Raw genomic sequence first — 55,866 nt, 5'->3', positions numbered from 1 at the left:
GTTGGAATGGAACCTATAATGGGAACCCGATGCCAACAAGTGATTATTGGTTTGTTGTAGAGTATAACGAGCCTAATACAGGTAGCCGTAAGGAATTTAAAGCCCATTTTACCCTGAAAAGATAAATCGTATGAATTTAAAAAAGTATTGTTTAATAGCGAGTTTAGCACTGTTTTCAATCGTTGGAACAGCTCAAGAAGGATTACCTATATATTCCGATTATTTAACGGATAATTACTATTTAATCCATCCATCTATGGCTGGTGTTGCTAATTGTGCGAAGATTAGATTAACAGCAAGAGCACAATGGTTGGGACAAGATGAAGCTCCAAACTTACAAACATTGAGTATTAACAGTAGAATTGGAGATTCTCAATCTGCAATTGGAGGGATTGTATATAACGATAAAAATGGATATCATTCTCAAACAGGAGCCTATTTAACGTATGCACACCATTTGATGTTTTCAAGAAATGAGATTGATCTCAATATGTTGTCTTTTGGGTTAAGTGCTGGTTTAATTCAGTATAAATTAGATGAAACAGAGTTTTTAGCTGATGGTTTTGATCCTATTATTGCTGGTGTAGAACAAAGTGCTACGAACTTTAATGTAGACTTTGGGTTTTCTTATCACTTTATTGATTTCTATGCGCACGCTACAGTTAAAAACGTATTGAGTAATGAAGGGATTAACTTTAACGAACAAGGTTTGAGTTATGACAATTTAAGAACTTACTTATTTTCTGCAGGAAATACATTTCATAAGTTTGGCAGTGACTGGAGTTTTGAACCATCGGTAATGTTTATGTATAGAGATGCAACAGAAGAAGCGTCTATAGATATTAATGCCAAGGCTTATAAAGATATGGACTTTGGTAAGCTATGGGGAGGAATTTCTTACCGAAGAAGTTTAGATGGTGCTGAGTTTTTAGATGGTTCGGGTGTGAGCAGTCAAAAATTACAATATTTTACGCCTTTTGTTGGTGTTGATTATAACAACTTTGTTTTTGCTTATACCTATTCTTATCAGGCAAATTCAGTGGTATTCAATAATGGTGGTTTTCACCAAATCACATTAGGTTATAACTTTAATTGTAGAAAAGAGAAGTACGAATGTGACTGTCCGGCAATTAACTAACTAGCTATAAATAACATAAAAAAAGTCTCGATAATTATCGAGACTTTTTGCGTTAGTGATGGAGGTATTGTTGAAGCTCTCCTTACGCCTAGCGGAAGGAAGCGACTACCGAGAGCACGACCATGACTGAGCTCCCGCGAACGTCGTGGTAACGCCCTCATATTACCAGCTATACTTCTTGTTTTTGGCTTGGGTTTTAATGGCTGTTATCATGGCATTTTCTAAGCCGTTATTTGTTTCGGTTTGTTGCGACTTGATGTACAACCTGCGTTTTTCGTTTAATTGCTGAATTTCTTTTTGAACTGCCTCACGTTCGGCACGCTTTTGAGCAACATAAGCTTTAATTTCGGAAACGCTTTTCCCTTTAAGTTCTTCGGGAAGTTCGGTCTTTTTTAAATCCTCGTATCTGAAATTTTTTTCCTGTTCGGCATCAACCAAATCCCATGTTGCATTTTTATACAAATGGGAACTTTTACTCACCGTTCGACTCACTGCATTGGCTTCGCTATAACCTTCGGCATTATCATCTTGTTCTTCCTGAAGTTTCATTTTTTTCAACCCAGAACTGCCGTAGGCAACATAGGTTTTGTTAAGTTTAAGATTGAGCTGAAGAATTTTATCGTCATAAGGCGTAGCCACATAGGTCGTAGCATGATTATGATTAATTGCCATATAATCGCCATGAGCTAAATCGGCACCTTCTTTCCAGTAAGTAGCAATGCCTTGGTTATAGTCTCCACAAAAAATGGTATTGACACTTACATCATTTTTATGAGCTTGTTTCGCAGCGTCTTTATAACTTATTTTTCCTTGTGAAAAAGGCTCGTTTCCTGCGATAAAAATTAATTTTAAATCGTCTGGATTATCACCCCATTTTAATTGGTTTAATGAGGTTTGAATCACATGACCACAGTATTCATTTCCGCCATTAGTAGTGAGAGAAAATAACTGCTTTGAAATCTCATCTAAATCGTCGCTAAACGCCAGTACTTGTCTTATAAATCCTTCGTCTCCATTGAGTCTGTCATTTCCATATTCATAGAGTGCAATTTGAAGGTTGGGCTTTTCGTCACCACATTTTGCATAGGACAGTTCGTTTACGATTTCCCATAACTGTGCTTTGGCCTGATCAATGAGTCCGTCCATACTGTTACTCGTATCCAGTAACAAGGCCACTTTGATAAATTGCTTGTTTTGGTGATGTGTGTTTGTTTCAGCAAACGCTATAGGCTCACTGTGTTTTTTCTCATTTGCATTGCAGGATAAAAATGTTATCAAGCAAAAGACGAGAATGAAAGGTTTAACTATTGTTTTCATTTTTTTATCGTTTTTAATTAGTACTTGTTATAGGTGTTATTGTTGTTCCTTCGAAGGCAATTCTTTGGTCAAAAGCAGAGATGAGTTCAGAGAGTTCATACACATTTTTATAGCCATAACCATACAGATTGATATAGGTTGGAATATTGAGTGCCAGTGTAATTTCTTTGTCCTTTTCTGAAGGCTTTACAATTAAAGATTTTGTTGCAAAATGGATTTGATCACCTTCAAAATTGTTGTTGCAATAGATTAAAATTGTTGTATCCTTATTAGGAATCAGTGCAGCTAAATTAGCTTGCGTAAAGTCTGAAAAATTTAAATGTACAGCACCTTTTATATGTTTCTTATCATACATGTCTTTGGAACGTGTATCTAAAATAATCACGTTGTCTTTTGTGCTTTTAGATAAGAAGGTATTACAATCTACCAAACGTTTTTTACGATGATTTTTTACCTCTTTTACTAAGGTTTCAAAATCGGAATAACTCACTTTGGCTTTTCGGGATTCTGGGAGTTCATTTTGACTTGTCGAGCACATTAAAATGCTCATAAAGGTGACTAAGACGATGGCTTTCATAATAAGAATTGTTAATCGGTTTGTAATGCTTTGATATCTAAGGTTCCGTTTGGAGACACGACATAGTATTTGTGTTTGATTTCGGTTTTTACGATCGGTTCGGCTTTTGCTTCTTTCGGTTTTGGAGCATATTGAAGCCTGATATTCATACCTATTTGTACAACAGGTTCTAAAATGGATGGATTAACCACCACATCATAGTTTTCGTAAGATAAAGGCTGATAGTAATAAGAGGTTTGCTTTTTTGCAGTTGTAACCCCTTTTTTCTTTTTAATGGCTTCAAATGAGACGCTGTTAAAGGCTTGATAACTTTGATAAAAATCCTTTGGGAAATAACAGTATTGATCGTCGGCAATGGCGACATTGTAAGTGCTAAGATCAAAGCCTAAAACCTTGTAATAGGCCTTCTTTTCTTCAATAAGTTTTAAGAGTTTGGTTTGAAGGTTTTTATAGACTTCGGCAATGTTTTCAATGTAATAATCTACTTTAACTAAATTGTAGATTTCGCTTTTGGCACAAGCCGTTAAAATGGTTTCAAACTGATTGGTTTTGGTAAATTGAATATGAAGGTTTTGCTGAAGTTCGAATCCGTTAGGAACCTCTGTATAAGTTTTACTGAATAACTTTTTCTGAACTTCAATTTCGTAATTAGGTACAAAGGAAATTACATCAATGGCAAATGCGTCTTCTGTGATTCCTATGGATTTTAACTGACTTTTAATTTTATCAACCCGTTGATTCATGAGTAAATTGGTACTGTCGGCTGTTGGGCCAATTTGCGACACATTAAAAATGGCAGTATAAGTTGTTGCCTCAACATTTTGAAGTGCTTTAACGTCGATGAATACGGTTGTACTCGGATTTAAAATTTTGTTGATTTGTTGTTGTACTGTCGGATTGTAAATAGTTGCATTACCTGAGTGTAAGACATTTTGCCTGGAAATGGCGTCATAATTACCTTTGTGTTGAGCGAAGGCTGTTGTCATGGTGATTAACATAAGCAACAGGCATAGAGTGCTGTTTTTCATTCGTTTTCGTTTTTTGATTAATGCTGTAAACTTAGAAGCATCTTTTTTTAATAAAAAGTGAGAATGAGTTAAGTCGTACCTTGAATGAGTGTAAGTGCTATACAAATGAGTTAACCTATCTATTTGATTAGCAATTTTGCGATTGTAGCCAGTTTGCTATTTTATTTAATCAATTAAAGTATGTAAGTTTATTCCGTTCAACTAAAAGATCTCCATTTTTATGGACGTATTAATGAAACAAATAATAAGCTATAGTCTATTTATGTTGCTGTTTTTTTCCTTCGGAAATCTAACAGCTCAGAACAATAGAAGCGAATACAAGAAAGAAGAGGCTCCCTTTTTTACAATTAGAGGCTCGGTGAGACATAGTGATAGTTACCAACCTATTTCTAAAGTCAATATTGAAGTCAATGGTGGCGCCTACACCATGACAGATGCTAATGGAGCTTTTACTATTAAAGCCCGAAAAGGAGATGAATTAGTGATTCGACATAAAGATTTTGAAACCGTTTACCATATTATTGAAAACGACGACAGAATTACCGTAGAAGTTGATCCCGCTGATGATGTTCAATTAAAAGACACCAAGTTTAAAAGAGGTGTAAAATCGTTTAATGCTTTAATTGATTCGGTGTCTAAATACCGAAAATTAGATGTAGAGAAAAGTATTGCTTTTGTAGGCGATGCGTTAAGACAAAGTACTTCACAACAGCAAAATGCAGAAGCCTATTTAGTGTTAGCTGAAGTATATATGCATTGGAAACAATTTGATTTGGCGGTCACTAATTATAGAGTAAGTCTTCAAAATAAAGAAACGAATGAAGCCAAATTAGGCTTAGCCAAAGCCTATGAACGCAATAAAAATTACCAGGAAAGCCTTGAGACGTATAATGCCATCGACAAAACACAGTTAGGAAATTATCAATTAGTAATGCTTTATGAAGGTTTAGGCGATGCGTATTATAATATTAAAAATTATAAAGCTTCTATTGCTGCCTATGAAAAAGGGTTAAATGTGGCAAATAAGCATATTATAAAACCTAAAATTGTAGACCTTAATTCAAAAATTGCTCAGGCTTATAATGCCAGTGGAAAAATTGATAAAGCACAAGGATTTTTTAATAATTCTTTAGATTTAGCTGAAAAGGAAACAAAAAAACGCGCTTTAGAAGAAAAGGTAACGGTAGCCGATTTTCAAAATACCAATCGTAATTATTCCGAAGAGATTGAATTAAGAAAAGAAATTGTTGAAGATGTTGAAGAAGTAGAGCGTGATTCGATCATAGAAAATGAAAGTGCGCTTACACTTCAGAAGCAAAATTATAAAATTGGTAATGCTTATTTTTTACAAAAGGATTATGCAAATGCAATTCCGTATTTAGAAAAAAGTAGGGATGAAGCCGATGCTAAAGGGGATTTGGTAGTTAAAAAGGATGCGACAAAAAAATTGTCGGATGTTCATTTTGATGCTGGAGATTATGAAAAAGCTAAGGAAGAATTTGAAGCCTACAAATATGTGGTTGACGAATTGTACATTAAACGCGAGCAAGAACTGTCTCAGGCCGATCGTTTTAGACGTAATATTATTGAGCAGCAAAACCGAATTACAAGTTTAGAAAGCGATCGTGCCCTAACCACAAGTTTAACCGAAGAACGTAATAAAAATCAACAGCTGGTCATTTATATGCTCATTACCGGATTGATTTTACTCTTGATTACAGCGTTTTTTATGTTTAAGTACATCAAGCAGCAACGCTTAGCTAATAACTTGTTGGCCTTAAAATCTTTGCGAAGTCAAATGAATCCGCATTTTATATTCAATGCTTTAAACTCTGTTAATAGCTTTATCGCCAGTAATGACGAACGTACAGCAAATAAATATCTTTCCGATTTTTCGCATTTAATGCGAGCCGTTTTAGAAAATAGTGAGGAGGATTTTATTCCTTTACAAAAGGAAATTGAGTTATTAGACTTGTATACTAAATTAGAGCATTTCAGATTTCAGGATAAGTTTGATTATAGTATAACTGTTGATGAAGATGTGATGGTTTCTGAATATCAGATTCCGCCAATGCTATTACAACCTTATATTGAAAATGCTGTATGGCATGGGTTACGCTATAAAACTGAAAAAGGTCATTTATTTATTACTATTTCTAAGAAAAGTGATACTGAAATCACGATTACTGTAGCCGATGATGGGATAGGACGACAACGTTCTAAAGATTTAAAAACCGCAAATCAGCAGAAACAAAAATCAAAAGGCATGGGCAATATTAAAAAGCGTGTGGCCATTCTTAATGATATGTATAAGGATAAAGTAGACGTATATATTGATGATTATCAAGAGGCGGAAGATACAGGAACCAAAGTAGTAGTAACGTTAAAAAAAGATTAAATGAAACTAAGATCCATCATCGTAGAAGATGAAGAAACAAGCCGGGAAATTCTCAAGAATTACCTCAAAAAGTATTGCCCTAATGTTGAAGTGCTTGGCGAAGCTGCAAATGTAGAAGAAGCTTTGGTGTTAATTCGTAATACCCAATTGGATTTAGTGTTTCTCGACGTTGAAATGCCTTACGGAAATGCCTTTGATTTGTTAGATAAAGTAGGTGATATTAATTTTGAAACCGTTTTTGTAACGGCCTATAATCATTATGCTATCGATGCCTTGAATGCACATGCTTCCTATTATTTAATGAAGCCTATTTCTATTGATGAGTTGATTAAAGCTGTCGATTATGTGACTGAAATTAAAGAAAAAGAAGATGCCTTACAAGATCAGGTGCTTGTACCTAAAACCAATAGTGTCAACGGAAAAATAACCATTCCGCAGCAAGATGGTTTCGAAGTTTTAGAAACGGCAGATATCTTATATTGTAAAGCCGATGATAATTACACCGAAATATATCTCAACACCAATAAAAAGAAACTGGTAAGCAAGACCTTAAAATATTTTGAAGAAGCTTTAAACGATGGGCCATTTGCCAGAGTGCATAAAAGTTATCTGGTGAATGTCAATGAAATTAGAAAATACGTTAAAGGTAAAGGCGGCAGTGTTGTGTTAAGCAATGGTAAAGAAATTATGGTTTCAGCCTCTAAGAAATCAGATTTATTGTCTTATTTTAAATAGTATGAAACTCTTTAAGTACATTCAGCTATTACTAGTGTTGCTATCACTTTTTGTGTCTTGTAATAAGATTGCAACTAAAGAAAAAGTGCCATCAGAAAAGCAGGTTAGTAAAGACAGCAACATCACTAAAATTAGATCTACCGATATCGATACTTTAGGCAGAATTTTAGACTTTAGTAATCATCAACCGATTAAGGTCGAATTTAGATATACATTAATTGACAATTCAGGAAAGAATGACAGACTTTCTGTTCCTGGACCTTCCGATTCTAGTTTAGAAGCGGTTTTGTATTTTGATAAGAAAACTTTTAAAGCCCTAGAAGATTTTGAATTAAATCTAGAATGGATTGAACAGCACCACAATAAAGAAATATTTAATTTTGAATGGTTGCCTCAAGATGTTCGTCAAGAATTAGAACAAGATGATAGACCCAATTACAAAGGGCATCCCGATTTTTTCTTCGGAACAGGTGTTAACGGGAAAGCCTGGTATTTGGATCAAAAAATAATACTTACAACTTATACCAACTAAACGATTATACTATGCCAGTCATAAAACCAGTAAAAGGAATACATCCACAAATACCGAACGATTGTTATATTGCCGAAAACGCTACTATTGTTGGCGAAGTTACTATGGGACAGCGTTGTAGTGTTTGGTTTAATGCTGTAATTCGAGGAGACGTTCATTTTATAAAAATGGGTAATCAAGTGAATGTGCAAGATGGCGCAGTGATTCATGCTACCTATCAAAAATCACCTACCACAATTGGGAATAATGTGTCTATTGGACATAATGCGATAGTTCATGGTTGCACCATTCATGATGATGTTTTAATTGGAATGGGAAGTATTGTGATGGACGATTGTATTATAAACAGCAATAGTATAATTGCAGCAGGCGCTGTAGTGACAAAAGGCACCATTGTGGAGTCGGGTACTATTTATGCAGGTGTGCCAGCAAAAAAAGTAAAAGACATCAGCAGTCAATTAATTTCGGGAGAGATCAACCGAATTGCAGATAATTACGTCAAATATTCAAGTTGGTTTAAGGACTAGTAGGTCTATTTAGGACGAATAGGAGTCTTTTTAACCTTAATATTTTATTAGGTTTTATTTAGTAAATCTCAGATTCAGAAGATTAAAAATCTAAGTACTTCACGCTAAACCTATCTTTTAAAATGGCTTCCATGACCTTTGGGTTTCCGTTGGAAAAAAAGCTGTTTTCGGGCCTGCTTTTGTTTTCATTTAAAAGGTTGTGCTGTTTTAAAATAAGTTGCGTTTGTTTGGCAACCGCTAATCCCGAATCGATAATTTTAACATGCTTCGGAAGCAGTTCTAATAAAACAGGCAGCACGTAAGGATAATGAGTACAGCCCAATACCAAATAATCGATATCTGCTTCTAGCATAGGGTTTATATACGATTTTAAAAGGGTTTTCATTTCATCACTGGTCGCTTTCCCAGTTTCTACTAAAGGCACAATACCTTCTCCAACTTGTTCAATTACTGTAATACCATTACTATACAAATCGGTTGTTTTATGAAAAAGTGCACTACTTAAAGTACCTTTGGTAGCTAAAATTCCGACAGTCTTAGTTTGTGTATTGAGTGCTGCAGGTTTAATGGCAGGTTCGATACCAATAAAAGGGATGTCGTAGGTATTTCGTAAATAAGAAATTGCATTAGTTGTAGCTGTATTGCAAGCAACCACAATGATTTTACAGTTTTTTTCTAAGAGTAATTCGGTGTTTTTAATGCTTAATCGCAGTATCTCTTCTTGAGATTTATCACCATAAGGTGCATTTTTGCTATCGGCAAGATAGATGGTATGTTCATGAGGTAAAAGGGCATGAATCTCTTTAAAAATAGAGGTGCCTCCAACTCCAGAATCAAAAATACCAATGGGTTTATGATGCGTCTTCATAATTACAAAAATAAAAAAGCCACTTATTAAAAGTGGCTTCCTTGTGTTTTATTTAAGTATTCTTAATTTAGAATCCTAATTCTTTCTTTACATCAGCTAAAAGATCTTTTCCAGCTGCGACTAAAACACCACCACCTTGAGTAGAGTCTAGTACGTATTCAAAACCTTGAGCATTTGCTACTTTTTCGATAGCTGCTTTTGCTTTTTCAAAAATAGGTTTTAATAAAGCGGCTTCTTTTTTTCCAATATCTTCTTGAGCTCCAGCTTGATACTCACGAATACTTTGCTCCATTTCTTGTACTTCTTTAGCACGTTTTGTGTTCTCTTCTTCAGTTTTAGTATCTACTTCAGCTCTGTATTGTGTGATTTTATTTTGAAGTGTCGTCACCATTTCTTTGTATTGTGCATCGTAAGTTTTAGATAACTTTTCGATTTCTGCTTGAGCAGCCTTCATCTCAGGCATAGCTTGCACCAATTCTGTTGTATTAATATGTGCAACTTTGCTTTGTGCTGTAGCAAGGTTTGTTGTTCCAACAAACAATATGGCTGCGAATAAAAGGGTTTTTAAGTGTTTCATTTTTAAATTTGTTACGTGTTATAATTATTGTTTTTAGTTATCATCAGGAACGGAATCTTTTGCTTTATTCTTTGCTTCCCGTTCTTCTTTTGCTTTTTTACGTTCTTCTAATATTTTCTTTTTACGTTCTTCTAGTGCTTTTTTTCTAGCTTCACGATCTTTTATTTTTTGTTGTCTTTTTTCTTCAGCAATTTGAGCAGCGGTTTTTTCACCTGTACTGGTTTTAGCTTGAGTAGAGTCTTGTGTTTTAGTGTTTTTGCCTCGTTCTGCATTAGGAGGTGTTTTGGTATTGGCACTATCTCTTTCGGCTTTAGCTTTAGCTCTATCGTCTAATATTTTTTGACGTTTTGCGGCTGCAGCAGCTTTAAGAGAATCTCTACGTTTTAATTGAGCTGCTTGACGTTCAGCAATTTCTGCTTCACGCGCTGATTTTTTCTCTTCAATTGCTTTCTGGCGTTCGTCTAATTCTTCGTTTATAACTGGAACAACATCTTCTTGTTCTGCTTTTTGACGTTCTGCTCTTGATTTTGCTTGCGTTCGTTTTGATGAACGTGTGATACTTCTAATAACCAGTTCACTTAGGTCAAAACGGTCGGCAGAAAATAACATGACAACATCAGCAGATTTATCAAAGATGAAATCATATTTTTTACCACTTGCAATTTCTTGAACAGCATTAAAGATTTGGTCTTGTATAGGCTGAATAAGTTGTTGTTTTTGAATCATTAAATCGCCATTAGGTCCAAATCGCTTTTGTTGATAATCCAAAATTTCGGCTTCTTCAAAAGAAATGTCTTCTAAGCGTTCTTCGTATAATTCTTTTGTTAATAATACGCTTTCACTATTTAATTGTTTCTTTTTTGAATCAATTTCGTTAAGACGTTGCTCGATCTCTGTTTTCCATTGTTGCACTTTTTGGTCAAGTTGAGAACTAGCTTCTTGATATTCAGGAATATTTTCTAATATATATTCGGTATCAATATAGCCTATTCTTACACCACGTTGTGCATTAGAAACAAAGCTCATTAGACTTAATATGGTCACTAAAAAAAGAACTTTACTTTTCATCTGTATAATTTTATTATTTATGATATCTATTATAAACTTTAAAAACGACAGATTAAATTACGACTCTGTCATTGTGTTTAGTTTTTCAAATTAACGAAATATATTTAGAAAAATTTTAACACAGACATTTAAATCGTCTTATTGTTAATAGAAAATATCGTGCCAAATTAAAATTGTTGTCCAATTATGAAGTGTGTTTCCCATCCATTTTTAACTGTTTGACCTGGAAGCGCATCAAATCCGTGACCAAAATCAATACCTAATAATCCAAATGCTGGCATAAAAATTCTAAGTCCGAAACCAGCAGAACGATTAAGATTAAACGGATTATAATCTCTAAAATTATCGAAGGATGCACCTGCTTCAATAAAGGTTAATCCGTAAATTTTTGCCTGAGCTCCTAAGGTAATAGGATAACGTAATTCAAGAGAAAACTTGTTATAGATAGATCCACCATCTTGAGAAGATAGCGATTGATTAGGATATCCACGAAGCTGAATGACCTCTCTACCATCTAAGGCAAAGTTTCCTAAACCGTCACCACCTAAAAAGAAACGCTCAAAAGGAATCACACCACGATCTTGGTTATAAGCACCAAGGAAACCAAATTCTAATCCAGATTTAATAACGAGTTTATCTACAAGTCTTGTGTACCAATCTCCTTTAAATTTTACTTTATAAAACTCAAGCCAGTTAAAACGTTCTTGATCAATTTCACTAATTCTAGCAGCATCATCAGTATCAGTAATATCTAATCCGTCACGTTCTTCTTTAAGTGCTTCGTAATCGACATTGTTAAATAACGAGTATGGTAATGATAATTTAGCTGAAATAGAAAAACTAGAACCACCAGTTGGGTAAATAGGATCGGTATATAAATTGTTTCTGGTTAAACCAACCGTATACGATAGGTTATTAGAATAGCCATCGCCAAACGTAAATAAACCTGTGTTATAGTTTTTTAGGTCGTAATGCTGAAATGCGATAGACTGAGACAATCTAAAGTAATCGTCTGGCTCTTTAAGACGTTTTGAAATTCCTACAGAAATTCCAGTGATATTAAATCGTCGATCTTTATCAGCGCGTCCTGTTGCTGCATTGTATAAAAATTGTCTGGTATGAGAAATCGAAGTCGATAACTGTGTTGGACGCTTTCCGCCTAACCAAGGTTCAGAAAACGAGAAGCTATAGGTTTGGAAAAACTGTGATGCTTGTAAACGTAAAGCTAAACTTTGTCCGTCACCTGAAGGAATTGGTTTATAAGCTTCTTTATTGAAAACATCTTTAATCGCAAAGTTGTTGAATGATAAACCAAGTGTACCAATAAAACCACCGCCACCGTAACCACCTTGTAGTTCGATTTGGCTTGAGCCACGTTCTACAACTTGGTATTCAATATCTACAGTACCATCCTGCGTATTGAAGTTTTTCATATTAGGTGTAAGCTGTTGGGCATCAAAGAATCCAAGTTGTCCTAATTCTCTAATACTTCTAATCACATTACTTTTACGATACAATTGACCAGGTTTTGTTCTTAATTCTCTATAGATAACATGGTCGTTCGTTTTATCATTTCCAGTGACACTTACATTATTGAAGTACGCTGGTTTTCCTTCCGAAATTCTAATCTCCATATCAATAACGTTTCCTTCAGCACTAGTCTCTACTGGGTTTATAGTTGAGAACAGGTAGCCACTATCTTGATAAAGATTGGTTAAATCTGGAGCATCAGGCTTGGTGTTATCTGCAATACGCTTACGTAATTCGACACCATTATATGTAGAGCCTTCATCAATTTTAATATAACGTTTTAAGTACTCATCAGAATATACTGTGTTTCCAACAAATTTGATTTTACCAAACTTGTATTGTTCACCTTCTTCAACGTCGATAAAAAGAGTTACGGTTTTATCATCTTGGTAAACGATAGAATCTGAAAGCACACGTGCATCACGATATCCTCTTTCTTTATAGGCATCTACAACGCTTACTAAATCTTCTTGAAAATCGTCTTTAATATATTTTGAACGCTTAAAAATTCGAATCGGATTTTTTTGCTTGGTATTTTTCATGGCTTTTCTAAGTTTCTTATCAGAAACTTTCTCATTGCCATTAAAGATGATTTTATTAATTTTCACTTTTTCACCGCGATCGATATATACTAACATATCAACACGGCTTTTTTCAATAGAATCGTTTGTGATTTCTTTGGTGTTAACAGTAACTTTAGTGTTTAGAAAGCCTTTTTTCTTATACTTATTAGCAATATAATTACGGGTTGTTGTAATTAAGTTTTCGGTAACTTTTTTTCCTTTATGAAGATCGTTTTCCTTTATTAATTCTTCAATTTTATTCTTCTTTACACCTTGAATGGTAATCTCATTAAGCTCGGGTAAATCAATAAGATTTATTTCTAAATAAGCTTTGTTTCCTTCAGTCTTTGCTAAGTAGACGTCAATACTACTAAATAGCTTAGAGTCCCAGAGTTTTTTAATGGCATTACTAATTTGTTCACCAGGAATGACGATTTCTTCACCCACTTTTAATCTTGAAAAAGAGATGACAGTGCTAGGATTAAAATTGGTGTTTCCTGTCACCTTTACCTCTTCTAAGATGTATTTTTTTCCTTGATTGAAATCGGATTGTTGAGCAACTATTACATTAGAAGTAATTAAAATAAATGCTGTAAGTAGTGATTTTATGTAAGTTTTCAAAAGTAAGTAGTTAGCTAAGTTGTTCACTTGTTTTTCCAAATCGTCGTTCTCTATTTTGATAATTAATCAAAGCTTCATAAAGGTCCTTCTTCTTAAAATCAGGCCAAAGAATGTCTGTAAAATATAATTCAGCATAAGCAATTTGCCATAATAAAAAGTTGCTTATCCTTTGTTCACCACTAGTTCTAATCATTAAATCAACATCTGGCAAATTATGCGTGTAAAGATGCTTATTTATAATTGATTCGTCAATACTTTCAACAGAAATTATATTATTTTTAACTTTATCTGTTAATTCTTTAATAACCTTAATAATCTCCTCTCTAGACCCATAACTCAAAGCTAGAGTTAAAGTCATATGTGTATTATTTTTGGTTTTATCAATAACTTCTAAAAGTTCTTCATGCGCTTTTTTTGGCAAATCCTTAAGATTTCCAATAGCCAAAAGTCGGATATTATTATCCTGTAAGGTCTTAATTTCTTTTTTTAATGATTTTACTAGAAGTTTCATTAAAGTTTGAACTTCTAGTTTAGGACGTTTCCAGTTTTCAGTAGAAAACGCATAAAGGGTTAGGTTTTTAATCCCTATTTCTGCGCTGGCTTCGACGACGTCTCTTACAGACTTCGTGCCGTTTTCGTGACCAATAACTCTAAGCAAGCCTTGTTGTTTTGCCCAACGACCATTACCATCCATAATAATAGCTACATGATTTGGTAATTTGTCGATTTGTATTTGATCTTTCAAGTTCATATTAAAAATTGCAATAGCATGGTCGCTGACCAAATGTATAAGTTAATGTAAAACCTGTAAAGACATACCAGTCATTACTATTAATGTTTCCGAAGCTAAAATTTTCTCTAAAAGGATCATCTGGAACACTGCCATCTATTTCATCAGAAAAGGTATAACGCGCACCAACTTCAAAACCTAAAATTAAGTGGTTTGTGATATTGCTTTTTATACCCAATGTTATCGGGATTCCTAAAGCCCAACTGCTTGTGTTTTCAGAAGTATATACGCCCGAATTATCAAAATAATAATTATCGTGCTTTGCTGTAGAAATTCCTGAATATAAGTAAGGAGTGACCTTAATTCCGCTTTTATGTAAATCAAAATCAACAAAGGTGAATTCCATTCCAGCCGAAATTTCTAGCAGATTACTATCAAATGAGTAATTTCTTTCTTTTCGTCTTGGATCATCAGATTTTGAATCTTTTCCTTTTAAATCAGCATATATAACAGAAATCCTCCATGAATGTCTCGGGCTACGGTTCCATTTAAACAAGAGTCCAAGTGCTGGAGAATCTGGAGAAATATAGGTGGTTGAGCCTACATCACCAATAAAGTTACTTCCACCTGCAAACACCCCAACTTCATAGATTTGAGACTGACTGGTTTGCACGAAAAATGTACTCAATAAAAATAAGATTAAATACCTCATAAATTTTTAAAAGTTTGCAAATATAATAAATATGAATTGCCTATGGTAATTTGTGGCATATTGTCTTACAGAAAACTGATATTATAAGGATTTATTGCATGATTAGGGACTCAGTTTCGCTTGTCTTCGCCCCAAAGCATTTTCTTTCTCAAGGTATCGATAAAGCTTTCGTCTAAAAGTTCTACCATCTTAATTTTAAATGCTGCTTTTTTTATAGTGATAAGTGTGGCATTAGATAAGGTGATAATTCTAGAGTCTAATGACATTAAATGCTGGTCTTCTCGACCATCAACTTTAAGTTTAATGGTGGTGTCATCTGGAATAACCAGTGGTCTGGCATTCAGGTTATGAGGTGCAATAGGTGTTAACACAAAACCATCAGCATCGGGCGTAATTACTGGTCCGCCACAACTCAACGAGTAACCTGTTGAGCCTGTAGGTGTCGCTATTATGAGTCCGTCAGCCCAATACGAAGTTAGATATTCATCATTGAGGTGCGTTTCAACAATAATCATCGAGGTGGTGTTTTTCCGGCTCACAGCAATTTCGTTAAGTGCAAAATTGGTATCTTTCAAATCCTTACTACCAGGATTTGTTTCTACACTTAATAAAGTGCGCTCAGAGGTTTTATAATTACCGTTGAGAATATGCTCAATGGCTGTTTCTATTTCATCAATTTGTATAGTTGCTAAAAATCCGAGACGCCCAGTGTTGATACCAACAATTGGTATCGAATAATCTCTTACATACGTCACCGCTCTTAATATGGTGCCATCACCACCAATACTAATGAGGAGGTCAAAACTTTCATTCAATTCGGAAAATGAATGTATGGATTCTTGGTTTTTTATAGCTTCGGAAGTGTGCTCAAAAAAAGACTTTTCTATATAAATATCAACCTTATTTTTTTGCAGAATGCTGATGAGTTCATCAAAAGATTTTGAAGATTTTTCAGGATAGTACTGACTGTAAACCGCGACCTTCATAGTTATATGTCTAAGTATTTTTTAAGATATTCTGAACGCTCTTTCAAATTTTCAACATAATTGTCTTCTTCATGACCAGAAATAATATTGTAACTGTAACGTCTAAACGTTTGAATGACATCATTTAAACCAGTATTACCTATTTTTAAAGTAATCTGAATCACATCGCTTTCCATTTTTGAAATAAAAGCACCTAAAATTTTGGCGTCGTTCGATTCAACAATCTGACTAATTTCACTAAATGAATAATCCTGAATACCTTTTTCAACAATTAAAATGCCTCCAGGTTCAGCAAAAAAAGGCGTTTCATTAAATAAACCTATAATATCTCCAAGTTCATAATAGCCTAAATAATTATTGTGCTTATCTAACACAGGCATAATATTGCAGGAGTTTTGAGCAAAGGTTTCTAAAACATCCAACCAATTAGTGTCAGGTCTTACAAAAAAGCCATCAAGTGCGTAATTACAATCAGCAATAGTTTTTTGAGATTCAAAACAATGCGAATCAGTTTCAGAAATACAGCCTTGATAAACACCATTATTTTCAACAGGAATATGCGAATAGGTTAACTCATTAAAAATAAGCTGAACATCACTCACCTTATCGTTAATGTTAAGAGGTTTTATATCGTTAATAATGTATTCTTGTAATGGCATAATCGTCTTAAATTCTACTGCAAATTAATTAAAAATTACCACAATAAGCGTTAACTACTTTGTATTTTTGTATTCTAAATTATGGATATATGACCAAGTTAAGTGTAAATATTAATAAGATAGCAACGTTGCGAAATTCACGTGACGGGCAAACACCAAATGTTGTACAGTTTGCTAAGGATGTGCAGCGATTTGGAGCCGAGGGTGTTACAGTGCATCCAAGACCAGATGAGAGGCATATTCGTTATCAAGATACAAGAGATTTAAAACCCGAAGTGTATACCGAATTTAATGTTGAAGGCAACCCAATTAAATCGTTTATGGATTTGGTTTTAGAGGTACAACCTACACAGGTGACTTTGGTGCCAGATGCTGTTGATGCTTTAACTTCGGATGCAGGATGGGATACCATTAAACATAAAGATTTTTTAACTGAAGTGATTTCTGAATTTAAATCTAATGGTATTCGTACTTCAATATTTGTCGATCCGGTTTTAGATATGATTGAAGGTGCTAAAGCTACAGGAACTGACCGAATAGAGCTTTACACCGAATCTTTTGCACACCAATACGGATTAGGCAATGGAAAAGCGATTGAACCCTTTACTAAAGCAGCTGAACTGGCTAATAGTATCGGGCTCGGCGTTAATGCAGGACACGATTTGTCATTAGACAATATTAAATTTTTTAAGCAACATATTCCTGGCTTATTAGAAGTTTCAATTGGACATGCTCTGGTATCTGAAAGTTTATATCTGGGCGTTGAAAATGTCATACAAATGTATTTACAACGATTACAATGAAGTTACACTCTCAAATTATAGGTCAAGGCCAACCATTTATTATTCTCCACGGATTTCTGGGAATGAGCGATAATTGGAAAACCCTTGGGAAAAAATTTAGCGAAGCTGGTTTTGAAGTTCACCTTGTAGACCAACGTAATCATGGCCATAGTTTTCATGATGACAATTTTAATTATGAGGTGCTAGCCGATGATTTAAAAGCGTATTGCGAAACACACCAACTGAAAGACATTGTGCTTTTAGGGCATTCTATGGGAGGAAAAACGGCCATGCTCTTTGCAACCGAATACCCAGAACTGGTTTCCAAATTGTTGGTGGCCGATATTAGTCCGCGCTTTTACCCAATCCATCACGATACTATTCTTGCCGGATTGAGCGCTTTAGATTTTAACAAGATTAAAAGCCGTGGCGCAGCCGATACTCTATTATCGCAATATGTTTCAGACATTGGTACACGTATGTTTTTGCTTAAAAACTTGTATTGGGTTCAAAAAGGACAATTAGGACTGCGAATTAATTTAGACGTTTTAAAAGATAATGTGTCTGAAGTTGGTGAAGCACTTCCTATGCATTCAAAATTCGAAAAATCAACACTGTTTCTCAGAGGCGATAAAAGTGAATATGTCATCCCGAACGATGAAAAATTAATCAAACAGCACTTTCCGAAGGCAAAAATAGTAACAATATGTAATGCCGGACATTGGTTACATGCCGAAAATCCTGAAGACTTCTATAATGCCGTGGTGAATTTTGTTTCGGCTTAAAAATCAAATACCTTTAACCTAACGTATTAAATTAATTACATGAATATCCGTTTAGCACTAATCATCGTTATTATATCGTGTCAATTCGCTTTTGCTCAAAAGTTTGAAGATGGTCCGTTTAAAACCTATTATAAATCAGGAGAGCTGAAATCCGAAGGAAACTATGTAGATAGTAAAAGAGATGGAAAGTGGGTTGATTATTATAAGAGCGGACAAATTTCTAAGATTCATAACTATGATAAAGGGAAATTTTTGCCAAATTCAATTTCCTATTTTGAAGACGGAACCGTAAGCTATGAAATCAAAAAAGAAGGCGAGAATGATGTTGCGTTTGGGTATTATGAAAGTGGAAACCTTAAATATAAAAGACAATTAAAACGCGGGTTTTATAAAGAATTCACGGAAGACGGGCGATTAAAAATTGAGGCAAATTATGAGAAGTCAGATTTGTATGGTGTATGGAAATTGTACCACGATAATGGGAATATTGCCTGGGAAGTCAACTACTTTAATGGCTACAGAAATGGTGGTTATAAGCAGTATTATGACAATGGGCAGTTAAAATTAGAAGGTGTGATGATCAAGGAAAAGAAGAAAGGAGAGGAGAAACGTTATACCGAAGAAGGTCATTTAGAATGGAAAGGTTATTACGATAATGATGAATTTGATAAAACCTGGATACGTTACAATGCGTCTAAAAAGAAGGTTGAAAAAATTAAATTTAGAGAAGGCGTTGCTGTAAATACAGATCAAACAGTTTCTTTAGAACCTACACTTGTTCCTGATGGTGTAATAGAGAAAGTGCCATTATATCCTGGCTGTGAATATGTTTACGGAAATAAAGACCGAAAAACATGTATGAGTCAAGCCATTTCCAAATTTGTGGGTACGCATTTTAACACGGGAATTGCTGTAAAAAACGGACTTAAAGGAAGACACCGTATTTATGTGATTTTTAAAATAGGAAAAGAAGGAGAGGTATTTAATGTTCAGGCAAGAGGCCCTCATCCAGCACTAGAACAAGAAGCGATTAGAGTTATCAAATTAATGCCAAAATTACAGCCAGGTTTTCAAAAAGGAAAGCCTGTAATCGTCCCTTATTCGTTACCTATTTTGTTTCAAGTTCAATAATTAAAACACGACTATTATGAAACTTATTATCAGACTTTTAATTACCGCAGGAATCGTCATGTTATTAGCACATTTTCTATCAGGAGTAGACGTGACTAATTTTACAGCAGCACTTATTGTAGCTGTGGTTCTGGCTTTGCTTAATGCTATTGTTAAGCCCATTCTGGTTATTTTAACCATACCCATTACGATGGTGACCTTAGGCTTGTTTTTATTTGTCATTAATGCGTGTATCATTTTATTAGCAGATCGATTTATTGATGATTTTGATGTTGATGGCTTTTGGGTTGCCTTATTGTTTAGTATTCTATTATCCATCTCGCAGTCTATTGCCTATTCGCTTTTAAAAGAGGAGAAAGAATAATTCCAATCTGGAATTATTTTTAATTAACATTTTAAATAGTTGTTGTTTTTAGAATATTTTCTATATTTGGTTACCCTAATAATTAGTTTAATTGATTTTGTTAACTGAAATTTAATTTAAAACTATTTATACATGAAACACCTGTTTAAGCACACACTCCTTTTCTTAGGAATAGTTGTAATGACCTTTAGTTGTCAAAAAGAAAACCTTGATGAACAGGATCCAAATAATAATCTTGAAGAAGATGGCAACACTTTATTCAAAAAAGGAAAGCTTTATGAATACACTCAGGTTAAAGATTTTGTTAAAAGCTTAAAAACAAAAAAAAAAATTGAGGACATACATTTTAGAACAGGTTTAGAATCAGAGAACGGTTTTATTATTTTAGAACATCAAGAGATCGCTATTCATAGTGGAGACGAATACAACACGTATACAATTCCAATTGTAAAGCATCAGCAACTAGAAGGGACATTTAGTAATTTGGTTGTACAATTTAAAGTAGCTTCAGACTCTACAAGCGCTTATATATTGACTTATAAACCAAATTCTGGTTATTTGGACGCCTATGCTTTAGATAATCAAACACCTTTTTCTGGTCAAGTATCTTATGAATCTTTAAATTATGACGGTAGTTTAGATGGATTAAATGCTAGGCGATTTTGTCAGACTGTTCATATATCTTATTGTAATTGGGATCAAGGTACACAAGGAGCTGTTCATTTAGCAGGATCTAATTGCACTCCAAGTTTTACTTGGGTAGAGTCCTATCAAATTTGTGATTACTCTAGTCCAACTGGTGACCCAGAAACTATAGAGCCACCAGAGGGTTCTGGTGGAGGTGGTGGAGGCTCTTCCAGTTCGCCAAACACAGGAAACAGTACATCAACAATTCCTGCTGATTTAATTAGTGAAGTTGTCACTATCTTAAATTTAAATACGTCAAATAACCAACAAGAGTTAGTATGGTTAAATACTTTTTCAAACTTTCCTGAAGTGATCAGTATGTATTTGTATTTAAAACAAAATGAAGATTTTTTAGGAAATATTACTCAAGAGGATAAAGACTTTGTTGAAGCTGTAATTGAAGCAATGATTGAAGATGATGATTTGGAATTTGAATCTTTAAAAACTTGGGTAGATGGTATGGATAAAAAATGCCAAAGGAATGTACTGTTTATGTCAATTATGAAAGTTAATTCTACCTTCACAAACATGATTAAGAGTGATTATATTATTTCTGAAGATAATGATATCAAAATTTCTGATTTATCAGTAGGTCAAGGTAACCCTCCATTGGTAACTGGATCAGGTGCTGGAACGGACCCTAACCCAGGAAGTAATACAGAAACTAATGCTGATGTAATTGATATAAATTTTAATAATACTCATTTAGATAAAGCTACTAATCTAGGTTTTGTTAATACTTTTTATCATGAATTACTACATGCTCATATTTATCATTTATATCATGATGATGAATTGTTGACTGAATACCCTAATTATACAACATTAAAAATAGCTTTAGATAATTGGTTTGCAAATCCTAATGATACTACAAAAGAAAATATTGCTCAACAAGAATTGCATAATATATATGTTGATTTTATAGACGATCTAGCAGATAGTTTACATAAATACTGTATTGAAAATAATATTGGTGGAGTAGATTTAATTTATGCCAAAAAATTGGTTTGGGGAGGTTTAAATGGATATGATGTATTCAATGATGATGATAACTTAACACCGGCAGAACGAACTGAAGCACAAACATTGTTAGCATATGAAAACTTTAACAACACACAAAATGCAAAAGGAACAAAAACATGTAATTAGTATATTAATCATTTTTTTATTGATTATTTTTAATTGTAATTCGCAAGATGTAAACGATGATTATGTTATCTTAAATAAGATCATTGAACTAACAAGTGTTTCAAAAGGCGATAGTTATAATCTAAGGAAAAGAATCAATGCAGATCAAAGTGATTTGCTGAAATATTATGATTACCGATTTTTAAACAAACCTTTTTATACCATTCTCAAGGACTATAATGAAGAAAAGGATTCAATAATATATGATAGTGAAAAAATACAAGAAAAACGAAAAAATAGGTGGGATTTAAAATGTAAATTAGTTGACAGCCTATTTACCAAATATGATATTGAAAATTTTATTAAACCACATGAAATGTTGTCTTTTTGGGAAAAGGATAGGGTCAATAATGCTAGCTTAGTAAAAAACACGGGAAATTATATATCTAGACCTTATTATAGAGAAGATTATAAATATGCAATTGTTTTGCATTATTATAATGGTAAAAAAACACTATATATTCTTAAAAATAACGAAAAACTAGGATGGCATTACTTTTCAAAAATTGATAACCTTTGGTTTTAATCTAGTTCTTAAAATCAATCACTTAAACTATTGTTGGGTTGCAAAAAAAATCGTATTTTTGCAGCCCTTTTTAATACCCAATTTTGGGTTTAGTATAGAAAAAAATGAATATTACAAGAGAAAACATCGATGCATTAAATGCAGTGGTAAAAGTTGATATCGCTAAAGAAGATTACAGCGATAAAGTAGAAAAAATATTAAGCGATTACCGTAAATCGGCTAATATACCTGGTTTTAGAAAAGGACATGTGCCAATGACTATGGTAAAAAAGCAATATGGTAAAGCCGTTTTAGTTGATGAGGTTAATAAGCTTTTACAAGATGCTTTAGGTAAGTATTTAACCGAAGAAAAATTAGACGTTTTAGGTAACCCTTTACCGAAGCCTCAAGATGATTTAGATTGGGATGCTGATGCCTTTTCTTTTGAGTTCGAATTAGGTTTAGCACCTGAGTTTGAAGTGGACTTAAAAAGTAAAAAAGCAATCACGCATTACAATATCGTTGCCGATGACAAAATGCTAGACAACCAAGTTGAGCATATTAGAAAGCAATATGGTAAAATCGTATCTGAAACAGAAGTAGCTAAAGATTCAGAAATTACAGGTGTATTTGCTAATGAAGAGAAAGCAATCAATAACTCGACTACCATTACTCTGGATAAATTTAAAGGTAAAGCAACCGAGAAAAAATTTATAGGAGCTAAAGTTGGTGATGTGGTGACATTAAAAACAAAAGGGTTGTTTGAAGATGATCACGATTTAATGACATTTTTAAAAGTATCTCACGACGATGCTCACGGTTTAGATATCGAAGTAACGTTTACAATTAACGAGATCAACTCGAGAGAATTAGCAGATTTAGATCAAGAATTGTTTGATAAACTCTTCGGAAAGGGAATCGTAACCTCTGTAACCGAACTTAAAGAAAAAATCAAAGAAGATTCTGAAAAGCAATTTGCTCAACAAGGCGATCAAAAGCTATTAAATGATGTTACTGAATATTTAGTAGAAAACACAAAATTTGATTTGCCAGCAGAGTTTTTACAAAAATGGATGCAAACAGCAGGTGAAACCGAAATGGATGCAGAGCAAGCTAAAGAAGAATACGAAAAATCTGAAAAAAGCATGCGTTACCAGTTAATTGAAGGAAAATTAATCGAAAAATATGACCTTCAGGTGCAGTTTGAAGACTTACAAAGCCATGCTAAAGAAATGATTAAAGCACAAATGGCTCAGTTTGGTCAAATGAATTCTACTGATGAAGAATTAGATGGTATTGCAGCAAGAATCCTATCAAATAAAGATGAGGTGAAGCGATTATCAGAACAATTAATGAGTACCAAATTGTTAAACCTTTACAAATCCGAAGCTAACTTAAAGACAAAAGAGATAACTTACGATGATTTTGTAAAAGAGTTCTATAGTTAAGCGTTTACATTATAAATTAGTATATTTAAAGCGTAAAACGGAATGGTTTTACGCTTTTTGTTTCACAATAAATGATTTAAGAAAAATCTATGGATTACGGAAAAGAATTTGAAAAATTCGCAATAAAAGATCAAGGTATAAGTAGTACATATTACAATAAAATTGTAAGTAGTATGTATCCTACAAGTATGACGCCTTACATCATAGAAGAGCGTCAGTTAAATATTTCTCAATTGGATGTGTTTTCACGTTTAATGATGGATCGCATTATCTTTATGGGAACCGCAATAAATGATCAAATTGCCAATATTATACAAGCACAATTATTGTTTTTAGAAAGTGCTGATGCCTCTAAAGACATTCAGATATATATCAACTCTCCAGGAGGTAGTGTTTATGCAGGTTTAGGTATTTATGATACCATGCAGTTAATCAAGCCTGATGTAGCGACGATTTGTACAGGAATGGCTGCTTCAATGGGAGCCGTGTTATTATGTGCAGGTGAAAAAGGAAAACGTAGTGGTTTAACGCACTCTCGAGTCATGATCCATCAACCATTAGGAGGTGCTCAAGGTCAGGCTAGTGATATCGAAATTACAGCTCGTGAAATTTTGACCCTCAAAGAAGAATTGTATAAAATAATTAGTAAGCATTCTGGACAGGATTACGACAAAATTTATGAAGATAGTGATCGTGATTACTGGATGAAAGCAGAAAAAGCTAAAGAATACGGAATGATAGACGAAGTACTATCTAGAGGATAACATTATACTTCGGAACGCGTAGTGCTTTTATTGTAACAGCATTACTATCATTTGAATTTAAATCGGGAAATCGCGTCGTCGGTTTCTTAGTAGAGAAGTTAATATTGATTTATGGCAAAGGAAGAATTAGAATGTTCGTTTTGTGGACGAAAAAAACCTGAAACCAATCTGTTGATTGCTGGTTTAGATGCGCACATCTGTGATCGCTGTATCGAACAAGCACATGGTATTGTTTTAGAAGAATCTAAGCAATCTGATAATGCAGAGTTGTCTTCAGAATTAATGCTTAAAAAACCGCAACAGATTAAGTCTTTTCTCGATGAATATATCATTGGTCAAGAATATACTAAAAAAGTCATGTCTGTTGCCGTTTATAACCACTATAAACGTTTACTTCAATCGCCTACAGATGATGAAATTGAAATTCAAAAGTCAAACATCATTATGGTGGGACAAACAGGGACAGGTAAAACACTTATGGCTAAAACAGTAGCCAGAATGCTTAATGTGCCTTTAGCTATTGTTGATGCTACGGTTTTAACTGAAGCTGGTTATGTTGGTGAAGATGTTGAAAGTATCTTGACGCGTTTATTACAAGCGGCCGATTACAATCTTGAAAAAGCCGAAAAGGGAATTGTTTTTATTGATGAAATTGATAAAATTGCACGTAAAAGCGATAACCCGTCGATAACTCGAGATGTTTCGGGTGAAGGTGTGCAGCAAGCCTTATTAAAATTACTGGAAGGAACTGTAGTTAATGTACCACCAAAGGGCGGACGTAAGCATCCTGACCAAAAATTTATTGAAGTTAATACAGAACATATCTTATTTATTGCTGGTGGTGCCTTTGACGGTATTGATAAAAAAATATCAAAACGTTTAAATTTAGCTGCGATAGGATACAAAGCAGCCCACGATGGCGATGCTTTAGATACTAATAACTTATTGCAGTATATTATACCTAAAGATTTAAAAGACTTTGGTTTAATCCCAGAAATTATTGGGCGTTTACCTGTATTGACCTATATGGATCCTTTAGACGCAAATACGCTGAGAGCCATTTTAACCGAACCTAAAAATGCCATTATCAAACAGTATAAAAAATTGTTTGAAATGGACGAAATCGAGTTTACAATTACCGAAGGCGCTTTAGACTATATTGTAACAAAAGCGATTGAGTATAAGCTAGGCGCAAGAGGATTGCGTTCGCTTTGCGAAGAAATCTTAACCGATGCGATGTTTGAAATGCCTAGTTCTGATGAGAAAAAACTAAACGTTACGAAGTCGTACGCCGAAAATAAGTTAACTAAATCAACGCTTAAAAAGTTAAAAGCAGTTTCTTAAGTGAATTTGATTTATTGACTATAAAAAAGAAACCACTCTTTCCCGAGAGTGGTTTTTTATTTGGATTTAAAAACTAATATTGCAGAACAATATCTAAACTATTTTGTGTCATTTTTAAGTCTTAACTCAGCTAATTTATAAGCTTCTATTTCTTTAAGACTTCGTAAATATAGTTGCATTAATCTCAGAATAAAAATGACTTTGTATGGTTTTGGATGAATACTATTAAATACTCGTTGTGTGGGAAAATACTGTGTATTTCATCGGATTTTAAAGAGTTTTTTAAACCGAGTAATGAGATTAAGAGTAAAATAGCAGATTAAGATCGTGTATTTAACATAAGAAGCTCATCAAGATACTCTCTGCTATTAGATAATCTCGGAATTTTATGCTGACCGCCAAGCTTATCGTGTTGTTTTAGCCAATCGTAAAACAACTGTTCTCTTGCCACATGAACTGTTGGCATATTTAAAGTCATGTTATTTAAACGCTTTGCCTCATAATCTGAGTTTAATGACTTTAACTTTGAGTCCAGTAATTCATTAAATGTATTGAGGTCTTTTGGAGGTGTTTTAAATTCTATAAGCCATTCGTGAGAGCCTTTAGACTTACCATTCATAAAAATGGGAGCAGCTGTATACTCAACAATTTCAGATTGTGTAGAATGACACACCTCTCTTAATGCGTCTTCAGCATTTTCAATAATTAATTCTTCGCCAAAAGCATTAATATGGTGTTTGGTTCTACCAGACACTTTTATGCGATATGGGTTTATAGATGTAAAGCGTATGGTGTCTCCAATTTTATAACGCCAAAGACCAGCGTTAGTGGTGATAATCACCGCGTAGTTAACACCAATTTCAACGTCGCTTAACGGAATTACCTTCTGGCTAGGAGTTCCGTAGGTGGTCATTGGAATGAATTCATAGAAAATTCCGTAGTCGAGCATTAATAATAATTCACTGCTATTGTTTTGGTCTTGGATAGCAAAAAAGCCTTCCGAAGCATTGTAAATTTCATAATACTTGAAATCTGATTTCGGTAAAATCGCTTTATACTGATCAACATAAGGCACAAAACTAACGCCTCCATGAAAGTAAACCTCGAGGTTAGGCCAAATGTCAAATAAATTGTCTTTTCCGGTACTGTCTAAAATAGTATTAAGTAATACCAGCATCCACGACGGAACACCCGCTAAACTCGTAACGTTTTCATTTCTCGTTTCATCAACAATTGCTTGCATCTTGGTTTCCCAATCGCTCATCAAGGAAACTTTATTACTTGGAGTGCTACTGAATTCGGCCCAAAATGGCATATTATCAATTAAAATAGCCGATAAATCCCCAAAAACAGTCCCATTTTCTTTGTACAATTCTTTGCTTCCTCCTAACCGTAAACCTTTACCAGTGAATAGTTGTGAGTTTTCGTTATTATTGAGATACATACACAGTAAATCCTTACTAGCAGCATAATGACAATCTTCTAGAGATTCACTGCTTACAGGGATGAATTTACTCTTGGCATTTGTGGTGCCACTTGATTTAGCAAACCACTTTATGGGATTAGGCCAGAAAATATTGTTTTCTCCACGACGTGACCGTTCAATCATGTCTTTGCAATCCTCATAAGAGGATATAGGAATACGTTCTGAAAATGTGCTGTAATTGCTAATAGAATTGAAATCATACCGCTTACCAATTTCAGTATCTTTAGCTGTTGAAAGAAGCTGAAATAGTAATTCATTTTGGACTTCATTTGGGTATTTTAAAAACAATTCAATTTGATGAAATCGTTTTTTTAAAAACCACGAAGCAATAGAATTTACTAAGGGAATCGGCATTTTTTTTGGTATCTTTAAGTTTTAAAAATAATACTTTTTTTTATATGTTTTATCAAGGTGTTTTAACAAAAATGCAAACCGAGTTTGCAGAGCCAATTCAATACTATTTAATATTAGACAGTGATTTCCTGAATATGAATCAGTTATTGGATAAAACACTTACGATGGAATTTGTAAAATACCAATGTTTGAAGTGCGGATTAAACAAACCTATTTACAGACAAGGCTTTTGTAAGGACGACTTTTTTGATATTCCACAAGCGGGAGATTGGATCATGCGTCCAGAATTAAGTACAGCGCATTTAGGAAAAGAAGATCGGGATTTGGACTATGAAAAAAAGGTGCAATTGCAGCCTCATATTGTCTATTTAGCTAATTCGAGCAATGTAAAAGTGGGTGTGACCAGAAAGTTACAAGTTCCTACACGATGGATTGACCAAGGAGCTCATGAAGCGATTGAAATTGTAGAAGTGCCTAACCGCTATCTTGCTGGAATTACCGAAGTTGCACTTAAAGATCATGTGGCCGACAAAACCAATTGGCGAAAAATGCTGAAGAACGACATAGAAGATGAAAATTTAGTTGAATGGCGAGAGCGCTTAAAAACGTTCATACCAGAAGAAGCAAAAGCCTATTATATTGCTTCAAATTCTGAAACCCATTTGCAGTTTCCAGTTCATAAATACCCTGAAAAGCCTAAAAGTTTAAATATCAAAAAAGAGCAGTCATATACAGGAAAACTAGTTGGTGTTAAAGGGCAATACCTCATTTTTGATGATAATACAGTTTTTAATGTAAGAGCAAATGAAGGTTTGGTTGTTAAGTTTCAAATACATTAAAACACCCAAAAACCTGAATAGTTAAAGCAAAAAAAAAGACCTTTCAACTAGAAAGGTCTTTTGCGTTTTATCTCACGATTATTTTAGTGCGATAGTTGTAATTATCTTTGGTTTCTAAGTTGAGAATATACATTCCCGAATCAAGATTCAAAGGTATCGAGAGTCTACCGTCTAAGGTTTGTGTCGATCTATAAACTGATTTGCCTGTGATGTCAATTAAAGATATGTTGGCGTCATCAAGCGTTTTATTACTTAAAATAGTCAGTTCATTCACAATAGGATTTTTCTCAACTTTGATTGAAACTAAGTTTTCAAAATCGGTGTTTGACAATGTTTCAGGGATGATTTCACTAAGTGCGAATATCACATTCTCTTCGGTTAATTGTACGTGATCTTCGTTGTCATCTGGCATATGCCAATTCACAAAAGGTGTACTGTTTAATGTATCCCCTGTGCTATCAGGTTCACCTAAATCAATATCGTGAAACCAATTCACTTCATTTGCTGGAGCAACGTCCAGAGCCATACCACTTACGGAAGGGATATAGCTGAATTTATTTAATTGTAATTCGGTTAAAACACTGCCAACCAATCCTTCAGTATCTAAACCTTCAGTAAATGCTGATAGATTAAAGAGTCCTCCAGAAGCAGCATCAACACCATCTGAAAACGCAGGCGCTAATGATTCCACTTCGGCATCAGCAACTGTAAACGGAAATATAACAACCGTTCCAGTGACTAAAATTTTACTAATCACTTCTTGATTTCCAGACGTAGGTGTCAGATTAATTTGAAGTGTTGCCGTAATATTACTTGCAGGAGGAATATCAGGTAAGCTTAAATCGACAATATTTAACACTGAAAATCCAGGTGTTACAGGCGCTCCATTTATGTCCTGAAATGGTGTGCCAATTCCGCTACCATTTATAATGGCAACATTTCTTGTGTTTTGAGGATATCCGGTCGGTGATAAATTATTAATGTTAGTATCAAAAGTAGTTCTGTAAGGGTGAGCTTCAGGTAACACCTTAGTGGCATCAAACAGAAAAAGGCTACCGTTTTCTAAGTGAGTCTCAAAATGATCGACTAATAATTGTCTTGCAGCTGGAGATTTTAATAAGCCATTCACTACAGGTTGAAGTTCTTCTATATTAACACCATCACCTAAACCATTAGCTAAATAATTAAACTGGTGTTGAAATCCTAAAGGAATATTAGCACCTAAGTGAGGCGCATCAAAAGACATCCATAAACGTGTTTCATGATCAGGACCTCCATTATTTGCTTGTTCATGTTCCATATAGTTTAATGCATATCTGGAAATTAAACCACCCATACTTGGGCCGATAATGACTAATTCTTCATCACCAACTTTATCAGCATTCAGTGTGTTAATTAAATCGACAAGCAACATAGCATTACGTTCAATAAAATCGACACCACCATCTACTAAAGTACTACCAGGATAGTCGGCTTCATCAATGACTGTGTCTGCATTAACATCTGTGGCATCATCAAAATTTAATAAGGTGTTATCACTCAATCTAAAATAAACAGGGAAGTTTAAAATAACAACATCAAAACCTTCAGCCCTTACTAAGTCGGCTAAGTTTTGATCACCTCCAGATCCTGTATAGTCTAGTAAATCATAAATACCAGTAATATCTCTGCCATCTGCAGGATCAAAACCATCTAATAAAATGATAGGCTTGTCTAAAACACCAGATTCTGTATCTAGAAATATTTCGTACTCGCCTAAACCAGAAAAGGTTGTCGCGCCAGCATAACCGTTTAAGTCGGCTGCAACAGTTGACTCGAACTCAATAGTTTGCGACTGAGCAAAAAGAGGGAGTGCTAAAAAAAGTAAAGCGTATTTTTTTATCATGATCAATTAATTTTATGATTATGACAACAAGATACAAAGTTTCATTTAGTTAAATAGGTGTCATGTAACGTTTTAGGTTAAAAGGCAAAAAAAATCCTCAAACTGTTAAATTTGAGGATGCTTTTATAGATTGTACAGAGAATTTATCCTAAAAAAGGATAGCGATAATCTGTAGGAGTTACAAATGTTTCCTTAATCATTCTAGGAGAAACCCAACGTAATAAGTTAAGTGCACTACCTGCCTTGTCGTTGGTTCCAGATGCTCTAGCACCTCCAAAAGGTTGTTGTCCAACAACAGCTCCAGTTGGTTTGTCATTGATATAGAAGTTTCCAGCACAATTTTGTAAGGCTTTTGTCGCTTCTTGAATCGCATATCTATCTGTAGCAAGTATAGCTCCAGTTAACGCATACTCGCTTGTTTGGTCAACAAGTTTTAAGGTTTCAGAGTAGTCATTTTCATCGTAAACATAAATGGTGATTACAGGTCCAAATAATTCTGTACACATGGTCGTGTATTTAGGATCGGTAGTGACGATAATCGTTGGTTCAATAAAGTAACCTTTACTTTTATCGTAATTTCCACCAGCAATAATTTCGGCATTACTATCACTTTTAGCTTGATCGATATAGCTTGCTAATTTGTCAAAAGAGCCTTCGTGTATCACAGCAGTAATGAAATTGCTCAAATCTTCTGGTGATCCCATTTTGAATGATTTCGTGTCTTCTATAATACGTTTTTTAACCGTATCCCAAAGATTTGAAGGGACGTAAGCTCTAGAAGCTGCACTACATTTTTGTCCTTGAAATTCGAAAGCACCTCTCGAAATAGCTGTCGCTACTTGAATCGGATTTGCTGTTTTATGAGCGACGATGAAATCTTTTCCTCCTGTTTCGCCAACAATTCTTGGGTAGGTTTTGTAGTTATGAATATTGTTTCCAATTTTTTTCCAAAGTTCTTTAAAGATATGTGTGGAACCCGTAAAGTGTAAACCAGAAAAATCAGGACTAGCCATTACAGTATCTGTAATCATCACAGGATCACCAAATACCACATTAATAACACCATCAGGAACTCCGGCTTCCTTAAATACGTCCATAATCACTTTTGCTGAGAAAATTTGACTGTCACTTGGTTTCCAAACGACTACATTACCCATCATTGCCATGCAAGCAGGAAGATTTCCAGCAATAGCAGTAAAGTTAAACGGTGTTACAGCATAAGTAAATCCTTCAAGCGGACGGTATTCTAATCGGTTCCAGGCACCACTTGTGCTTTCAGGTTGTTCATGATAAATATCGGTCATAAACTGCACATTAAAACGTAAGAAGTCTATCAACTCGCAAGCCGCATCAATTTCGGCCTGGTGAACTGTTTTAGATTGTGCAATCATGGTTGCAGCATTGATCTTCGCTCTGTAAGGTCCAGCAATCAATTCGGCAGCTTTTAAGAAGATTCCAGCGCGCTGTTCCCAAGGTAATTGAGACCAAGTTTTTCTGGCTTCTAAAGCTGTAGATATAGCGTCTTCTACATGAGATTTTTCGGCTAAATGATAGGTTCCAACGATATGTTGATGGTCATGTGGAGCCGACATGGTTTTAGTGTTTCCGGTAGATATATCTTTTCCGTTAATATATAAGGGCACATCAATCTTCGTATTCCACATTTCTTTGTAAGCTGCTAAAACAGCTTCGCGTTCTGGAGAACCCGGCGCATATGATTTAACAGGCTCATTTATAGCTACTGGTACATTGAAAAATCCTTTTCCCATCTTTATTTTGGTTTAAAAATTCATTATTATTTTGAAGCTGCAAAGTTACGATTTTTTGACGACTAATGAATTTCTAAGTAATAAAACAAGGTTAAATTAATCGCTAATTTTTTGTAAGTTGCTCCTAATATTTTTAATATGAATGACGGAATCATCCTCACACTTGCTTATCCGGAAACAATTGTCCCTCATGCCCAAGAATGGTATTCTCCTTTTCTTAGATTTTTACATATAGGAAATAGAAACTATGTAAGAGCAGGTCATGCTGCTTTAGTGTTGATAGAGAAGTCGACAGGCAATTTAGACTATTATGACTTTGGAAGGTATATCACTTCCTTGCCACACGGAAGAGTGCGATCAAAAGAGATTGATTTTGAGCTCAACTTTCCAATAACGGCTCAGGTTGAAAACGATCAGATTGTAAATTTAAAGGCTATTTTGAAGTTTTTGGCAACTCATCCTCAACTCACCCATGGGGACGGCCATTTATATGCTTCGGTGTGTAATGCTATTGATTACCAAAAGGCAAAAACATATATAACAACCATTCAGAATCAGGGTTTTGTGCGTTATGCAGCTTTTATTAAGAAGGCGTCCAATTGTGCGAGATTTGTGACAGATAGCTTGATTGAAAGTGTTACAAATCCGTCAATTAAATCTCGCTTAATCAAGTCGAAACGATTTACACCAAGTACTATTGGTAATGTGGTTTTAGGAGATACTGAAAATCATGTTTATGTAGTTTCTGAAGCTGGAGAAATTTCCGCATTTGATTCTACTGTTAGAAAAGAAAACAGACGTTTGTTTTTAGATAGCCTTAAGGCGTATAAGCCCGATAGGATTGGTAAACTTATGCCTCAAGAAAATGATATTAAAAAAAGTCACGCCCAATGGTTAGGAGGTATTGGGACTGGCGCCTGGTTTGAGCTTTACGATTTAAATGATTCAAATCAGTTTAGATACAGACGTATTTCTCCTTACGGAAATGTTGATTGTGATGCTGTTTATAGTGTTATTTCTGAAGGGTTTAATATTCAGTTAGACTATAGATTTGTGCATTATTCTAATTGCCAATTTTTTCATGTGGAACAAAACAATAAGACCTACAGGTTTGAGTATCTGAAGGATTACAAAAACTGAAATGATAGCTGGTGTCTAATTAAGAGCAAAAGGTGCACTTAATTTAAAGGTAGGAATGATAACCTTAAATTTATTGGTATTGGTAAAGTTGACCATGTTGTAATGGCCTTGCATGGCTCCAAAAGGTGAGGTAAGTAGGCAACCCGAATTATACGTATGGGATTCTCCAGGTTTTAAAACTGGCTTTTTGCCAATAACACCTTCGCCTTCGATAACTTCTACATTATTTAAAGCATCCAATACTCTCCAGTATCTGGAATTTAGCTGAACAGAATCTTTACTTTGATTTTCAATAGTTACTTTATAGCCAAACGCGAAATGCACTTTATAATTTTTATAAAATGTGCCTTCGAAAGATGTCTCGACAGAAATTTTTATGCCGCTTGTAACTTGTTGAACCATGAATTAATCCCAATAATAGCCTACAAAAATAAGGAATTTTCTATTAATCTGAAGACTTTTTTCAAATTGTGCAAAATTTTAACAAATTATAAATTGATATTCGATAAAATGATTTAAATATCAGTTGAAATTACAAATTTTTCAATCGTTTTGAAGAAGTTTAAAATATCTTCTTCATTTAGTAGGCTGTTAATGGTGACCATTCTTACAAAATCTTGTCCTTTAAAATTTCCGAAGCCTACCATCAGTTTGGATTCTTCATATAAAGCGGTACATAATTTTTTAGCAGAAATGGTTTTGTAATTAAAACATACCGAAATCGAATCATCAAAACTAAATAAGGTATAATCGGGATGCTTATTAATATAATCACGAGCTAAGTTTGCCAATTTAAATTGATGATCAACGATAGCTTCTAGTCCGTTTGTTCCAACAGATTTCCATAAGGTCCAAAGTTTTAAGGCATCGTTTCTTCGACCACATTGAAGTGATGTTTTGCCCAAATTAAAATCGTCACTATCGGTTTGGTAAAGGTATTCGGCTTCGTTAGAAAGCGATTGGTGTAAATAGGCTTTATTTCTGGTTACCAAAATAGAGCAACTCAAAGGTGTGCCTAGCATTTTATGTGCGTTAACACTAAACGAATCTGTTAATGCGATGCCTTCTACCAAATGTTTGTAGGTGTTACTAAAAATAACAGCGCCACAATAGGCACCATCTAAATGAAGCCAAACATCATGTTTTTTACAGATTTCATGAATGCTCTTCACAGGGTCAAAAGCACCTAAAACTGTTGTTCCTGCAGTAGCATTTACAAAAAATGGTTGAAAACCTTGTTGGATGTCTCGGGTAATTTGGAGGTCTAAATCTTCAGCGAGCATTTCACCTCTATCATTGGTTTTTATAGCTCTAACCTGTTGTCGTCCAACACCAATAAAGGAGGCGTTTTTGGCAATAGAATAATGAGAGACTTCCGAGGTGTATAACGTCATTTTATTCGTGATACCTTCATTTCTAACCGACGGATTGTACTTGTCTCTAGCCATTAGTACAGCCATATAATTACTCATTGAACCACCTGGAGCAAAAGTACCGTCGGCTTCTTCAGGATAACCTATGATATTGCAGATTTTATGAAGTATTGTTTTTTCAATACCAACTTGTGGTCCGGCAACTTTATAGGTGTACATGCTGTTATTAAGCATAACCGCTAATAAATCACCAAGAGTTGCACGATCTATTCGGCCGCCAAACAGCTGATTAAAAAAAGAAGTTGATGCTGTTTTTGGTGTGCTTTTAATGATGTTTTTAAGAAGTGCTTTAAATTCAGAATCTATAGTAGCTTCATCTTCCAGTTGAAGATTAAGCTTCTGGTACAACGCTTTGGTGTCAATTGGAGCTGCAACAGGTTTATTTTGTTCTTCGGAAATTAAAAATTCAGCAAGCTCTATAAATAGTTTAAGGTCGTTTTGCATATGTGATTAAAGTCTTATAGTTTGGCTTTATGTAAATTTATCCCTATTTTCCGGAATATTATTCATATCCATATAAATATCGGTTCTTCCTCTTGAAATCCCCAGAATACATTCAACAATTAATAGCGCTTCTGTCGACATCTTCTATTGAAAATTACAATTCAATACTCAAAAACTTTGATTTTGGTACTGTCGATTTTAAGTCTTACGAAAGTTGGTCATCACAACATTACACTCGAAATTGTATTTATAAAGATGCGCATTTTGAGCTCATTTTGCTATGTTGGAACTCCAATCAAGAAACAACTATTCATGGTCATGATGGTGAAGATTGTTGGGTATATTTGGTAGAAGGTGAAATGGAAGAAGTCTTTTATGCCATAGATAACGACCATAATTTATTAGAAGTAGGTGCTCATAAGATTTTGCCAGAGCAGCTAACATTTATGAATGATCGCTTGGGTTTTCATAAATTAAGAAATAGTCATCAGGGAACATCGATTAGCCTGCATGTATATGCAAAGCCTATAGAGCGTTGTGTGTCTTTTGATGAAACATCACAACAATTTGTTGAGAAAAAACTGAGTTTTGATACGTTTAAGCAGCTGGCTCTAAACGACTAATTTGAAATATCTACAGATGTTGCCTCTCCAAAACCAATGAGTTCATCAAATCGTGCGCCTAAATCCCTGTAGTAGACCAATACTTTATAATTGTTTTCAGTTTGCCAGTAATTACCACTTATCTGACCTTGGTCAAGTTTGCCTTTGGCGTCAACCACAACATATTTGTAGTTGTAAAATCCTTGTTTTAGTTTAATAATGCCTTCGTATTGACCGCCTTCACTATTGTAAGTCAATCTGTTTTGAGGTTCTAAAGAATAGTTATTGAAATTTCCATAGACATACACTTCACTGCCAGCAGCAAGTTTTGGGTGACGCAATTTGAAATGCACGTTCGTATAATCGGCTTCAATATCGATATCATCAGTATCAATTGCTGTTATTTGAAAATTACCATTAATATCAGGATTGTAGGTGTAAGGCTGATTAGCTCTAGGGCCATCAGCAAATAAATAACTGTGGTAAATGTTTTTCAAATCTATAAATTGCACACCAACATTGGCACCTCTTACATCTTTGGTTTCAAAAAATCTAAATTCATTACTGCCCCAAAATGCTGTTTCTTTGGTGTATCTGTAAATGAGTTCCTTGCCAATAGTATATTGAGGTTTGATGCCTGTAATTGCTGTTTTTAAATTATTGTTTTGAATTATCAACGTCTTGACCGTTTGTTTCGGATTGTTTAAAATCAAGGCGCCAGAATTAATAACAATATCAACACTTTGTTTACTTTCAATATAAGATACATCACGGGATCTTTTTATAGCCACGCCTACACCAACTTGCTCTTTGTAAATCATAAATTTCCTGGTAAATACAACTTCTTGATCTTCATTATAGATAGTAATTATATAATTTCCAGACTTTAATAAACCACGGGTTTGCTCATTCGGAATTTCTAAATCATAATGCGAGTATAACTGGTACGCGTTAAAAGAATTACGGTAGTTTACAATTCGGTAATTATCAAATCCGCGTAAATACTCCATTTTAGCAAGATTGGATTTGGTCCAGTCGTAGTTGTAATGTTCGATGGTATAATAAAAATCAGGCTCATCAGTGGTAAGAGCGTCAAATTCTAAATGAAAGGCCTCTCCTAAACGTATAATAGGTAATTGGCCTTGAGAAGAGGTGCGACTTCTAAAGGTGATGGTTTTTATATAATCTGGTGGATTAACTTCTTCAGTTTGGCTAAACCCTTGAGCTGTGATAAGGATGGCGAGCAGGAAAAAATAAAATGTCTTAATCATTAATAATAGTTTGTGTGTATTCAAAGATAAACAAAATCTGTGCCTTAAAACCTAAATTCCTAATTCCGGTAACTGAAGACTTCAGTAGATTATTGCATGTTCAAATATTTTTGAAGCCATTATCATGCTATAGTTTTTTGTTGCTATGGCTTAAATTACTAACAACTAAACTCGCTTTGTATTGTGAAGATGTTCTGTAGAAGTAGCTTTTTTAAAATGAGTGTTTTAAAGTCTGATAAGAATATAAATAACAGCCACATATATTTAATTCGTATAACTAAGTTATTTAGAATTATTAAAAATAACAAACTTAGAAAGACAGGCTATTTTATTACGTGGTAAATTCGTAAATTTGCACCGATTTTTAGACAACTAATTTCAATATAAAGCGTATGTCAAAAGACATTAAGATTAAAAAAGGTCTGGATATAAAACTTGTAGGCGAAGCTGATAAAACAGTTGAACAAGCCATTATAAGTAATTTCTGCACTATCAGACCTGAAGATTTTCACAGCGTTATTCCAAAACTCGTAGCCAAAGAAGGAACTACTTTACAAACAGGAGATGTTATCTTTTATGATAAGTCAAATGAAGACGTAAAGTTCGTTTCACCAGTTTCTGGAACTGTGGTAGAGGTATTAAGAGGTCCTAAACGACGTATTGATGCCGTTAAGATTCAAGCAGATAAAGAGCAATCTTACAAAGATTTTGGAAAGTTTAACATAAATGCTGATGCAGCTGCTACCAAAGCACATTTATTAGCTTCTGGATGTTGGCCTTTTATCAAGCAAAGACCTTATGATGTGATTGCTAATCCGGAAAAATCGCCTAAGTCGATTTTTATCTCTGGACATGCAACAGCGCCTTTAGCTGCAGATTTAGATTTTGTACTTGCAGGTAAAGAAGCCGAATTACAAGCTGCTGTTTCTGCATTAGCAAAATTAACCGAAGGGCAAGTGCATATTGGAGTTGGTTCTAACAATTCGCCATTAGCAACTATGAACGACGCTGTAATTCACAAAGTGTCTGGTCCGCATCCAGCAGGTAATGTTGGTACGCATATCAATAAAATCGATCCTGTTAATAAAGGAGAAACGGTTTGGACAGTCAATGCGCAGGATTTAGTGATTATTGGTGAATTATTACTTACAGGTAAATTCAATGCCGAACGCGTCATTGCTTTAGCAGGTTCTTCAGTAAAAAAACCTAGATATTTTAAAACCAAAATAGGAAGCGAAGTAGCCACTATGGTCTACGATAATGGCGTCGAAAAAGACGGTAATGATCGTATTATCTCCGGAAATGTATTGTCTGGAAAACAAGTAAAACCAGACGGGAGTTTAGGCTATTACGATAACTTAATTACTGTCATTCCTGAAGGTGATGATTATGAGTTTTTCGGTTGGAATAAACCCGTTTTCAATAAAATTTCAACGTCTAGAGCGTTAACATTTTCTTGGTTAACACCTAAGAAAAAATACAGTTTAAATACCAATACCAATGGTGAACATCGTGCTTTTGTGGTTACGGGTTCCTATGAAGAGGTGTTTCCTTTAGATATTTATCCGTTACAAATCTTAAAAGCGTGTAAATATGAGGATTTAGATGAAATGGAAGCTTTAGGAATGTACGAAGTTGCTCCCGAAGATTTCGCATTAACAGAATTTATATGTGTGTCTAAACAACCGCATCAAGATATTATTAGAAAAGGTTTAGACTTAATGCTTAAAGAGATAGGATAATGGGTTTAAAAAACAGTTTACATAATTTTAGAGAAAAGAATAAAGACAAAAAATGGTTGCCTGCATTTTCGGCGATACATACCTTTTTATTCTTGCCTAATGAGACCACTCATAATGGGACACACATTAAAGCAGCCGACGATTTAAAGCGTACCATGAACATTGTGATTATGGCAATGGTACCATGTTTAATCTTCGGAATGTTTAACGCTGGATACCAACACCATGTTGCCTTTGGAGATATTCAACAAGCTACTGGAGGGTTTTTTAGTTCAGAATTCTGGACCATGGATAACTTTATGGTTGGCTTCTGGAAAGTACTGCCTTTAGTCATTGTATCTTACGGCGTTGGTTTGGCGATTGAAATTTTATTCGCCATCAAAAATAGCCACGAAGTAGAAGAAGGGTATTTAGTAACTGGAATGTTAGTGCCTTTAATTGTACCAATTGATACGCCATTATGGATGCTTGCAGTAGCTGTAGCTTTCGGAGTTGTAATTGGTAAAGAAGTCTTTGGTGGTACAGGAATGAATATCTTAAACCCTGCTTTAACCATTAGAGCCTTTTTATTCTTCGCTTATCCAACATGGATGTCGGGAGATAAAGTATGGGTTCAAGGTGCTGTTGCTAGAGATAAAGCAATTGCTGCTGGTGAAAATCTAGATGCTATTTCTGGAGAAACGATTTTAGGAAGTCTTGCTCAAAATAAGGCGGTTGGTTATGATGTGATGGATATGTTCTACGGATTAATTCCTGGTTCAGTTGGAGAAACATCAACCTTAATCATTTTAATTGGTGCTGGGATTTTAATCTTTACAAAAATAGGAAGCTGGAGAATTATGTTGTCCTCAGTATTAGGTGCTTTGGCGATGGGATTAATTTTCAATTTTGCTGTAAGCTCTGAATGGATTACTGAAAGTAGTAAATTCTACGGATTGATGAATACACCATTTTGGCATCACCTGTTAATTGGTGGATTTGCCTTTGGTACTGTCTTTATGGCAACCGATCCTGTAACGGCCTCACAAACCAACAAAGGTAAATGGATTTATGGATTCTTAGTAGGTTTTATATCGATTATGATTCGTGTCTTCAACCCGGCTTATCCAGAAGGTGTGATGTTAGCGATTCTATTAATGAATGTATTTGCACCAACAATTGATCACTATGTGGTTCAAGGTAATGTAAAGAAAAGAATGAAACGTCTAAAAGTTAAAACTGCTTAACGATGGAAAAGAGAACAGATAAAAATTCGTATACCATAATTTTTGCCATAGCAATGGTATTGGTTGTTGGCGCATTGTTGGCGTATTTAGCGTCGTCATTAAAGCCTACAATTAGTGAGAATCAACGTTTAGAGAAACAACAAAATATTCTCTATGCTATGGGGATTAATAATAATGAAGAGGGCAGTGCAGTTTTTGTTTCAACAGCAGAGGCACCACAATTATTTTCAGATAATGTAAGCGAACAAATTGTACTCGAAGTTCAAGATGGTAAACTCATTAGCCAAATGACAAGACAAGAGTATATGGATGCTAATAATGGTCAGGAGCCTTATTTAATTGACATAAAAAAGCAAAAATCTAATGCTAAAAATGGAGGGGTTAGAAAACTACCATTATTTGTTGGAAACAATAAAGAAGGAAAATTAGTTTATGTGGCTCCAATTTATGGAAAAGGCCTTTGGGATGCCATTTGGGGTTATGTTGCTGTAGATGAAAACATGGTCGTTCAAGGTGCTTATTTTGATCATAAAGGAGAAACACCAGGTCTTGGTGCGAATATCAAACAGCGTTATTTCATGGATGATTTCTACGGAGAACATTTATTAACGTCCAATGGCGCTTTTAAAGGTATCACTGTTGCTAAAGGTAATGCCGATCCTAAAAACGAAGATAAGACCGATAATGAAGTAGATGCGATTGCAGGTGCTACGATTACGGGTGATGGTGTTACAGCCATGATTAAAAGTGACCTAAAACTATACAAGCCTTATTTTGATAATTTAAAAAAACAAGCTAACTAATATGGGACTATTTTCAAAAAAAGATGCAGCTTTAATAAAAGATCCATTAGCAGATAATAATCCAATTACCATTCAGGTACTTGGTATTTGTTCGGCTTTAGCGATTACTGCAGAATTAGAAGCCTCCATAGTAATGTCAATATCTGTATTGTTTGTATTAGGTGTTGGTAACGTTGTTATTTCTCTAATGCGAAATATCATTCCTTCAAAAATTAGAATTATCGTACAACTTATTGTCGTTGCAACGCTTGTAATTATTGTGGATTTGGTTCTCAAAGCATTTGCTTACGAGTTGAGTAAAACCCTATCTGTTTTTGTTGGATTAATTATTACCAACTGTATCATTATGGGACGTTTTGAAGCCTTCGCTCTAGGAAATGGTCCTTGGAGATCTTTCTTAGATGGTATAGGTAACGCTTTAGGATATGCTGTAATTTTAATTATAGTAGGATTCTTTAGAGAACTTTTAGGTTCTGGAACCTTACTAGGAATCTCAGTACTTGGAGATCCTATCGAAAAAACAGGGCTATATGCCTTAGGTTATGAAAACAACGGATTTATGTTATTGTCACCAATGGCATTAATTGTCGTAGGAATCATTATCTGGGTACAACGCACAAGAAATAAAACATTAATCGAAGATTAAAAGATATGTTAGAGCACTTAGAATTATTTTTCAAATCAATATTTATAGATAACATGGTATTTGCCACGTTCCTTGGAATGTGTTCGTACCTTGCCGTATCTAAAAAAGTATCTACAGCTGTAGGACTAGGAGCCGCTGTAATTTTCGTACTTGCTATTACAGTACCTTTAAACTGGTTGTTAGATCAATATATTTTACAACCTGGAGCACTGTCATGGATGGGGCCAGAATATGCCGATTATGATTTAAGTTTCTTATCATTTATCATGTTTATTGCAACCATTGCAACCATGGTACAGTTGGTAGAAATTGTCGTTGAGAAATTCTCTCCGTCATTATATAACTCACTTGGTATTTTCTTACCGCTTATTGCTGTAAACTGTGCTATTTTAGGAGGTTCATTATTTATGCAATCTCGTGAAATAGCAACTTTAGGCTTAGCAACAACCTATGGTGTCGGTTCAGGAATTGGATGGTTTTTAGCGATTTTGGCTATTGCTGCTATTCGTGAAAAAATCAGATATTCTAATGTACCACCTGCTTTAAGAGGCCTAGGAATTACATTTATTATTACTGGTTTAATGGCCATTGGGTTTATGAGCTTTGGTGGTATGTTAACTGGTGGTGACGAAGAGACAAAAGAAGAGACTACAGTTGAAGTGCAAGTCACACCAACTGATGATAATACAGATTTAGCTAACAACACTAAAATAGAAGAGTAGTATGATTTTAGCAGCAGGAACATTAGGGACAGTTATAGCAACCGTAGCAGCGTTTTTATTGGTAACATTAATACTCGTAAGCTTACTATTGTTTGTTAAACAAAAATTATCACCATCTGGCCCAGTAACAATTAAAATTAATGGTGAAAAGGAAATTCAAGTCGCTTCTGGTGGAACTTTACTGTCTACCTTAGGTGGCGAGAAAATATTCTTACCATCTGCTTGTGGTGGTGGTGGAACTTGTATTCAATGTGAATGTCACGTTCTTTCAGGAGGTGGTGAAGCATTACCTACCGAAACACCTCACTTCAGTAGAAAAGAATTGCAACATGGTGCACGTTTATCATGTCAGGTAAAAGTGAAGCAGGATATGGAAATTACTATTCCTGAAGAAGTCTTCGGAATTAAAAAATGGGAAGCTACTGTTGTAAGAAATTATAACGTAGCCTCATTTATTAAGGAATTCGTTGTTGAAATTCCTGAAGATATGGGATATAAAGCTGGTGGATATATTCAAATTGAAATTCCAGAATGTGAAATCAAATATTCAGATATTGATATCACGGCTCACCCAGAAGAACACGAAACGCCAGATAAGTTTCAAGCTGAATGGGATAAATTCGGACTTTGGCCATTGGTGATGAAAAACACCGAATTGGTTGAAAGAGCCTACTCGATGGCTTCTTACCCAGCCGAAGGTCGTGAAATCATGTTAAACGTACGTATCGCAACGCCGCCTTGGGATCGTGCTAAAAACGGATGGATGGATGTGAATCCTGGGGTTGCATCGTCTTATATTTTTGCTCAAAAGCCTGGTGATAAAGTCACAATTTCTGGACCTTATGGTGAATTCTTTATCAACGAGTCTGATAGCGAAATGCTATATGTTGGTGGTGGTGCAGGTATGGCACCAATGCGTTCACACTTATACCAGTTATTTAGAACCATTAAAACAGGTCGTAAAGTAACGTATTGGTATGGCGGACGTTCAAAACGCGAGTTATTCTATATTGAACACTTCAGAAAATTAGAAAAAGACTTTCCTAACTTTAAATTCTATATGGCCTTATCAGAGCCTATGGAAGAAGATAACTGGAAAGTGAAAAAAGATATTAACGATGAAGCAGGAGACGGATTTGTAGGATTTATTCACAATTGTGTAATTGATAACTACTTAAATCATCATGAAGCTCCTGAAGATATTGAATTATATTTCTGTGGACCTCCATTAATGAACCAGGCTGTTCAGAAAATGGGTGAAGATTTTGGTATTCCAGATGAACACATTAGATTCGATGATTTCGGAGGATAATATTCAAAATTCTATATAATGTCATTCTGAACTTGTTTCAGAATCGCATCCAAAACAATAAACCAACTCATTTGAGTTGGTTTTTTTATATGTTAAATTCATATAATAATTTTTTAAGTATTTTTTTCAGAATCCTCTTTTTTACTATCTTTTTTCATTTTGATATAACCCGTTACTAAACGTACTCCAAGTCTTGCAAAGAGTATGATGGCTATAATCATTACTATATCAAATCCGTTCATGTATTATTTATATTCTATAATTAAAAATACAGCTGTACTATCACCGATATTAAGGACTTCATGTGTTGAAATCTCTTCCTTGCTAAAACTATAACCTGTTGGCACATTGACGTCTCTGGTTCCCGAAGTGTCCTTAATTCGAAACCGACTTCCTGCAAGGGTATAGCCAAAATGCGGCTTATGATAATGTTTTTCATGACCAACACCTGGGGCAAATGTACATTTCAATACTCTCAGGTTTTTAGTGTCTTCTATAACTTCGCAAACAGCTTTATTATTCCAACCCGCTTCCAAAGGGTCTGGTAGCGTACTTTGAGTATTACAACTAACTATTAGTAATAGCATGAGGCTATACGTTACAATTTGAGGCCGTTTTAACGTTTTATTCTGAACGTATTTAATCATTGACAATCTTATCACTTTAATTTAATTTCCGTAAAGTGCTTTTCCTGCTGCTTCATACTTATCGCCTGAAGTCCAAACCGGTGTTTTTGGATCATTTCCAATGAGACGTCCAGACATCACATAAGCTCTAAAAAACTTCAGCAAATAATCAAAATCTAAATTGTGAGCTTCATCTCCAGGCCTGTGATAGTACTTTGTAACATCACCGTTAAAAGCTGTAAATCCTAACGAAAATGTGGGAGCAGGAATCCCTTTTCTGGCAAAATGAACATTATCACTTCGGTCAAATAACCCTTGTTCTGGTGCTGGATCATCAATGGCTGTTAATCCAAAAGTTGTTGCCGCATTTTTAATGTTTTCTGCGGCTGTTGTTCTTGGTAATCCGATAATTGTCGCTAAAGAAGTATCGTTATAACCACCATTATCACTATTAAAACAGTAAACCATTTGCTGTAATGGAAGCACAGGATTTTCAACATAAAATTTACTGCCCAAGAGGCCTTTTTCTTCGCCTGTAAATAGAATAAATAATGCCGAGCGCTTCGTTGGATACTTGGCTAAATTTTCAGCCATACTCAAGACTGTAGTTGTTCCAACTGCATTATCTCTTGCGCCATTATAGATAGTGTCTCCTGTTTCGTCTGGAGTGCCCACGCCTACATGGTCGTAATGTGCTGAATAAATAATAAATTCATCTTTAAGTTTTGGGTCTGAGCCTTCCACGATTCCAATTACATTTTGTGATATGACCATTTCCTCTTTCTTTTCATTAATCGCAATTTTAGAAGTGATGGTCTTAGAAGAACTAAGTTTAGTGGCCATATCATGGTTGGTGTCTAAAACCCAAATATGAGCTGTTTGGTTATCATAACTTTTATCGTCTTCGCCTTGCTCGTTTTTAGCAAGCATCAGTTTTGAAGAATTAAAATTATGATCTATAAATCCCCACATGTTTTGGTCGGCATTTAAAAGTTCAATAATAGCTGTAACACCATTAGATTGCGCTAAGTCTTGCTTTTTACTTCTCAATCTAAACGCGGCTCTTGAATCATATGTTTCTGGGCTTCCTGCTTTTACGATAATGACTTTACCTTTTAAGTTTTTTCCTTTGTAATCGTCTTCAAGACCATAGTTTAAAAACACGGCATCACTGTTTGTGTTAACTGGTGATGGAAAAATAAAAGCATAATCCTTAATTTTTTGACCGTTGATTTCTAGAGTAACTTCAGAAGGCGGTGACACACGTTTCAATGGCACTTCCTGATAGTAGGTGCCTGTTTGCGGATTTGGTTTAACGCCATAACTGCGTAATGTATTTGCTAAATAGGAAGCCGCTATCTTGTTTTCTGGTGTTCCCGTTTCTCTTCCTTTTAGCAAATCATCGGCTAAAAAATAGATGTGGCCTTCAATAGTTTTCTCATGTATCGTTTCAATCACTTTTTCTTTGTCTGTTTGCGCATACGCAGAGCAGGTTAATACAAATACAAATAATAATAAGGTTGGCTTCAAAAATTTCATTGCGTTACATTTATGGGTTGGCTAATGTCTAAATTTACGCTTTATTTCGTTGTTTACATAACAAATACCTACTTTAGAACGTTCAAATACATATGAAAAAAGTATTACTTATCATCTTGATTTTAACATCACTTGTGGTTTTGGCAGTTCAGCTTAAACCCGTAAAAAAAGCGGTACATACTGTTGTGGCAAGTAACGAAACCCCTAGTTTAGTCAACAGCGATAGTTTGACAATTACATCTAGAGTTAATACACCAATAGGATATAAACGTGTGGCTTATAAAAGTGGTAGTTTTGCTGAGTACCTTCGGAATTATAAACTGAAACCCTTCGGAAGTAAGATTATCAATTATGATGATTCCGAATATTTTTGGCAAGGCGGTCATATAGGAATATTAGAAATCCCTGTACCTAAAAACGGCTTGCAGCAGTGTGCCGATGCGCTTATCAGAATCCGTAGTGAATACCTTTGGGATAATAATAGAAAAAATGAAATTGGCTTCAATTTTACATCTGGTCATTACTGCTCATGGATTGCTTATGCTGAAGGCTATCGACCAAAAATTAACGGAAACAAAGTGACCTTCAATAAAACCGCAAGTGCCAATCACTCTAAAGCGAATTTTTACAAGTATCTTAATTTAATCTATATGTATTCGGGGACTTTGTCTCTTTACAACGAACTAGAATCTATTGATGATACCAATTTACACATTGGAGATATGCTCATCAAAGGCGGTTCTCCTGGTCATATTGTAATGATCTGTGATGAGGTTATTAATGACAATGGAGATAAGTTATTTCTGTTGTTTCAAGGCAATACGCCTGCACAAAGTGTACATTTGGTTAAGAATCTTGAAGATTCAGATATTTCGCCTTGGTACGACTTAAAAAAGGATGCGACTATTCCTGTGTCTAACTACACATTTGCAAGTGCTAAGTTTGTGCGATTTAAATAGCAAGTTCGTATCTTTGTATTATGAGTAAACCGTTAACCAAACAAGAACTGCATAACCTTGCCATGAATCACGTTGGTAAGGATTTAGAGCAACGCGGATTTGAATTTGTAGCCATCAATAGCAAGCTGAAACGCCATCCGCAATTTGTTTGTATTGATAAAAACAGTCAGTATTTTTTTGTGGTTGTAAGAGCAGTCCTTTTACCTGAAAATCCGAATAATTATGATGTTGTATGGATGGAAACCTTCAAGAAACACGCTTCCGAAAAGGACGCTAAGGTTTTATATGCAGGTGTTGGTTTGGGAAATCCTAATGGAGAGGATTTGCCGGTGTATTTAAACGAATCTTACCTTATTGAATACAACGGTATTCAAGTTATAGAAACGCATCTTAATTAAATGAAACACCTATTTGTTATCCTGCTCGTCTTTGTATTTAGTTCATGTAGCAAAGGCATCGAAAACACGAAACTTTCAGGGCCAGTTTTTGGAACCACTTATGCTGTCATTTATGATGCCGAAATCGATTATACGCAGCAAATAGATAGTTTGTTTTTAGCTGTTAATCAAGCACTATCTACCTATTTACCAGACTCAGATATTTCTAAAATTAACAGAAATGAACCCGTTCAAATCGATCATCATTTTCAAACCGTTTTAGACGCTTCAAAACATATTTATAAAGAGACAAATGGCGTTTTTGATCCTACTATCGGGATTGCCGTAAATGCCTGGGATTTTGGACCAAAAGGACGAATTTCAGAATTGGATAGTCTTAAAATTGATAGTGTTATGCAATATGTAGGTATGGATAAAGTCAATCGTGTAGGTCAAAAAGTTTTGAAGATGCAAGGTGCATTTTTAGATTTTAACGCTATTGCTAAAGGCTATGGTGTTGATGTGATTGGTGAATTTCTGGAAAGTAAAAATGTAACTAATTATCTCGTAGAAATTGGTGGTGAAATTAGAGCTAGAGGCATCAATATTGAGAAAGATAATTCATGGCGCGTTGGTTTAGACGAACCGCGATTTGATGGAGAGCAATCGGTATATAAGGCAATAAGTTTACATGATGAAGCCATGGCAACTTCTGGGACCTACCGCAAATTTAAAACCGATGATAAGGGAAACCGGTATGCGCATATTATTGATGCCAAAACCGGTTATCCGAGTAAAACAAATATCCTAAGTGTGTCTGTAATAGCAAAAGACTGTATGACGGCCGATGCCTATGCTACGGCTTTTCAAGCCATGGGAATTGAAAAGGTGACTCAATTTTTAAAATCGCATCCCGAATTGAAAGTGTTTATGATTTTTGAGAACAATACACAAGAATTAGAAACTTTGAATTTAAATGATTTCCCTGAATAATTTTGTGACTTTTTAAAACTGTAAGGGTCTTATAAATGCTATTAATCAATTTTAAAAAGGTTGTTCTAAATATATTTAGTTCAGCTTTTTTTGTTTTAAAGTGCAAGGTTAACATCATGTTTGATAGTTTGTTTCAGAAAAATCCTTTCTAAACACTAGTGTCGTATATGATACTATTTTATTTAATGTGTTATTTTCAGTTTTTAGAAGAAATTAATTATTTCCTAATCCAACCAATGATCTGTTAAATCTTGAATCGAATTTACCAATTGATGCGGTGACTATATATAATGTTTTAGGTCAAAATATAAGATCTCTAAAATCAAACATGTCCACTATTGATATGTCTCAGTTGCAAGAAGGGATGTATTTTGTTAAAGTTAAAATTAATGGTAGCACACTAATTCATAAAGTGCTAAAGCAATAGGTGTTATTTGTAAACCACCGGAATAATTTCGCCTTTGGCTAAGCAGTATTTTTTAATGTCTTCTTCGGAAAGCTGAGTTGTATAATCAACTTCCTCAACTTTAAAACCTATAGAACGTAGCTTATCAAAATAATCACGCCCATACACACGAACATGGTCGTACTGACCGAATATTTTAGCACGTTCTTTCCGGTCTGTTATAGAATTGTCTTCAAAAGTTTCTGCTCTTGATAGATCTTGCGGAATTTGAAACACACCATACCCTCCAGGTGTCATCACTCGATATAATTCTTGCATCGCTTTAGTGTCATCTGGTATATGTTCTAAAACATGATTGCATAAAATCACATCATAGCTGTTGTCCTCAAAAGGAAGGTTGCAAATATCGGCTTTAACATCAGCTATAGGTGATACTAAATCTGTAGTGGTATAGTCTAAGTTATTTAAATCTTTAAAGCGTTTTATAAAACATTGTTCCGGAGCAAAATGAAGCACTTTCTTTTCCGCAGAAAAAAAATCAGTATTATTTTTAAGATACAGCCATAATAATCTGTGACGTTCTAAACTTAATGTAGAAGGTGATAAGACGTTGTTACGCTGATTGCCATAACCGTAGGGTAAAAATGATTTAAAGCTTTTTCCGTCTATAGGATCGGTGTAAGTGTTACCTTTTAAATAAAATGCCAGAAGGGGACGAGCGATATAACTTAACCTAATCAATATAGGTCTTGGAATCGTATTAAGAATTATTTTGAAAAGTTTTTTCATTTTAGAGCACTAAGGCTTCTTTACGAAACTCATTTTCTTCTGTAGCGGTAATTCCTAAAGCTTCATGAACATAGGCAAAGGTTGATAAAATTTCAGGTTTACCATCAACAATAGCGATATCATGTTCAAAATGAACGCTTGGTTTTCCATCTTGTGTGACAATAGTCCAGCCATCTTTAAGTTGTTTTACACGATGGGTTCCACCATTTATCATAGGTTCTATAGCAACGACCATCCCTTCAATAAACTTTTTCCCTCGACCTCTACGACCGTAATTTGGCATTTCAGGATCTTCATGCATTTTACGACCCAAACCATGACCAACTAATTCTCTAACCACGCCATAGCCATGCGCTTCACAATGCTGCTGAATTGCATAACCAACATCGCCAACTCTATTGCCAACTCTTAACTCTTTAATACCAACATAGAGCGATTCTTTTGTAACTTGAATGAGTTTTTTTGTTTCTGGAGCGACATCACCAATTTCAAAAGTATAAGCATGATCACCATAAAAACCATTCATTAAGGCGCCACAATCTATTGAGACAATATCGCCATTTTCAAGAGGTCTGTCTGTTGGAAGGCCATGAACTACTGCTTCGTTAACACTGCATAACAATGTTGACGGACAATCATATAGTCCTAAAAAGCCAGGGATCGCGCCTTGAGCTCTTATAAAGTCTTCTGCTAATTTATCTAATTGCATGGTAGTAACGCCTTCTTTAACTTCTTTGGCAAGCATACCTAAAGTTTTAGAAACCACCAATGCACTTTGACGCATAAGTTCTATCTCTTCTCTTGTTTTAACTATGATCATATTATTTTTTTAAAAATGAAAAGAATCCTTTTTTTCGTGAGGCAGTTTTAATATTGGGCTCTTCATTAGTAATCATTTGATAAACTTCACCCCAACCTAGTACACCTCCAATATTTCTATCATCTATATAGATATCTGCATAAATTTTTCTACTTACAGAATTGTCATATTTTTCCTCAGGAAAACTTTGATTAACAGCATAAAATGTAATGCCATTATCCTGACAAAAGGCAACAGCTTCCGCTAATTTTTCACCACTTCTATAGGTCCAAAGAATTAGACGATGGCCATCTTGTTGTAGCCGTTTCATTGTTTCGAATGCAAAAATACGAGCTTTACCAACTTTAGGGTAAGCATCCTCAACGATAGTGCCGTCAAAATCTATGGCTATGACTAGTTTGTCTTGAAAATTCATCTTCTAATTTTTGTAATGTTGCAAAAGTACAATTTTTAATACTTAATTAAACGAGTGACTTTTGTGTCATAGCTTCAGGTTGACTAATTCCCATAAGCTTGAGTATTGTTGGCGCAATATCGCCTAAAATACCATCTTTAATCACAAGCTTTTCATTATCAATCAATATCACAGGAACAGGGTTGGTTGTATGAGCTGTGTTTGGCGAGCCGTCTGGGTTAATCATAGTTTCACAGTTGCCATGATCTGCAATAAGAATCGTTGTATAGCCATGGTCTAATGCTGTTTCGATTACCTTTTTAGCACATGAATCAACCGCTTCGCATGCTTTTATAGCAGCTTCCATCACACCAGTGTGGCCAACCATATCGCCATTGGCAAAATTCAAACAAACAAAGTCAACGTCGCCTTTTTGTAACTCAGGAACCAAGGCGTCTGTTAATTCGTAAGCACTCATTTCTGGTTTCAAATCGTAAGTAGCCACTTTTGGTGAGTTTCTAAGCAGGCGACGTTCCCCTTTAAACGGTTCTTCTTGTCCGCCAGAAAAGAAAAACGTAACATGTGGATACTTTTCAGTTTCGGCAATTCTAATTTGTGTTTTGTTATGTTTGGCTAACACTTCACCTAAAGTTTCGCTAAGATTATCTTTATTAAAAACTACATTGATGCCTGTATACGAATCGTCATAATTGGTGAGTGTCACATAATGTAAATCGAGCTTATGCATGTTTTGTTCGTGGAAATCATTTTGAGAGAGGGCTTCAGTTAATTCGCGACCACGATCGGTTCTAAAATTAAAAAAGACAACCACATCTCCATCTTTTATTTTGGCAACAGGTTGCTCGTTTTTATCAACCATAATAATGGGTTTGATAAATTCATCAGTAATAGAATTGTGATAATTGTTTTCGATAGATTCGGTTGCAGATTGCGACTGTTCACCCATACCATTTACCATAGCATCATATGCTAATTTGATACGTTCCCAGCGTTTGTCTCTATCCATAGCATAATAACGACCCGTTATAGTTGCTAATTTTGTTGCAGTGTTTTTAATATGTGTTTCTAACGACGTTATAAAACCAAATCCTGATTTTGGGTCTACATCTCTTCCGTCAGTAAAAGCATGAACAAATGAGTTTTGCACTCCGAAGTCATTAGCAAAATCAATTAAACCAAAAAGATGATTGATATGTGAATGTACGCCGCCATCACTTACTAAACCTAAAAAGTGAACCGGTTTATTATGTGTTTTAGCATAATTAAATGCATCAATGAGTACGGGCTCGTCTTTTAATGTATTATGTTTTACGGCTAAGTTTATTTTTACCAAATCTTGGTATACAATTCGACCAGCACCTAAATTCATATGGCCAACTTCACTATTGCCCATTTGGCCTTCAGGCAAACCAACATGTAAACCATCGGTTCTTAGTGTAGCATTTGAATAATTGTGATATAGGGAATCAATAAATGGAGTTTTGGCATGATCAATGGCTGAAACTTTCGGGTCTGGAGACATACCCCAACCATCTAGAATCATTAGAATTACTTTTTTGTTCATAGGTTCTATGTTAGATCATCAAAGATAAAAGTTTAATACTGTATATAGATAAATGAGTTTGCAAAATATTGATAATTAAGGACTAATTATAATAAGTTTTATAGAGCGTTAACAGTTTTTTATTATTTAGGATACTATTAACAGATTTGTTTACAAACAGTTAAATAAATGTTATTAAGCATTTTTTTATGTAACACTTTAAAAAATATATCGTCTCTTTATTATAATCAAAAAATCAATAATCAATTTAAAAATCATTCATCATGAAAAAAACAGCAGTAATTATCGCAATCGCATTAGGATTTTCTTTTACATCCTTAAATGCTACAAACGACGTTGTAACACCATCAAATTATGAGACCGTAACCAAGAAATTGGTAGACCCATTTTGTATCTCTATAGTTAAAGGAGATATTGAAACTGTTAAGAAATTAATAGACTTAGGTCGTGACGTTAACAAAAAGTCAAACGGTTTAACACCTGCAATGTATGCAGCAAAGTATAATAGGCTTGATATTTTAAAGCTTCTAGTAGAAAAAGGAGCCAAATTAGATTTAAAGTCTACTAAAGGATTAACAGCACAAAAGTATGCAGAAATGTCTAATGCTAAAGATGCTTTAGCCTATATTAAAGGGCTAGATTCTTAAGAAATTCATGTCTTGGAGAAGACAATTATTTGAGTTAGTTAGTTAGAAAACGCGTCTATTATGACGCGTTTTTGTATTTTTCAATAGATTCTCTAATTTTTTCTTTTCTATTATCAGGATCTGGATGTGTACTCATACGTTCAGGAACACGGTTTGGTCCAGCAGCAGCTTTTAAAATTTCCATCACACCAATCATTTCTTCAGGATCATAACCTGCTCTTATCATAAAGCGAACACCTAAATCGTCACTTTCTAATTCATCATCTCTACCATTAGTTAATAAGGTTTGTTGTCCAATGCCACTAACTAAACCTCCAACGTCTCCTCCAACAGATCCCGCTGTAGCAAGGCCTTGCCAATATTCACTTTCGGCAATACGCTCGGCACTATGACGCCCTAATACATGACCAATTTCATGGCCTAAAACACCAGCAAGCTGATCTTCGTTTTTCAATTTAGAAAACAATGCATAGGTGATAAAAATTTGTCCGCCAGGTAACGCAAAAGCATTAATAGTATTGGGATCGGCTAGTAAATGAAATTCATATTTATAAGGTGTTTCTCTTGCAATACTGTTGTTGACTAATTTATTGCCTACATTATCCACCATAGCTTGGTATTGGTTGTTGGGATGCAATCCGCCATGTTGCTGTGCCATTTGAGGTGCACTTGCCAAGCCAATTTGGATCTCTTTATCAGGCGTCATCGAAATGGTTTGCATACGACCTGTATAAGGGTTTTCTTCACGCTGGCTACAACGTTTGACCACAAAAAAGAGTGCAATAGCGACGCCTATTAGCAATCTTATTTTTAAATTTCTTCCTCTCATGTTATTCGTTATTAGTAGTTATAAATTTACAAAAGTTCTGGATTTATATCTAAAATATTTTCATTCAGGTAGTTGCTGATGAATTCTTCAGAAAAATGCTCGCACCCGATGAGGCTTTCCGATTTAAAGATTGTACTTAAATCTAGTTTTTGGCAATCCTTTATATACTGCTTTGAAAGCGGTTTATAGCTATAATGCCAAGGTTCATATTTAAAGCCTTTTCGGTCTTTTTTATCAGTATAAACAAGATAAAATCCAAAGGCGTTGGCGTGCTCATTCATCCACGATTTAAATTTTGAAAAACAACCGTCGCCTTCAAAATGAGTTGGATTTAAAACATGGCGCGGCTGTTTTACATTGGCATCAATAAGATCTATATCTGTTGCCCAATGATGTCGAGATGTCCCTGGAATAGTTGAGTATTCTATAATTTTTTTAATGCTTTCTTTTGGACTCAAACCTTTATTAATGTTTTGCTTGTACTTGCGTTCCCAAATCTTTTTTTGATGTTCAAAGCTTCTATAACTAGACACGACTTGTATGCGAATGTCACTTTTCAAGGCTTCGGCAGATAATTTTATAAAAGCATCGTTGGCTTCTTCTCGTAGTTTGTAACCATGACCAAACAACTTAGGTGTCCCTTTCCCGATGAGTTCCTCGTAAGATAGTTTAGGTGATAAATCTTGAATGGTGAGTTCAGGAATAACTGCAAGTCCGAAACTCAAAAGCGAAGTAGATTTTAAAAAAAGGCGTCTGTTCATCATAGATTAATTAACGCATTATACATGCCAACTTTAACTTCTCAAACTTAACCAAAATAATTATCTTCACTTTAAAATTTTGAGTTATGTCATTTCAGTTTCAAATTATAGCGCCTTCAAAGATTAATGCGATTATTCCATTAGTGCAAAAGTTAACAGAACATAAATTTTCTGACGCGATATTAAAAGCGCGTTTTGCCGAAATGGTTACACAAAATTACGAGTGTGCTGTGATTTATGACGATGACACCTTAATTGGTGTTACTGGGTTGTGGTTTTGTACACGGCATTATGCAGGTAAAACCGTAGAAATTGATCATGTGTTTATTGAAGAAGCATATCGTAATAAGGGTTTAGGCACACAATTTTTAAGCTGGATTTATGATTACGTTAAACAAAAAGGCTGTCGTACGGCCGAATTAAATACTTATGTACAAAACTACCCATCGCACAAATTTTACTACAATGAAGGCTTTGAAATATTAGGCTATCATTTTTTGAAAAAGTTATAGGTTTGCGTTTTTAAACCTGCGAATAAATAGTATATTTGCGGCCAGAATGCGAGAGTAGCTCAGTTGGTAGAGCGTCAGCCTTCCAAGCTGAATGTCGCCGGTTCGAACCCGGTCTCTCGCTCAAGAAGCTTCATTATTAATGAGGTTTTTTTTATTTTAAGTCACTTAAATCTGTTTCCGTATTGACCTCGTATGGTGGTTGATTATATTCAAAAATGCGTGCATCATGAGTTCCTTTCAAAATAATAGAATCGCCATTTACTTCTAACCAGCTTCCTTCACGAATACCAACAACAGGTTGGGTGTTGAATTGATGAAACTCTTTAATTCTCGTCTCTCTGGTTTCTCCCATATGTTTACTTGTTGGGTCTGGATCGAGATAATGCGGATTGATATTAAAGGGTACAAAACCAAAAGTTTTAAAGCTTGGCGGATACACAATAGGCATATCATTGGTCGTGTTTATGGTGAGTCCGCAAATATTACTTCCCGCACTGGTGCCGAGGTACGGAGTTCCGTTTTTTACTACAGATTTTATAGTATCTATAAGGTCATTTTTATACAATTGATTAACTAAAACAAAGGTGTTTCCACCACCAGTAAAAATACCTTTTGCTTGTTTTAAAGCATCTTTAGGATTTTCAAATTCATGAATACCAATGACGGTTTTATTGATTTTTTCAAAGGCTTTACGCACTTTAGAAGTGTAATCGTCGTGAGTAATTCCGCTAGGTCTTGCATAAGGAATGAATAAAATTTCCGAAGTATCACTAAAAAACACTTGTAATTCGTCTAACAAATAATCTAAAGGTTCGCCTCCATGAATAGTTGATGTACTTGCTATAATAATTTTTTTCATTGGTCGTAATTTGTTGTAAATTTAGGTATAAGTATAATTTAACAAAAGTTTAGATAGGCTTTATTAATAATTTAAGGTTTCAAATCATTTCTTTACTAAACAAATAGCAACTATGAAAAAACGACTACTCTTATGTTTTATAGCATTTTCTTCTTTGTTGGTCACATCACAAGAGATTAAACGTATCAAAGTTGACGGTAAAATTATTGTTGAAGGTGATGATGTTGAAGGCATCACTGTCTTTAATACCTCTTCTAATAAAGGAGTTATTACTAACGAAAATGGTGAGTTTTCTATTGCTGTAGCGCTAAACGATTTTATTGAATTTAGAGCTTTAAAATATCAAAATTTTGATTTACAAGTGAGCGAAGCTATTATGGCTTCCAAACGCATGCGTGTGTTTTTGATTGAAGAAATCAATAAACTTGACGAAATACTGGTCTTAACGAAAGGACTTTCAGGCGAGTTAAAAACAGATATTAACTCGGTAAAAACATTCAATCCCAAATTGGATGCGATTTATTTCGGAATA

The 55,866-nt window shown here is 34.7% G+C and carries 57 protein-coding genes, 1 tRNA gene and 1 pseudogene (1 of these 59 running past the window's edge); 32 read left to right on the top strand and 27 right to left on the bottom strand.

Annotated features, from left to right (window positions below; genetic code table 11):
* Together N4270_RS15085 and N4270_RS15080 are read left to right on the top strand one after the other, a co-directional pair.
* Positions 1–125: T9SS type B sorting domain-containing protein (locus N4270_RS15085; protein ID WP_260098184.1), on the top strand; the 125-nt coding region annotated here is incomplete at its 5' end.
* Between the two features lie 5 nt (positions 126–130).
* Positions 131–1,138, top strand: coding sequence for a type IX secretion system membrane protein PorP/SprF (locus N4270_RS15080; protein ID WP_260098179.1), 1,008 nt, complete (start codon positions 131–133; stop codon positions 1,136–1,138).
* A 162-nt stretch (positions 1,139–1,300) separates the two neighbouring features.
* Here N4270_RS15080 and N4270_RS15075 read toward each other — a convergent pair whose 3' ends face one another.
* Genes N4270_RS15075 through N4270_RS15065 form a run of 3 tightly spaced genes read right to left on the bottom strand, consistent with a single transcriptional unit; the run spans position 1,301 to position 4,060 of the window.
* Positions 1,301–2,455: a VWA domain-containing protein gene (locus N4270_RS15075; protein ID WP_260098178.1), complete on the bottom strand. Its 1,155-nt coding sequence runs from the start codon at positions 2,453–2,455 to the stop codon at positions 1,301–1,303.
* A 13-nt stretch (positions 2,456–2,468) separates the two neighbouring features.
* Positions 2,469–3,032, bottom strand: coding sequence for a rhodanese-like domain-containing protein (locus N4270_RS15070; RefSeq protein ID WP_260098177.1), 564 nt, complete (start codon positions 3,030–3,032; stop codon positions 2,469–2,471).
* 11 nt (positions 3,033–3,043) lie between these two features.
* On the bottom strand, positions 3,044–4,060 hold the full coding sequence (locus tag N4270_RS15065) for an SIMPL domain-containing protein (protein WP_260098176.1): 1,017 nt from the start codon (positions 4,058–4,060) through the stop codon (positions 3,044–3,046).
* 232 nt (positions 4,061–4,292) lie between these two features.
* On the opposite strand from N4270_RS15065, the gene N4270_RS15060 reads away from it, so the two are divergent.
* Genes N4270_RS15060 through N4270_RS15045 form a run of 4 tightly spaced genes read left to right on the top strand, consistent with a single transcriptional unit; the run spans position 4,293 to position 8,252 of the window.
* Positions 4,293–6,458: a histidine kinase gene (locus N4270_RS15060; RefSeq protein WP_260098175.1), complete on the top strand. Its 2,166-nt coding sequence runs from the start codon at positions 4,293–4,295 to the stop codon at positions 6,456–6,458.
* A complete protein-coding gene (locus tag N4270_RS15055) occupies positions 6,459–7,193 on the top strand; it encodes a LytTR family DNA-binding domain-containing protein (RefSeq protein ID WP_260098174.1) in 735 nt (244 codons plus the stop codon).
* Between the two features lies 1 nt (position 7,194).
* Positions 7,195–7,725, top strand: coding sequence for a hypothetical protein (locus N4270_RS15050; protein WP_260098173.1), 531 nt, complete (start codon positions 7,195–7,197; stop codon positions 7,723–7,725).
* Positions 7,726–7,736: 11 nt separating this feature from the next.
* Positions 7,737–8,252 (top strand): gamma carbonic anhydrase family protein, encoded by a 516-nt coding sequence (locus N4270_RS15045; RefSeq protein WP_260098172.1) that lies wholly within the window; start codon positions 7,737–7,739, stop codon positions 8,250–8,252.
* Between the two features lie 82 nt (positions 8,253–8,334).
* On the opposite strand, the gene murI is transcribed toward N4270_RS15045, so the two are convergent.
* The 8 genes from murI to N4270_RS15005 all read right to left on the bottom strand — a co-directional run bounded on the left by murI (position 8,335) and on the right by N4270_RS15005 (position 16,566).
* On the bottom strand, positions 8,335–9,120 hold the full coding sequence (murI, locus tag N4270_RS15040) for a glutamate racemase (RefSeq protein ID WP_260098171.1): 786 nt from the start codon (positions 9,118–9,120) through the stop codon (positions 8,335–8,337).
* Between the two features lie 67 nt (positions 9,121–9,187).
* A complete protein-coding gene (locus N4270_RS15035) occupies positions 9,188–9,697 on the bottom strand; it encodes an OmpH family outer membrane protein (protein WP_260098170.1) in 510 nt (169 codons plus the stop codon).
* A gap of 33 nt (positions 9,698–9,730) precedes the next feature.
* Positions 9,731–10,765 (bottom strand): OmpH family outer membrane protein, encoded by a 1,035-nt coding sequence (locus tag N4270_RS15030; RefSeq protein ID WP_260098169.1) that lies wholly within the window; start codon positions 10,763–10,765, stop codon positions 9,731–9,733.
* 167 nt (positions 10,766–10,932) lie between these two features.
* Positions 10,933–13,479: an outer membrane protein assembly factor gene (locus tag N4270_RS15025; RefSeq protein WP_260098168.1), complete on the bottom strand. Its 2,547-nt coding sequence runs from the start codon at positions 13,477–13,479 to the stop codon at positions 10,933–10,935.
* 10 nt (positions 13,480–13,489) lie between these two features.
* Positions 13,490–14,230, bottom strand: a complete 741-nt coding sequence (locus N4270_RS15020; RefSeq protein WP_260098167.1) for an isoprenyl transferase — start codon at positions 14,228–14,230, stop codon at positions 13,490–13,492.
* 1 nt (position 14,231) lies between these two features.
* Positions 14,232–14,921 (bottom strand): DUF6089 family protein, encoded by a 690-nt coding sequence (locus tag N4270_RS15015; protein WP_260098166.1) that lies wholly within the window; start codon positions 14,919–14,921, stop codon positions 14,232–14,234.
* Between the two features lie 110 nt (positions 14,922–15,031).
* Positions 15,032–15,907 (bottom strand): NAD kinase, encoded by an 876-nt coding sequence (locus N4270_RS15010; protein WP_260098165.1) that lies wholly within the window; start codon positions 15,905–15,907, stop codon positions 15,032–15,034.
* Positions 15,908–15,909: 2 nt separating this feature from the next.
* Positions 15,910–16,566, bottom strand: coding sequence for a CBS domain-containing protein (locus N4270_RS15005; RefSeq protein ID WP_260098164.1), 657 nt, complete (start codon positions 16,564–16,566; stop codon positions 15,910–15,912).
* An 89-nt stretch (positions 16,567–16,655) separates the two neighbouring features.
* On the opposite strand from N4270_RS15005, the gene N4270_RS15000 reads away from it, so the two are divergent.
* The 9 genes from N4270_RS15000 (at position 16,656) to clpX (ending at position 25,564) form a co-directional block, all read left to right on the top strand.
* Complete coding sequence (locus N4270_RS15000) at positions 16,656–17,369, top strand: pyridoxine 5'-phosphate synthase (RefSeq protein ID WP_260098163.1); 714 nt, start codon at positions 16,656–16,658, stop codon at positions 17,367–17,369.
* Positions 17,366–18,133, top strand: a complete 768-nt coding sequence (locus N4270_RS14995; RefSeq protein WP_260098162.1) for an alpha/beta fold hydrolase — start codon at positions 17,366–17,368, stop codon at positions 18,131–18,133. Before N4270_RS15000 ends, N4270_RS14995 begins: the two co-directional genes overlap by 4 nt.
* A gap of 39 nt (positions 18,134–18,172) precedes the next feature.
* Positions 18,173–19,264: an energy transducer TonB gene (locus N4270_RS14990; RefSeq protein WP_260098161.1), complete on the top strand. Its 1,092-nt coding sequence runs from the start codon at positions 18,173–18,175 to the stop codon at positions 19,262–19,264.
* 16 nt (positions 19,265–19,280) lie between these two features.
* Entirely contained in the window at positions 19,281–19,628 is a 348-nt protein-coding gene (locus N4270_RS14985) for a phage holin family protein (protein WP_260098160.1), read from the top strand.
* 132 nt (positions 19,629–19,760) lie between these two features.
* Complete coding sequence (locus tag N4270_RS14980) at positions 19,761–21,464, top strand: hypothetical protein (protein ID WP_260098159.1); 1,704 nt, start codon at positions 19,761–19,763, stop codon at positions 21,462–21,464.
* The gene (locus tag N4270_RS14975; RefSeq protein ID WP_260098158.1) at positions 21,436–22,029 is read left to right on the top strand and encodes a hypothetical protein; all 594 of its coding nucleotides are present in this window, start codon (positions 21,436–21,438) and stop codon (positions 22,027–22,029) included. Before N4270_RS14980 ends, N4270_RS14975 begins: the two co-directional genes overlap by 29 nt.
* A 104-nt stretch (positions 22,030–22,133) precedes the next feature.
* Positions 22,134–23,456, top strand: a complete 1,323-nt coding sequence (gene tig / locus N4270_RS14970; protein ID WP_260098157.1) for a trigger factor — start codon at positions 22,134–22,136, stop codon at positions 23,454–23,456.
* An 89-nt stretch (positions 23,457–23,545) separates the two neighbouring features.
* A complete protein-coding gene (gene clpP, locus N4270_RS14965) occupies positions 23,546–24,220 on the top strand; it encodes an ATP-dependent Clp endopeptidase proteolytic subunit ClpP (protein ID WP_260098156.1) in 675 nt (224 codons plus the stop codon).
* Positions 24,221–24,331: 111 nt separating this feature from the next.
* Positions 24,332–25,564, top strand: a complete 1,233-nt coding sequence (gene clpX, locus N4270_RS14960) for an ATP-dependent Clp protease ATP-binding subunit ClpX (RefSeq protein ID WP_260098155.1) — start codon at positions 24,332–24,334, stop codon at positions 25,562–25,564.
* 319 nt (positions 25,565–25,883) lie between these two features.
* On the opposite strand, the gene N4270_RS14955 is transcribed toward clpX, so the two are convergent.
* Positions 25,884–27,404 carry a GH3 auxin-responsive promoter family protein gene (locus N4270_RS14955; protein WP_260098154.1) on the bottom strand — a complete coding sequence of 507 codons (1,521 nt, stop codon included), beginning with the start codon at positions 27,402–27,404 and terminating at the stop codon, positions 25,884–25,886.
* Between the two features lie 44 nt (positions 27,405–27,448).
* Between N4270_RS14955 and N4270_RS14950 the strand changes: the two genes are divergently transcribed.
* Positions 27,449–28,243, top strand: a complete 795-nt coding sequence (locus N4270_RS14950) for a DUF2797 domain-containing protein (protein WP_260098153.1) — start codon at positions 27,449–27,451, stop codon at positions 28,241–28,243.
* 67 nt (positions 28,244–28,310) lie between these two features.
* Here the strand turns inward: N4270_RS14950 and N4270_RS14945 are convergent, their stop codons facing one another.
* Together N4270_RS14945 and pruA are read right to left on the bottom strand one after the other, a co-directional pair.
* On the bottom strand, positions 28,311–30,128 hold the full coding sequence (locus N4270_RS14945) for a T9SS type A sorting domain-containing protein (protein ID WP_260098152.1): 1,818 nt from the start codon (positions 30,126–30,128) through the stop codon (positions 28,311–28,313).
* Between the two features lie 143 nt (positions 30,129–30,271).
* Positions 30,272–31,897 (bottom strand): L-glutamate gamma-semialdehyde dehydrogenase, encoded by a 1,626-nt coding sequence (pruA, locus tag N4270_RS14940; protein ID WP_260098151.1) that lies wholly within the window; start codon positions 31,895–31,897, stop codon positions 30,272–30,274.
* 138 nt (positions 31,898–32,035) lie between these two features.
* Between pruA and N4270_RS14935 the strand changes: the two genes are divergently transcribed.
* Positions 32,036–33,037: a DUF6695 family protein gene (locus N4270_RS14935; RefSeq protein WP_260098150.1), complete on the top strand. Its 1,002-nt coding sequence runs from the start codon at positions 32,036–32,038 to the stop codon at positions 33,035–33,037.
* A 15-nt stretch (positions 33,038–33,052) separates the two neighbouring features.
* On the opposite strand, the gene apaG is transcribed toward N4270_RS14935, so the two are convergent.
* Together apaG and N4270_RS14925 are read right to left on the bottom strand one after the other, a co-directional pair.
* Entirely contained in the window at positions 33,053–33,439 is a 387-nt protein-coding gene (gene apaG, locus N4270_RS14930; protein ID WP_260098149.1) for a Co2+/Mg2+ efflux protein ApaG, read from the bottom strand.
* A 113-nt stretch (positions 33,440–33,552) separates the two neighbouring features.
* Complete coding sequence (locus N4270_RS14925) at positions 33,553–34,914, bottom strand: aminotransferase class V-fold PLP-dependent enzyme (protein WP_260098148.1); 1,362 nt, start codon at positions 34,912–34,914, stop codon at positions 33,553–33,555.
* A gap of 92 nt (positions 34,915–35,006) precedes the next feature.
* Here N4270_RS14925 and N4270_RS14920 point away from each other — a divergent pair, with 92 nt between their 5' ends.
* Positions 35,007–35,537: a cysteine dioxygenase family protein gene (locus tag N4270_RS14920; protein WP_260098147.1), complete on the top strand. Its 531-nt coding sequence runs from the start codon at positions 35,007–35,009 to the stop codon at positions 35,535–35,537.
* Here the strand turns inward: N4270_RS14920 and N4270_RS14915 are convergent.
* On the bottom strand, positions 35,534–36,787 hold the full coding sequence (locus N4270_RS14915; protein ID WP_260098146.1) for a type IX secretion system plug protein domain-containing protein: 1,254 nt from the start codon (positions 36,785–36,787) through the stop codon (positions 35,534–35,536). The genes N4270_RS14920 and N4270_RS14915 overlap by 4 nt on opposite strands.
* 392 nt (positions 36,788–37,179) lie before the next feature.
* On the opposite strand from N4270_RS14915, the gene N4270_RS14910 reads away from it, so the two are divergent.
* From N4270_RS14910 to nqrF, 6 genes are read left to right on the top strand one after another with little or no spacing between them, the layout of a single operon-like run.
* Entirely contained in the window at positions 37,180–38,529 is a 1,350-nt protein-coding gene (locus tag N4270_RS14910; protein ID WP_260098145.1) for a Na(+)-translocating NADH-quinone reductase subunit A, read from the top strand.
* Positions 38,529–39,755 (top strand): NADH:ubiquinone reductase (Na(+)-transporting) subunit B, encoded by a 1,227-nt coding sequence (locus N4270_RS14905; RefSeq protein ID WP_260098144.1) that lies wholly within the window; start codon positions 38,529–38,531, stop codon positions 39,753–39,755. Before N4270_RS14910 ends, N4270_RS14905 begins: the two co-directional genes overlap by 1 nt.
* Positions 39,756–39,757: 2 nt before the next feature.
* Positions 39,758–40,558, top strand: coding sequence for a Na(+)-translocating NADH-quinone reductase subunit C (locus tag N4270_RS14900; RefSeq protein ID WP_260098143.1), 801 nt, complete (start codon positions 39,758–39,760; stop codon positions 40,556–40,558).
* Between the two features lies 1 nt (position 40,559).
* The gene (locus tag N4270_RS14895; RefSeq protein WP_260098142.1) at positions 40,560–41,204 is read left to right on the top strand and encodes an NADH:ubiquinone reductase (Na(+)-transporting) subunit D; all 645 of its coding nucleotides are present in this window, start codon (positions 40,560–40,562) and stop codon (positions 41,202–41,204) included.
* 5 nt (positions 41,205–41,209) lie between these two features.
* Positions 41,210–41,926, top strand: a complete 717-nt coding sequence (nqrE, locus tag N4270_RS14890; RefSeq protein ID WP_260098141.1) for an NADH:ubiquinone reductase (Na(+)-transporting) subunit E — start codon at positions 41,210–41,212, stop codon at positions 41,924–41,926.
* Between the two features lies 1 nt (position 41,927).
* Complete coding sequence (gene nqrF, locus N4270_RS14885) at positions 41,928–43,238, top strand: NADH:ubiquinone reductase (Na(+)-transporting) subunit F (protein WP_260098140.1); 1,311 nt, start codon at positions 41,928–41,930, stop codon at positions 43,236–43,238.
* Between the two features lie 113 nt (positions 43,239–43,351).
* On the opposite strand, the gene N4270_RS14880 is transcribed toward nqrF, so the two are convergent.
* The 3 genes from N4270_RS14880 to N4270_RS14870 all read right to left on the bottom strand — a co-directional run bounded on the left by N4270_RS14880 (position 43,352) and on the right by N4270_RS14870 (position 45,403).
* Positions 43,352–43,480, bottom strand: coding sequence for a hypothetical protein (locus tag N4270_RS14880; RefSeq protein ID WP_260098139.1), 129 nt, complete (start codon positions 43,478–43,480; stop codon positions 43,352–43,354).
* A 3-nt stretch (positions 43,481–43,483) separates the two neighbouring features.
* Complete coding sequence (locus tag N4270_RS14875) at positions 43,484–43,825, bottom strand: cupin domain-containing protein (RefSeq protein WP_260098138.1); 342 nt, start codon at positions 43,823–43,825, stop codon at positions 43,484–43,486.
* A gap of 81 nt (positions 43,826–43,906) precedes the next feature.
* Positions 43,907–45,403: a M28 family peptidase gene (locus tag N4270_RS14870; protein ID WP_260098137.1), complete on the bottom strand. Its 1,497-nt coding sequence runs from the start codon at positions 45,401–45,403 to the stop codon at positions 43,907–43,909.
* Between the two features lie 92 nt (positions 45,404–45,495).
* On the opposite strand from N4270_RS14870, the gene N4270_RS14865 reads away from it, so the two are divergent.
* The 4 genes and pseudogenes from N4270_RS14865 to N4270_RS17205 all read left to right on the top strand — a co-directional run.
* Positions 45,496–46,362 carry a DUF4846 domain-containing protein gene (locus N4270_RS14865; RefSeq protein WP_260098136.1) on the top strand — a complete coding sequence of 289 codons (867 nt, stop codon included), beginning with the start codon at positions 45,496–45,498 and terminating at the stop codon, positions 46,360–46,362.
* 20 nt (positions 46,363–46,382) lie between these two features.
* Entirely contained in the window at positions 46,383–46,760 is a 378-nt protein-coding gene (locus N4270_RS14860; RefSeq protein WP_260098135.1) for a Na(+)-translocating NADH-quinone reductase subunit F, read from the top strand.
* Complete coding sequence (locus tag N4270_RS14855; protein WP_260098134.1) at positions 46,761–47,732, top strand: FAD:protein FMN transferase; 972 nt, start codon at positions 46,761–46,763, stop codon at positions 47,730–47,732.
* Between the two features lie 229 nt (positions 47,733–47,961).
* Positions 47,962–48,159 (top strand): annotated as a pseudogene (locus N4270_RS17205) (T9SS type A sorting domain-containing protein); the annotation flags it as partial.
* A gap of 3 nt (positions 48,160–48,162) precedes the next feature.
* On the opposite strand, the gene N4270_RS14850 reads toward N4270_RS17205, so the two are convergent.
* The 4 genes from N4270_RS14850 to gpmI are packed head-to-tail and all read right to left on the bottom strand — an operon-like array spanning position 48,163 to position 51,726.
* Positions 48,163–48,927: a class I SAM-dependent methyltransferase gene (locus tag N4270_RS14850; RefSeq protein ID WP_260098133.1), complete on the bottom strand. Its 765-nt coding sequence runs from the start codon at positions 48,925–48,927 to the stop codon at positions 48,163–48,165.
* Between the two features lies 1 nt (position 48,928).
* Positions 48,929–49,747, bottom strand: coding sequence for a type I methionyl aminopeptidase (gene map / locus N4270_RS14845; protein ID WP_260098132.1), 819 nt, complete (start codon positions 49,745–49,747; stop codon positions 48,929–48,931).
* 1 nt (position 49,748) lies between these two features.
* On the bottom strand, positions 49,749–50,162 hold the full coding sequence (locus tag N4270_RS14840) for a BT0820 family HAD-type phosphatase (RefSeq protein ID WP_260098131.1): 414 nt from the start codon (positions 50,160–50,162) through the stop codon (positions 49,749–49,751).
* Between the two features lie 46 nt (positions 50,163–50,208).
* Positions 50,209–51,726: a 2,3-bisphosphoglycerate-independent phosphoglycerate mutase gene (gpmI, locus tag N4270_RS14835; RefSeq protein WP_260098130.1), complete on the bottom strand. Its 1,518-nt coding sequence runs from the start codon at positions 51,724–51,726 to the stop codon at positions 50,209–50,211.
* A 263-nt stretch (positions 51,727–51,989) separates the two neighbouring features.
* Between gpmI and N4270_RS14830 the strand changes: the two genes are divergently transcribed.
* Positions 51,990–52,373, top strand: a complete 384-nt coding sequence (locus N4270_RS14830; protein ID WP_260098129.1) for an ankyrin repeat domain-containing protein — start codon at positions 51,990–51,992, stop codon at positions 52,371–52,373.
* A gap of 58 nt (positions 52,374–52,431) precedes the next feature.
* On the opposite strand, the gene N4270_RS14825 is transcribed toward N4270_RS14830, so the two are convergent.
* Together N4270_RS14825 and N4270_RS14820 are read right to left on the bottom strand one after the other, a co-directional pair.
* Entirely contained in the window at positions 52,432–53,202 is a 771-nt protein-coding gene (locus tag N4270_RS14825) for a M48 family metalloprotease (protein ID WP_260098128.1), read from the bottom strand.
* Positions 53,203–53,228: 26 nt separating this feature from the next.
* Positions 53,229–53,966 (bottom strand): M15 family metallopeptidase, encoded by a 738-nt coding sequence (locus N4270_RS14820; protein ID WP_367399964.1) that lies wholly within the window; start codon positions 53,964–53,966, stop codon positions 53,229–53,231.
* Positions 53,967–54,049: 83 nt separating this feature from the next.
* Between N4270_RS14820 and N4270_RS14815 the strand changes: the two genes are divergently transcribed.
* Together N4270_RS14815 and N4270_RS14810 are read left to right on the top strand one after the other, a co-directional pair.
* Positions 54,050–54,475 (top strand): GNAT family N-acetyltransferase, encoded by a 426-nt coding sequence (locus tag N4270_RS14815; RefSeq protein WP_260098127.1) that lies wholly within the window; start codon positions 54,050–54,052, stop codon positions 54,473–54,475.
* A gap of 48 nt (positions 54,476–54,523) precedes the next feature.
* A tRNA-Gly gene (locus N4270_RS14810) sits at positions 54,524–54,596 on the top strand.
* A gap of 30 nt (positions 54,597–54,626) precedes the next feature.
* On the opposite strand, the gene pepE is transcribed toward N4270_RS14810, so the two are convergent.
* On the bottom strand, positions 54,627–55,334 hold the full coding sequence (gene pepE, locus N4270_RS14805; protein ID WP_260098126.1) for a dipeptidase PepE: 708 nt from the start codon (positions 55,332–55,334) through the stop codon (positions 54,627–54,629).
* 112 nt (positions 55,335–55,446) lie between these two features.
* Here pepE and N4270_RS14800 point away from each other — a divergent pair, with 112 nt between their 5' ends.
* On the top strand, positions 55,447–55,866 hold the 5' portion of the coding sequence (locus N4270_RS14800) for a carboxypeptidase-like regulatory domain-containing protein (RefSeq protein WP_260098125.1). 396 nt of this gene lie beyond the right edge of the window; only the first 420 of its 816 coding nucleotides appear in the window; its start codon is at positions 55,447–55,449; its stop codon lies beyond the right edge, outside the window.

It is taken from the genome of Psychroserpens sp. SPM9 (assembly GCF_025153525.1).
GTDB lineage: Bacteria > Bacteroidota > Bacteroidia > Flavobacteriales > Flavobacteriaceae > Psychroserpens.
Note: the sequence above shows the minus strand (reverse complement) of the source record. Positions and strands in the feature narration are given on the sequence as shown.

What these genes read in the sequence shown, in the direction of transcription:
- N4270_RS15080 (WP_260098179.1), top strand. Translation starts at nt 131, where the DNA reads ATGAATTTAAAAAAGTATTGTTTAATAGCGAGTTTAGCACTGTTTTCA.
- N4270_RS15075 (WP_260098178.1), bottom strand. Translation starts at nt 2,455, where the DNA reads ATGAAAACAATAGTTAAACCTTTCATTCTCGTCTTTTGCTTGATAACA.
- N4270_RS15070 (WP_260098177.1), bottom strand. Translation starts at nt 3,032, where the DNA reads ATGAAAGCCATCGTCTTAGTCACCTTTATGAGCATTTTAATGTGCTCG.
- N4270_RS15065 (WP_260098176.1), bottom strand. Translation starts at nt 4,060, where the DNA reads ATGAAAAACAGCACTCTATGCCTGTTGCTTATGTTAATCACCATGACA.
- N4270_RS15060 (WP_260098175.1), top strand. Translation starts at nt 4,293, where the DNA reads ATGAAACAAATAATAAGCTATAGTCTATTTATGTTGCTGTTTTTTTCC.
- N4270_RS15055 (WP_260098174.1), top strand. Translation starts at nt 6,459, where the DNA reads ATGAAACTAAGATCCATCATCGTAGAAGATGAAGAAACAAGCCGGGAA.
- N4270_RS15050 (WP_260098173.1), top strand. Translation starts at nt 7,195, where the DNA reads ATGAAACTCTTTAAGTACATTCAGCTATTACTAGTGTTGCTATCACTT.
- N4270_RS15045 (WP_260098172.1), top strand. Translation starts at nt 7,737, where the DNA reads ATGCCAGTCATAAAACCAGTAAAAGGAATACATCCACAAATACCGAAC.
- murI (WP_260098171.1), bottom strand. Translation starts at nt 9,120, where the DNA reads ATGAAGACGCATCATAAACCCATTGGTATTTTTGATTCTGGAGTTGGA.
- N4270_RS15035 (WP_260098170.1), bottom strand. Translation starts at nt 9,697, where the DNA reads ATGAAACACTTAAAAACCCTTTTATTCGCAGCCATATTGTTTGTTGGA.
- N4270_RS15030 (WP_260098169.1), bottom strand. Translation starts at nt 10,765, where the DNA reads ATGAAAAGTAAAGTTCTTTTTTTAGTGACCATATTAAGTCTAATGAGC.
- N4270_RS15020 (WP_260098167.1), bottom strand. Translation starts at nt 14,230, where the DNA reads ATGAACTTGAAAGATCAAATACAAATCGACAAATTACCAAATCATGTA.
- N4270_RS15015 (WP_260098166.1), bottom strand. Translation starts at nt 14,921, where the DNA reads ATGAGGTATTTAATCTTATTTTTATTGAGTACATTTTTCGTGCAAACC.
- N4270_RS15010 (WP_260098165.1), bottom strand. Translation starts at nt 15,907, where the DNA reads ATGAAGGTCGCGGTTTACAGTCAGTACTATCCTGAAAAATCTTCAAAA.
- N4270_RS15005 (WP_260098164.1), bottom strand. Translation starts at nt 16,566, where the DNA reads ATGCCATTACAAGAATACATTATTAACGATATAAAACCTCTTAACATT.
- N4270_RS15000 (WP_260098163.1), top strand. Translation starts at nt 16,656, where the DNA reads ATGACCAAGTTAAGTGTAAATATTAATAAGATAGCAACGTTGCGAAAT.
- N4270_RS14995 (WP_260098162.1), top strand. Translation starts at nt 17,366, where the DNA reads ATGAAGTTACACTCTCAAATTATAGGTCAAGGCCAACCATTTATTATT.
- N4270_RS14990 (WP_260098161.1), top strand. Translation starts at nt 18,173, where the DNA reads ATGAATATCCGTTTAGCACTAATCATCGTTATTATATCGTGTCAATTC.
- N4270_RS14985 (WP_260098160.1), top strand. Translation starts at nt 19,281, where the DNA reads ATGAAACTTATTATCAGACTTTTAATTACCGCAGGAATCGTCATGTTA.
- N4270_RS14980 (WP_260098159.1), top strand. Translation starts at nt 19,761, where the DNA reads ATGAAACACCTGTTTAAGCACACACTCCTTTTCTTAGGAATAGTTGTA.
- N4270_RS14975 (WP_260098158.1), top strand. Translation starts at nt 21,436, where the DNA reads ATGCAAAAGGAACAAAAACATGTAATTAGTATATTAATCATTTTTTTA.
- tig (WP_260098157.1), top strand. Translation starts at nt 22,134, where the DNA reads ATGAATATTACAAGAGAAAACATCGATGCATTAAATGCAGTGGTAAAA.
- clpP (WP_260098156.1), top strand. Translation starts at nt 23,546, where the DNA reads ATGGATTACGGAAAAGAATTTGAAAAATTCGCAATAAAAGATCAAGGT.
- clpX (WP_260098155.1), top strand. Translation starts at nt 24,332, where the DNA reads ATGGCAAAGGAAGAATTAGAATGTTCGTTTTGTGGACGAAAAAAACCT.
- N4270_RS14955 (WP_260098154.1), bottom strand. Translation starts at nt 27,404, where the DNA reads ATGCCGATTCCCTTAGTAAATTCTATTGCTTCGTGGTTTTTAAAAAAA.
- N4270_RS14950 (WP_260098153.1), top strand. Translation starts at nt 27,449, where the DNA reads ATGTTTTATCAAGGTGTTTTAACAAAAATGCAAACCGAGTTTGCAGAG.
- N4270_RS14945 (WP_260098152.1), bottom strand. Translation starts at nt 30,128, where the DNA reads ATGATAAAAAAATACGCTTTACTTTTTTTAGCACTCCCTCTTTTTGCT.
- pruA (WP_260098151.1), bottom strand. Translation starts at nt 31,897, where the DNA reads ATGGGAAAAGGATTTTTCAATGTACCAGTAGCTATAAATGAGCCTGTT.
- N4270_RS14935 (WP_260098150.1), top strand. Translation starts at nt 32,036, where the DNA reads ATGAATGACGGAATCATCCTCACACTTGCTTATCCGGAAACAATTGTC.
- apaG (WP_260098149.1), bottom strand. Translation starts at nt 33,439, where the DNA reads ATGGTTCAACAAGTTACAAGCGGCATAAAAATTTCTGTCGAGACATCT.
- N4270_RS14925 (WP_260098148.1), bottom strand. Translation starts at nt 34,914, where the DNA reads ATGCAAAACGACCTTAAACTATTTATAGAGCTTGCTGAATTTTTAATT.
- N4270_RS14915 (WP_260098146.1), bottom strand. Translation starts at nt 36,787, where the DNA reads ATGATTAAGACATTTTATTTTTTCCTGCTCGCCATCCTTATCACAGCT.
- N4270_RS14910 (WP_260098145.1), top strand. Translation starts at nt 37,180, where the DNA reads ATGTCAAAAGACATTAAGATTAAAAAAGGTCTGGATATAAAACTTGTA.
- N4270_RS14905 (WP_260098144.1), top strand. Translation starts at nt 38,529, where the DNA reads ATGGGTTTAAAAAACAGTTTACATAATTTTAGAGAAAAGAATAAAGAC.
- N4270_RS14900 (WP_260098143.1), top strand. Translation starts at nt 39,758, where the DNA reads ATGGAAAAGAGAACAGATAAAAATTCGTATACCATAATTTTTGCCATA.
- N4270_RS14895 (WP_260098142.1), top strand. Translation starts at nt 40,560, where the DNA reads ATGGGACTATTTTCAAAAAAAGATGCAGCTTTAATAAAAGATCCATTA.
- nqrE (WP_260098141.1), top strand. Translation starts at nt 41,210, where the DNA reads ATGTTAGAGCACTTAGAATTATTTTTCAAATCAATATTTATAGATAAC.
- nqrF (WP_260098140.1), top strand. Translation starts at nt 41,928, where the DNA reads ATGATTTTAGCAGCAGGAACATTAGGGACAGTTATAGCAACCGTAGCA.
- N4270_RS14880 (WP_260098139.1), bottom strand. Translation starts at nt 43,480, where the DNA reads ATGAACGGATTTGATATAGTAATGATTATAGCCATCATACTCTTTGCA.
- N4270_RS14875 (WP_260098138.1), bottom strand. Translation starts at nt 43,825, where the DNA reads ATGCTATTACTAATAGTTAGTTGTAATACTCAAAGTACGCTACCAGAC.
- N4270_RS14870 (WP_260098137.1), bottom strand. Translation starts at nt 45,403, where the DNA reads ATGAAATTTTTGAAGCCAACCTTATTATTATTTGTATTTGTATTAACC.
- N4270_RS14865 (WP_260098136.1), top strand. Translation starts at nt 45,496, where the DNA reads ATGAAAAAAGTATTACTTATCATCTTGATTTTAACATCACTTGTGGTT.
- N4270_RS14860 (WP_260098135.1), top strand. Translation starts at nt 46,383, where the DNA reads ATGAGTAAACCGTTAACCAAACAAGAACTGCATAACCTTGCCATGAAT.
- N4270_RS14855 (WP_260098134.1), top strand. Translation starts at nt 46,761, where the DNA reads ATGAAACACCTATTTGTTATCCTGCTCGTCTTTGTATTTAGTTCATGT.
- N4270_RS14850 (WP_260098133.1), bottom strand. Translation starts at nt 48,927, where the DNA reads ATGAAAAAACTTTTCAAAATAATTCTTAATACGATTCCAAGACCTATA.
- map (WP_260098132.1), bottom strand. Translation starts at nt 49,747, where the DNA reads ATGATCATAGTTAAAACAAGAGAAGAGATAGAACTTATGCGTCAAAGT.
- N4270_RS14840 (WP_260098131.1), bottom strand. Translation starts at nt 50,162, where the DNA reads ATGAATTTTCAAGACAAACTAGTCATAGCCATAGATTTTGACGGCACT.
- gpmI (WP_260098130.1), bottom strand. Translation starts at nt 51,726, where the DNA reads ATGAACAAAAAAGTAATTCTAATGATTCTAGATGGTTGGGGTATGTCT.
- N4270_RS14830 (WP_260098129.1), top strand. Translation starts at nt 51,990, where the DNA reads ATGAAAAAAACAGCAGTAATTATCGCAATCGCATTAGGATTTTCTTTT.
- N4270_RS14825 (WP_260098128.1), bottom strand. Translation starts at nt 53,202, where the DNA reads ATGAGAGGAAGAAATTTAAAAATAAGATTGCTAATAGGCGTCGCTATT.
- N4270_RS14820 (WP_367399964.1), bottom strand. Translation starts at nt 53,966, where the DNA reads ATGATGAACAGACGCCTTTTTTTAAAATCTACTTCGCTTTTGAGTTTC.
- N4270_RS14815 (WP_260098127.1), top strand. Translation starts at nt 54,050, where the DNA reads ATGTCATTTCAGTTTCAAATTATAGCGCCTTCAAAGATTAATGCGATT.
- pepE (WP_260098126.1), bottom strand. Translation starts at nt 55,334, where the DNA reads ATGAAAAAAATTATTATAGCAAGTACATCAACTATTCATGGAGGCGAA.